This is a genomic window from Mycobacterium sp. ACS1612 (genome assembly GCF_001667505.1).
In the GTDB taxonomy this organism is placed as follows: Bacteria; Actinomycetota; Actinomycetes; order Mycobacteriales; family Mycobacteriaceae; genus Mycobacterium.
The window spans coordinates 1-43,027 of sequence record NZ_LZHZ01000075.1; the positions used below are offsets into that span (position 1 = coordinate 1).

40 protein-coding genes and 3 pseudogenes are annotated in these 43,027 nt (G+C 65.2%); 21 read left to right on the forward strand and 22 right to left on the reverse strand.

Annotated features, from left to right (window positions below; genetic code table 11):
- Positions 1-94: 94 nt before the first annotated feature.
- From A5724_RS31990 to A5724_RS32015, 6 genes are read right to left on the reverse strand one after another with little or no spacing between them, the layout of a single operon-like run.
- The gene (locus A5724_RS31990) at positions 95-1,585 is read right to left on the reverse strand and encodes a class I adenylate-forming enzyme family protein (RefSeq protein WP_067812062.1); all 1,491 of its coding nucleotides are present in this window, start codon (positions 1,583-1,585) and stop codon (positions 95-97) included.
- On the reverse strand, positions 1,578-3,062 hold the full coding sequence (locus A5724_RS31995) for a class I adenylate-forming enzyme family protein (RefSeq protein WP_067812063.1): 1,485 nt from the start codon (positions 3,060-3,062) through the stop codon (positions 1,578-1,580). The genes A5724_RS31990 and A5724_RS31995 overlap by 8 nt, the downstream gene beginning before the upstream one ends.
- On the reverse strand, positions 3,052-4,470 hold the full coding sequence (locus tag A5724_RS32000) for a class I adenylate-forming enzyme family protein (protein ID WP_067812065.1): 1,419 nt from the start codon (positions 4,468-4,470) through the stop codon (positions 3,052-3,054). Before A5724_RS32000 ends, A5724_RS31995 begins: the two co-directional genes overlap by 11 nt.
- Positions 4,470-5,261 carry an enoyl-CoA hydratase/isomerase family protein gene (locus A5724_RS32005; protein WP_369830692.1) on the reverse strand — a complete coding sequence of 264 codons (792 nt, stop codon included), beginning with the start codon at positions 5,259-5,261 and terminating at the stop codon, positions 4,470-4,472. The genes A5724_RS32000 and A5724_RS32005 overlap by 1 nt, the downstream gene beginning before the upstream one ends.
- A complete protein-coding gene (locus A5724_RS32010; protein WP_067812067.1) occupies positions 5,252-6,049 on the reverse strand; it encodes an enoyl-CoA hydratase/isomerase family protein in 798 nt (265 codons plus the stop codon). The genes A5724_RS32005 and A5724_RS32010 overlap by 10 nt, the downstream gene beginning before the upstream one ends.
- A 2-nt stretch (positions 6,050-6,051) precedes the next feature.
- Positions 6,052-6,843, reverse strand: a complete 792-nt coding sequence (locus A5724_RS32015) for an enoyl-CoA hydratase/isomerase family protein (protein WP_082965391.1) — start codon at positions 6,841-6,843, stop codon at positions 6,052-6,054.
- Between the two features lie 80 nt (positions 6,844-6,923).
- Here A5724_RS32015 and A5724_RS32020 point away from each other — a divergent pair, with 80 nt between their 5' ends.
- From A5724_RS32020 to A5724_RS32040, 5 genes are all read left to right on the forward strand, one after another.
- Positions 6,924-7,574: a hypothetical protein gene (locus A5724_RS32020; protein WP_067812071.1), complete on the forward strand. Its 651-nt coding sequence runs from the start codon at positions 6,924-6,926 to the stop codon at positions 7,572-7,574.
- The gene (locus A5724_RS32025; protein ID WP_067812073.1) at positions 7,574-8,356 is read left to right on the forward strand and encodes a FadR/GntR family transcriptional regulator; all 783 of its coding nucleotides are present in this window, start codon (positions 7,574-7,576) and stop codon (positions 8,354-8,356) included. Before A5724_RS32020 ends, A5724_RS32025 begins: the two co-directional genes overlap by 1 nt.
- Positions 8,353-9,216 carry an enoyl-CoA hydratase/isomerase family protein gene (locus A5724_RS32030; RefSeq protein ID WP_067812077.1) on the forward strand — a complete coding sequence of 288 codons (864 nt, stop codon included), beginning with the start codon at positions 8,353-8,355 and terminating at the stop codon, positions 9,214-9,216. Before A5724_RS32025 ends, A5724_RS32030 begins: the two co-directional genes overlap by 4 nt.
- Before the next feature lie 83 nt (positions 9,217-9,299).
- Complete coding sequence (locus tag A5724_RS32035; protein WP_067812079.1) at positions 9,300-10,475, forward strand: thiolase family protein; 1,176 nt, start codon at positions 9,300-9,302, stop codon at positions 10,473-10,475.
- An 86-nt stretch (positions 10,476-10,561) separates the two neighbouring features.
- On the forward strand, positions 10,562-11,767 hold the full coding sequence (locus tag A5724_RS32040; RefSeq protein WP_067812080.1) for a branched-chain amino acid ABC transporter substrate-binding protein: 1,206 nt from the start codon (positions 10,562-10,564) through the stop codon (positions 11,765-11,767).
- A 5-nt stretch (positions 11,768-11,772) separates the two neighbouring features.
- On the opposite strand, the gene A5724_RS32045 is transcribed toward A5724_RS32040, so the two are convergent.
- Positions 11,773-12,531: a TetR/AcrR family transcriptional regulator gene (locus A5724_RS32045; protein WP_067812081.1), complete on the reverse strand. Its 759-nt coding sequence runs from the start codon at positions 12,529-12,531 to the stop codon at positions 11,773-11,775.
- Between the two features lie 189 nt (positions 12,532-12,720).
- Between A5724_RS32045 and A5724_RS32050 the strand changes: the two genes are divergently transcribed.
- From A5724_RS32050 to A5724_RS32085, 8 genes are all read left to right on the forward strand, one after another.
- A complete protein-coding gene (locus A5724_RS32050) occupies positions 12,721-13,518 on the forward strand; it encodes an SDR family NAD(P)-dependent oxidoreductase (protein WP_067812082.1) in 798 nt (265 codons plus the stop codon).
- A gap of 10 nt (positions 13,519-13,528) precedes the next feature.
- Positions 13,529-14,533, forward strand: a complete 1,005-nt coding sequence (locus A5724_RS32055; RefSeq protein WP_067812084.1) for a dihydrodipicolinate synthase family protein — start codon at positions 13,529-13,531, stop codon at positions 14,531-14,533.
- A 79-nt stretch (positions 14,534-14,612) separates the two neighbouring features.
- Positions 14,613-15,428 carry an enoyl-CoA hydratase gene (locus tag A5724_RS32060; RefSeq protein ID WP_067812086.1) on the forward strand — a complete coding sequence of 272 codons (816 nt, stop codon included), beginning with the start codon at positions 14,613-14,615 and terminating at the stop codon, positions 15,426-15,428.
- Positions 15,425-16,627 (forward strand): amidohydrolase family protein, encoded by a 1,203-nt coding sequence (locus tag A5724_RS32065; RefSeq protein WP_067812090.1) that lies wholly within the window; start codon positions 15,425-15,427, stop codon positions 16,625-16,627. Before A5724_RS32060 ends, A5724_RS32065 begins: the two co-directional genes overlap by 4 nt.
- Before the next feature lie 7 nt (positions 16,628-16,634).
- Entirely contained in the window at positions 16,635-18,242 is a 1,608-nt protein-coding gene (locus tag A5724_RS32070; RefSeq protein ID WP_067812092.1) for an acyl-CoA synthetase, read from the forward strand.
- Entirely contained in the window at positions 18,239-19,075 is an 837-nt protein-coding gene (locus tag A5724_RS32075; protein ID WP_067812094.1) for an amidohydrolase family protein, read from the forward strand. The genes A5724_RS32070 and A5724_RS32075 overlap by 4 nt, the downstream gene beginning before the upstream one ends.
- On the forward strand, positions 19,075-20,112 hold the full coding sequence (locus A5724_RS32080; protein ID WP_067812096.1) for an acyl-CoA dehydrogenase family protein: 1,038 nt from the start codon (positions 19,075-19,077) through the stop codon (positions 20,110-20,112). Before A5724_RS32075 ends, A5724_RS32080 begins: the two co-directional genes overlap by 1 nt.
- Positions 20,113-20,120: 8 nt before the next feature.
- A complete protein-coding gene (locus A5724_RS32085) occupies positions 20,121-21,320 on the forward strand; it encodes an acyl-CoA dehydrogenase family protein (RefSeq protein ID WP_067812098.1) in 1,200 nt (399 codons plus the stop codon).
- Between the two features lie 66 nt (positions 21,321-21,386).
- Here the strand turns inward: A5724_RS32085 and A5724_RS32090 are convergent, their stop codons facing one another.
- The 3 genes from A5724_RS32090 to A5724_RS32100 all read right to left on the reverse strand — a co-directional run bounded on the left by A5724_RS32090 (position 21,387) and on the right by A5724_RS32100 (position 24,274).
- Entirely contained in the window at positions 21,387-22,532 is a 1,146-nt protein-coding gene (locus A5724_RS32090) for a thiolase family protein (RefSeq protein ID WP_067812100.1), read from the reverse strand.
- A gap of 51 nt (positions 22,533-22,583) precedes the next feature.
- Positions 22,584-22,961, reverse strand: a complete 378-nt coding sequence (locus A5724_RS32095; protein WP_067812102.1) for an NYN domain-containing protein — start codon at positions 22,959-22,961, stop codon at positions 22,584-22,586.
- Positions 22,962-23,059: 98 nt separating this feature from the next.
- Complete coding sequence (locus A5724_RS32100; RefSeq protein WP_067812137.1) at positions 23,060-24,274, reverse strand: CaiB/BaiF CoA-transferase family protein; 1,215 nt, start codon at positions 24,272-24,274, stop codon at positions 23,060-23,062.
- 169 nt (positions 24,275-24,443) lie between these two features.
- On the opposite strand from A5724_RS32100, the pseudogene A5724_RS32105 reads away from it, so the two are divergent.
- Positions 24,444-24,665: pseudogene (locus A5724_RS32105) on the forward strand (aldehyde dehydrogenase family protein); the annotation flags it as partial.
- On the opposite strand, the gene A5724_RS32110 reads toward A5724_RS32105, so the two are convergent.
- The 5 genes from A5724_RS32110 to A5724_RS32130 all read right to left on the reverse strand — a co-directional run bounded on the left by A5724_RS32110 (position 24,662) and on the right by A5724_RS32130 (position 29,846).
- Complete coding sequence (locus tag A5724_RS32110) at positions 24,662-25,870, reverse strand: cytochrome P450 (RefSeq protein WP_067812106.1); 1,209 nt, start codon at positions 25,868-25,870, stop codon at positions 24,662-24,664. The pseudogene A5724_RS32105 and the gene A5724_RS32110 overlap by 4 nt on opposite strands.
- Positions 25,871-25,961: 91 nt before the next feature.
- Positions 25,962-27,620, reverse strand: a complete 1,659-nt coding sequence (locus tag A5724_RS32115) for an acyl-CoA synthetase (RefSeq protein WP_067812108.1) — start codon at positions 27,618-27,620, stop codon at positions 25,962-25,964.
- 8 nt (positions 27,621-27,628) lie between these two features.
- On the reverse strand, positions 27,629-28,243 hold the full coding sequence (locus tag A5724_RS32120; RefSeq protein WP_067812139.1) for a PaaI family thioesterase: 615 nt from the start codon (positions 28,241-28,243) through the stop codon (positions 27,629-27,631).
- Complete coding sequence (locus tag A5724_RS32125) at positions 28,240-28,851, reverse strand: cysteine hydrolase (RefSeq protein WP_067812110.1); 612 nt, start codon at positions 28,849-28,851, stop codon at positions 28,240-28,242. The genes A5724_RS32120 and A5724_RS32125 overlap by 4 nt, the downstream gene beginning before the upstream one ends.
- On the reverse strand, positions 28,848-29,846 hold the full coding sequence (locus A5724_RS32130; RefSeq protein WP_067812112.1) for an aromatic ring-hydroxylating dioxygenase subunit alpha: 999 nt from the start codon (positions 29,844-29,846) through the stop codon (positions 28,848-28,850). Before A5724_RS32130 ends, A5724_RS32125 begins: the two co-directional genes overlap by 4 nt.
- Before the next feature lie 216 nt (positions 29,847-30,062).
- On the opposite strand from A5724_RS32130, the gene A5724_RS32135 reads away from it, so the two are divergent.
- The 3 genes and pseudogenes from A5724_RS32135 to A5724_RS32145 all read left to right on the forward strand — a co-directional run bounded on the left by A5724_RS32135 (position 30,063) and on the right by A5724_RS32145 (position 31,705).
- Complete coding sequence (locus A5724_RS32135) at positions 30,063-30,983, forward strand: acyl-ACP desaturase (RefSeq protein ID WP_067812114.1); 921 nt, start codon at positions 30,063-30,065, stop codon at positions 30,981-30,983.
- A gap of 22 nt (positions 30,984-31,005) precedes the next feature.
- Positions 31,006-31,209, forward strand: a pseudogene (locus tag A5724_RS32140) (cyclohexanone monooxygenase); the annotation flags it as partial.
- Positions 31,210-31,213: 4 nt separating this feature from the next.
- Positions 31,214-31,705: a hypothetical protein gene (locus A5724_RS32145; protein ID WP_067812118.1), complete on the forward strand. Its 492-nt coding sequence runs from the start codon at positions 31,214-31,216 to the stop codon at positions 31,703-31,705.
- A gap of 27 nt (positions 31,706-31,732) precedes the next feature.
- On the opposite strand, the gene A5724_RS32150 is transcribed toward A5724_RS32145, so the two are convergent.
- The 4 genes from A5724_RS32150 to A5724_RS32165 are packed head-to-tail and all read right to left on the reverse strand — an operon-like array spanning position 31,733 to position 36,094.
- Positions 31,733-32,515: an IclR family transcriptional regulator gene (locus A5724_RS32150; protein WP_067812120.1), complete on the reverse strand. Its 783-nt coding sequence runs from the start codon at positions 32,513-32,515 to the stop codon at positions 31,733-31,735.
- A 9-nt stretch (positions 32,516-32,524) separates the two neighbouring features.
- Positions 32,525-33,463, reverse strand: a complete 939-nt coding sequence (locus A5724_RS32155; RefSeq protein ID WP_067812122.1) for a hydroxymethylglutaryl-CoA lyase — start codon at positions 33,461-33,463, stop codon at positions 32,525-32,527.
- Entirely contained in the window at positions 33,460-34,668 is a 1,209-nt protein-coding gene (locus tag A5724_RS32160) for a CaiB/BaiF CoA-transferase family protein (RefSeq protein WP_067812124.1), read from the reverse strand. The genes A5724_RS32155 and A5724_RS32160 overlap by 4 nt, the downstream gene beginning before the upstream one ends.
- 16 nt (positions 34,669-34,684) lie before the next feature.
- Entirely contained in the window at positions 34,685-36,094 is a 1,410-nt protein-coding gene (locus A5724_RS32165; protein WP_067812141.1) for a GntP family permease, read from the reverse strand.
- A gap of 276 nt (positions 36,095-36,370) precedes the next feature.
- On the opposite strand from A5724_RS32165, the gene A5724_RS32170 reads away from it, so the two are divergent.
- Positions 36,371-37,408: a TIGR03857 family LLM class F420-dependent oxidoreductase gene (locus tag A5724_RS32170; protein ID WP_067812126.1), complete on the forward strand. Its 1,038-nt coding sequence runs from the start codon at positions 36,371-36,373 to the stop codon at positions 37,406-37,408.
- Positions 37,409-37,452: 44 nt separating this feature from the next.
- On the opposite strand, the gene A5724_RS32175 is transcribed toward A5724_RS32170, so the two are convergent.
- Positions 37,453-38,949, reverse strand: coding sequence for an acyl-CoA carboxylase subunit beta (locus A5724_RS32175; RefSeq protein WP_067812128.1), 1,497 nt, complete (start codon positions 38,947-38,949; stop codon positions 37,453-37,455).
- A 135-nt stretch (positions 38,950-39,084) separates the two neighbouring features.
- On the opposite strand from A5724_RS32175, the gene A5724_RS32180 reads away from it, so the two are divergent.
- The 3 genes and pseudogenes from A5724_RS32180 to A5724_RS34865 all read left to right on the forward strand — a co-directional run bounded on the left by A5724_RS32180 (position 39,085) and on the right by A5724_RS34865 (position 41,653).
- Positions 39,085-40,131: an LLM class F420-dependent oxidoreductase gene (locus tag A5724_RS32180; RefSeq protein WP_067812130.1), complete on the forward strand. Its 1,047-nt coding sequence runs from the start codon at positions 39,085-39,087 to the stop codon at positions 40,129-40,131.
- A gap of 11 nt (positions 40,132-40,142) precedes the next feature.
- Positions 40,143-40,671, forward strand: a pseudogene (locus tag A5724_RS32185) (cytochrome P450); the annotation flags it as partial.
- A gap of 424 nt (positions 40,672-41,095) precedes the next feature.
- Complete coding sequence (locus A5724_RS34865; protein WP_156752549.1) at positions 41,096-41,653, forward strand: hypothetical protein; 558 nt, start codon at positions 41,096-41,098, stop codon at positions 41,651-41,653.
- A 205-nt stretch (positions 41,654-41,858) separates the two neighbouring features.
- Here A5724_RS34865 and A5724_RS34060 read toward each other — a convergent pair whose 3' ends face one another.
- Entirely contained in the window at positions 41,859-42,566 is a 708-nt protein-coding gene (locus tag A5724_RS34060) for a chitin-binding protein (RefSeq protein ID WP_156752550.1), read from the reverse strand.
- A 104-nt stretch (positions 42,567-42,670) separates the two neighbouring features.
- The coding region (locus A5724_RS32195) for an amidohydrolase family protein (RefSeq protein ID WP_156752551.1) at positions 42,671-43,027 on the reverse strand (357 nt) is incomplete at its 5' end.

Consider the following 43,027-nt stretch of genomic DNA (forward strand, 5'->3'; position numbering starts at 1 on the left):
GACAACCCACGGATGCGCCTTCACATACACAACAACCTCCAACTAAATGGCTGTTGCAATCACCCCCGGAAACCGCCGCCAAATTTGTGCAGTTTTAGGTCTGCTCGCGCAACAGAGCCCTCAACTTGGGCACGTCGGCCTTGCCCGTCGTGCCACGTGGCACGTCGTCGTCAGACGACAGCAGCAGCCACACGGTGGGAACCTTGAAGGCGCTGAGCCGTTTACGCGCCTCGATGCGCAGCTGTTCGACGCCGCGTTCGGTTACCACGACCGCGCCGACGGCCCCGGACACCTCGGTGACGTAGGCGTTCTGCACGCCATCGAGGCCGCGCAGCGCCTGTTCGACCTCGCTGGGGTAGACGCTGGCGCCATTGACCTTGAACATGTCGTCGGAGCGGCCGTGGTAGAACAGGAACCCGTCTTCGTCGAGATGGCCGAGATCACCAGTGGGGTAGTAGCCGTCCGCGGTGAACACCTCCTCGCGACCGCGACGGCAGATCCCCCGCAGCATGTGCGGCCCCCGAAGCTGGATCATGCCGATCGTCCCCGCGGCGACCGGTTCGCCCGTACCGGAGTCGACAATCCGCACCTGCATGCCGTCGAACGGTTTGCCACAGCTTCCCCACGCCGACCGCGGCATGTCGGTGTCAGCGGGGTATCCGCAGTACGGTCCGAACGATTCGGTCATCCCGAACAGCTTCGCACGCGCACCGGGTGCCGCGCGGTGCTCCGTCGGCAACAGCGCCTCGAGGCTGCCCGGCCGAAGCGCCGATAGATCCGCACCGACGGAAGCGGACGTGCGCGCCAGCGCCTCGGCCTGATCGGGCCAGCCGCGAAACAGCGTGACGTGTTCGCGTGCCAGCAGTTTCAACGTGGTCTCCGGCTGCGGGGTCTGCTCGGTGACCAGCGTCGCGCCGGCCAGCAGCGCCGACAGCACGCCGCTGCCGAAACCACCCACCCAGAAGAACGGCATCGGCAGGTACAGCCGGGTATCCGCGTCGATACAGCGCGCGGCCAGACCGGATTGCACCGCGGCCAGCGCGTTGCCATGCGAGTGGATGACGCCCTTCGGCGGCCCGCTGCTGCCGGAGGTGAAGATGACGACCAATGTGTCGCTGGGGGTGACGGCGGCAGTCATCGCATCGATGCTTCCTTCGGAGTTCGTCAACTGCTCCGGAGTCCAAACTGCTTGCAGTGCAGGAAGTTCTGGCGTGTCCACGACGCCGGCGATGTCGTCGAGATAGCGGTGGCCGCGGAACTCTTCGACCGTGATCAGCAGCTGCACCGACGCGGTCCGCAGTTGCGCCGCCAGTTCCGGCGGCCGCAGCAGCGTGCTCAGCGGCACCAGTACGGCGCCGACGCGTGTCAGCGCCACCGCGATCTGCACCCATCGCACGCCGTTGGGCATGACCAGCCCGACGCGGGTGCCCTTGCCGACGCCCGCGTCGAGGAATCCGGCGGCCATCGCACGCGTGGACTGGTCCAGTTCGGCATAGCTGAGCCGCGACTCGGTATCGATGACCATCGCCTTGTCACCCAATTGCTCGGCCCGAAGCCTCAGCAGCCGGTCGATGGTGTCAGGCATCGAAGAGCTTCTGCAGTGCGGCGAGGTCGACCTTGCCGCTGGACAGCACGGGGATCGTCGAGCGCGGCACCGCGACAAAGAGTTTCGGGATTTTGTAGGCCGACAGCTCGGTCTTCAGCCGGTCGCGCACCGCTGCTTCGTCGAACTCGCCGTCGTCGTCCAGCGCGACCACGGCTGCAACGACCTGGCCGCGCTCTGGATCCGGCAGGCTCACCACGTGGGTGACGGTTCCGCCCGTCACCTTGGCGATCGCACGTTCGACTTCGGCCGGCGCGACATTGGCTCCTGCTGTCTTGATCATCGACCCGCGCCTGCCGAGGAAGTAGACGAAGCCGTCGGCGTCGGTGCGCACCAGGTCCCCGGTGTGGAACCAGCCGTCTTCGTCGAAACACTCTTCACGGCTGCGTTTGTAGTACCGCTGCATCACATACGGTCCGCGGATGCACAATTCGCCGTCGGCGATCTTGATGTCGAAGCCCGGTGCGGGCTTGCCGAACGACCCGCGCCGGTGCTCGGGCTGGTCGGATTCGTCGGCGCTTATCGTGATGACGCTGCCGGCTTCGGTCATACCCAGCATGGTGTGGCGCAATGCGGAATCGGCGGGGCGCACCTCGGGCGCCATGATCGGATACAAGTTGCCGCGCCGGATCGACGACAGGTCACGGCCGGGCAGGCTGGGGTGATGGGCCAGGTGGGCGATTCCTGCGACGAAACCGTTCGTCATCGTCGGTTTTTCGGTTTCGAGCAGGTTCAGCGTGCGCACCGGGTCGACGGCATTGGAGCACAGCAGTGTGGAGCCTGCCAGTAGGGTGGCCAGCACCGCGAACGCGATGCCGCCGATCCAGAAGAACGGGGAGTTGCAGAACAGCTTGTCGTTCGCGGTCAAACCGCGGATCTCGTTGAGCACCCGCTGATGGTCGAGAAGGGAGAAGTGCGTGTGCACCACGCCTTTGGGCATGCTCGTCGAACCCGACGTGTACACGATCGCCAGCAGATCCGACTCCTCGACATCGCGCTCCAGCGCTTCCAACCGCCAGGCATCCGGCGAGTCGTCCGGTTCAGTGTCGATCAGCACATGCCGCAACAGCGGGGCGGCGTCCTTGGCCGCAGCGAGGCGGCCACGGTAGTCATGTCCGCGAAACGATGCTGCGGCAAGCAGGATTTCGGTGTCGCTGTGCGCCAATTGCACCGCGAGTTCGGGCGCGGTGGCAAACGTCGAGAACGGGATGACGACGGCGCCGATACGGGCGGCCGCCAGCATCGCGATGATCCAGTCGGCGCCGTTGGGGTACAGGACGCCGATGTGGGTGCCCTTGCCAGCGCCAAGGCCGATCAAGCCGCGGGCCAGCTGCGCTGAGCGGCGTTCGGCGTCGGCGTAGCTGAGGCGTTCGTCGTCGCACACCAGCAGCTCGTGCTCGCCGCGGGCGCGGGCCTGATGCTCCAGGACGGCACCGACGGTCATTGAGTCAGGTGGCATGTTCGACGCGCTGGGTGAAGAAGGCACGGACCGCACTGAGGTCTGCCTTGCCGGACGGTGTTCGGGGGATCTGCTCGACGAGCGCGATATCGCTGGGAACCTCGTAGCGTGTCAGCCGTTTCCGCAGGAACTCGATCAGCGCGGCGACCTCGACCGGTGTGTGCAGCTCCACCAATGCCACAGGCGTCTCACCGAGACGGTCGTCCGGCCTGCCGACGACGGCTGCGCCTCGTACCGCGGGATGGCTCTCCAGCGCGGTGCGCACATCGTCGGGCATCACCTTGAAACCGCCGCGGATGATCGCTTGATCGGCGCGGCCGAAGATCCACAGGAAGCCGTCGTCATCGATGCGGGCCATGTCTGTGGTCCTCATCCATTGCGCTGACGGCCCCAGCTGCCCCGGTTTGACCTCCAGCAGGCCGAGCCTTCCAGGTGGTAGCGGGACGCCGTCGTCGTCGACCACCCGCAGCTGTGCGCCAAGGCTGGCCCTGCCCACGCTGCCGCGCTTGTCCTGCCAATGCCTCTGGTAGTCGGCCAGTGTCCAGCCCGCCACCCCGCCGCCGAATTCCGTTGCGGCGTAGGAAGTGAGCACGGGAATGCCGAACTTGGCTGTGAATGCATCGGCGTCGTCGGCCGAGAGCGGCGCGGTGCCCGAGGTGACCGCCCGAATGCTCGCCAGGTCGTCGCGAGTCAAAGCGGAGTGCAGCACGGCGCGCAGCGCGGCGGGCACCAGCGACACCGCACGCGGCCGATGCCGCCGCACCGCATCGGCCCACTCGTCCAGCTCGAACCGGTCGAGCAGCGCGAACGCCCTTGCCTCGCAAACACACTGCAGCACCCGAAATACGCCGCCGATGTGCACCAGCGGGGCGCTGACGATCGCCACGCCGCGCCGCACCTCGGTGGGCGTCGGCGCCGTGATCACGCTGTGGGCCAACATGTCGTATGTCAGGTCGATGCGCTTGGGCGGACCGGTCGTGCCACTGGTCAGCATCCGCACCGCGACGCCGGTGCCCTCGGCCGCGACGGTGGGCACATGCGGTGCCTCATCGAGACCCGACAGCGGAAGACGAGCAGGCCCGTCGGGAACCAGCGACGTGACGTCTTCGGGTGCTCCGATCACGACCGGCAGGTTCAGCGCGGCGATCTCGGCGCGGGTCCGGTCGTCGCCCCTGGACGGATTGATGGTGACGACCGTGCCGCCGCCGAGCAGAACGCCGAGGAATGCGGCCACTTGCGCGGGATCGTTGCGCAGTAGCATCCCGACTTCGGCTGCGCCGACGGCCGATATCCGATTCGCAAGCTCGCCGATCTGGCGCCAGGTGGACCACCTACTGTGGTACTCGACGGCCGCCGCATCGGGTTGCAGCGCCAACACGTCGGCGATCCGCCTGCGCAGTGCATGCATCAGCGGACCCTCGGGGTGCCGGTTGGGCTCTCGCCTCGGGCAGCCAATTCGGCTTGCCCGAGCGGGTTTCCGAGCCGGGTGTAGATCAGGTTCTGCTCGAGTGCCACCCGGTACGGCTTGTCCAGGGACTCCCAGATCGCCTTCACCGTGCCCTGCGTCGCCGACGGAGGTTTGGCGGCGATCGCGACGGCGATCTCGTGTGCGCGTGCCCATAGCCGCTCACGGGGGACGACTTCGGACACCAGCCCCATCCGCAGCGCGGTGTCGGCGAGGACGCGTTCGTCGTTGCCCATCAACGCAATGCGCAGTGATTCGCCAAGGCCGACCCGGCGCATCAACCCGATCGGTTCCAGGGCGCACACCAGTCCGGCGCTCACGTGCGAGTCGAAGAACGTCGCGTCGTCGGCGCAGATCACGACGTCGGACTCGTTGACGAAATAGAACGCCCCCGCTGTGCACATACCGTGCACGGCGCACACGACCGGCTTCCACATCTTCTGCCACTTCGGGCTCAGCGCTTCCCCCGGATCCTCGTGGTTCCAGACGTTGTCGGGCTGACCGTAGGACGCCTTGATGTCCAGGCCTGCGCTGAAGGCCCGGTCGCCGGCGGCGCGGAGCACGACGGCGTGCACCCGGTCGTCGAGCTTGACCACCCGCCAGGCCTCGGCCATTTCCTCGCACATGGTCCTGTTGAACGCATTCAGCGAGGTCGGTCTGTTCAGCGTGATCGTCGCGACGTGAGCGGTGGCATCCACGTCGAGCAGGATCGTCTCGAAGGCTGTCATCGGCACTGCCAGTTCGGCGGTCGCTTCTCCATGAACGCCTTCGGTCCTTCGAGGGCGTCCTCGGTGCGGACCACCCGCTCGCGGAAAGTTTCGGCGAGTATTTCCGCCTCGTGCAGTGGAAGGTCGAGTGTCTTGTGGATGGCCAGTCGCGTCCCGCGCACCGCCAGCGGTGCGTTGGAGTTCACGATGTCGGCGATCTCGTGCGCGCGTTCCAGCAGCCTGTCGTGTTGCACGACCTCACTGATCATGCCCAGTTCGTAGGCGCGTTGGCCGGTCATCCGTTCGTGCTTGCCCATCAGCGCCATGCGGAGGGCGATGTTGCGGGGCAGCACACGGGCCAGCCGCACCATCTCGCGGCCGGCCACCAACCCGATGCTGACGTGCGGATCGAAGAAGGTCGCCTTATCGGACGCGATGGCGATGTCACCGGTGGTGATCCAGTCCAGCCCCGCGCCGCAACACAATCCGTTCACCGCGGTCAGCACCGGCTTGGCCATCCGCCGGAACGGCGGCGTGCCTTCCTGCGGCGCCTCCCACTGGTCGTAGGACGACAGATAGGGGCGCTCGTAGATCACCCGGCCGTCCTCTGGAATCTCGCCGACGTCGGCGCCGGTGCAGAATGCGCGCCCGGTGCCGGTGACGATCAGAGTCCAGATGTTGTCGTCGTGTTCGGCTTCGTCGTAGGCCGCGCGTAGTTCGGTGATCATCGCCGGACTCAGCGCGTTGAGCGCGTCCGGCCGGTTGAGCGTGACGGTCGCCTTGTGTCCGTCGACGTCGTATTTGATGTATTTCATGGTCACCTTCCACCGAACTCCGGTGCGCGCTTGTCACGAAACGCCGCCAGGCCCTCCCTGAAATCCGCGGTGCGACAGGATAACTCCAGATTGAAGAGTTCTTGCGTCATGGCTTGGGGCAGGGTCGCATGCTGCGCATAGTTGACGGCCTGTTTGGCGAGTCCGATCGCGACGGTCGGGCCTGCCGCCAATCGGGCGAGCAGTTCTTCGGCGACCTCATCGACGTCGGACGCACACCGGTGAATCAGACCCCAGGCCGCGGCGTCACGCCCGCTGACCTGCTCGCCGAGCAGCAGCATCTCCTTGGCTCGCGCAATCCCGATCAATCGGGGCAACAGCCAGGTCGCACCCGAATCGGGGGAGAACCCGCGCCCGATGAACGGTTCCCAAAACACGGCGTCGTCGGCGGCCACGGTGAAGTCCGCGGCCAGCGCCAGGTTGCAGCCGAGGCCGACGGCCCAGCCCCGCACACTGCACACCACCGGCAGCTGGATCGTGTGCACCAGTTCGATGACACGGTTGGCGGTGTGTGGGATCCGCCGCACCAGATCGCCTGTGCGAGGCCGCTGCCCGGTGCTGTTGGTGGCGACCCAGTCCGAACCCGCGCAGAAGTCGTCGCCCGCGCCGCGGATGTGGATGGCCCGCAGTGAATCGTCGGTGGCGGCGTCGCGCAGAGTGCCGGCCAGCGAGTCGGTCATCGCACGGTCGAGCGCATTGCGTCGAGACGGGCGGTCGAGCGTCAGCCGCAGGACATCGCCGTCCCGGGTCGCTGTCACTGTGCCGTCGTCGGTCACCGTGAAATCCCACCAATCCGGAGCTATACGGTTAGGTCTACAGTATTGCTATCCTGTACAAGTTAGCAAGGAAAGGGCGAATGGCGGAAGACGTCCCCGAGTACGGCGAGCGCCCGCTGCCGCAGACGGTGGCTGCGGCGGGTGCCATGCGGCGTCTGGCCGGGCTGCTGCTGTCACTCGAACACGGGCATCCCGCCGTGGACGCCATGATCGCCCAGTTCGCCGACTGGGAGCAGCAGTTGAGCCCCGCGGCGGCGCCCGATCCGATGCCGCGGATAGGGGACGGCGGGTACGACAAGCGCGTCTACCTGGACCACGCTTTCGACATCGGGGCATACAACCCCTGCTTCCCCGAGTACACGTTCGACCATCTCGACGACGAATCCGCCTCTGGCAGCGTCACTTTCCCACTCGTCTACGAGGGGCCGCCCGGTTTGGTCAACGGTGGTTTCCTCGCGGTGTTCTTCGACTGCATCACCCAGCATCAAAGTTGCGCGGCGCAGCGCACCGGCAAGACGCGGTCACTGTCCGTGGACTACCGCCGACCGACGCCCATCCTGACCGAACTGCGTTTCGACATCGAGCGGTTGGAAGAGCAGAACGAAGTGACCTCGATGGCGCGACTGCTGTTGGGCGACGAGGTGTTGTGCATCGGCGAAACCAGGACGGTGGCCAATTCACCGCAGAAGCTGACAGGCTTCCGGTTCGGTAGACGGCGGGTCAAGGGCTAGTGGTCGTGCAGCGCATCCGCCAACCGCGCGTCGCCGAGATCGTGGCCGCACGGCTGCGGGAAGACATCTTGTCAGGCCGCCTCAAAGAAGGCGACGTGCTGCCGTCGCAGGAAAGCCTGTTCTCGGAGTTCGGCGTCAGCCCGCCCGCGCTGCGGGAGGCCATCCACATCCTCGAGAGCGACGGGCTGATCTCAGTGCGCCGAGGTAACGTCGGAGGGGCGGTGGTGCATCAGCCCTCCGCCGAACGAACCGCGCACATGATCAGCATGGTGTTGCAATCGCGGTCGTCGACGCCTGCGGACGTCAGCGGCGCGTTGTTGCAACTCGAGCCGATCTGCGCAGGCATGTGCGCGGCGCGCGGGGACCGTGCGACGGAGGTGTTGCCCTACCTGGAAGCTGAAATCCGCCTGCAGGAAGAGCAATTCGACGACCTGACAAAGTACGTGCCCAATGCCAGGCGATTCCATGAGGCGATCGTTTCGCGGTGCGGCAACGAGCCCATGATTCTGCTGATCGGATCGTTGGAGTTGATCTGGTCCGCGCATGAGTCCTCGGTGTGGAGCGACGAAACCGACCCACTGAACCGCAAGACCATGCGCGCAGCACTGCGCGACCATCAGCGATTGGTCGATGCCATCGCCGACGGCGACGAGGCCCGCGCGGTCCGCTTCGCCCAGGGGCATCTGGCCGCCGCCCGGCGCAACACGTTGGCCGTTGGAAGCGACAAGACCATTGAGGCGAGATTGATTTCGAACGGCAACCATCAGGAGCTTGGCAGATGACCGACGAACGTGTGCTTTTCGACGTGGATACCGACCAGCGGATCGCCACGGTCACACTCAACAATCCGAAGCAGCGCAACTCGTATGACGCGGCGATGCGTGACGCGCTCGCGCGCTGCCTCGATCGGGTCGCCGAGGACGACGACATCACGGTGGTCTTGCTGCGCGGTGCGGAGGGCGTGTTCAGCACTGGCGCAGATATGAACAACGCGTACGCCTGGTACGGCGACAAGGACGCGCCGGAGGCCAAGCGGCGGCCGAGCCAACGGAGGAGGCTCGCTGTCGATCGCAAGTCGTTCAGCTTCTACCACAACCTCATGGGGTTTCCGAAGGTCACGGTCGGGGAGGTCAGCGGCTACGCGCTCGGCGGCGGCTTCGAGATGGCGCTGATGACCGACATCTCGGTGATCGGGCGCGACACCAAGATCGGTATGCCTGCGACGCGCTTCCTCGGCCCTGCGCTCGGTAGCCTGCACCTGTTCTTCCATCGACTCGGCCCGGTGCTGGCGCGGCGCCTGCTGCTGACCGGGGACATCATCGAGGCCGGTTCCGTCGAGCACCTCGGGGTGTTCACCGAGACGTGCGAACCCGCGTTGGTTCCCGCCAGGGCGAGGTACTGGGCGGAGAAGGCGGCGAAGATGCCCGCCGACGGCGTGGTCATCGCGAAGGAAGCCTTTCGGCTCGTCGAGCAGAACCAGGCCTATCAGGGCGAGGAAGTCGCCAGCTACCTGTTCCACGCATTGGGGACGAATCTGCAGTTCGCGCCGGGGGAGTTCAACTTCGTCAAGGCGCGGGCCGAACACGGAATACGCGAGGCGTTTCGGCTGCGCGACGAGCACTTCAACGTGCCCGAGCCCTGAGTGGCGCCGGTCACCTACCGGCGGCTATACAATATCTGCTACTTTTGTAACGTCGATAACGCCCGAACCCCGAGGTTGAGAACATGTCCAAGCCTGTCATCGTCGGTGCCGTCAGGACGGCGATCGGCCGTTCGTTCAAGGGGACGCTGGTCAACACCCCGCCGGAGGCACTGATCACCACTGTGCTTCCCGAGGTGGTTCGCCGGTCGGGCGTCGACCCGAAAGACTTCGACGACATCATCTTCGCCGAATCTCATTACGGCGGCGGCGATCTCGCCCGCTACGCGGCCGACGCCACCGGCATGCAGGACGTCCCGGGCCAGTCGGTGAACCGGCACTGCGCGGGCAGCCTGACCGCGATCGGCAATGCCGCGGCGCAGATCGGGTCCGGGATGGAGCGCGCCCTGATCGCAGGCGGGGTGCAGTCGCTGTCGATGACGCCGCTGGTGAACTGGCGGATCCCCGGCCCCGAACTTAAGTTCGAGGAGCGCTGGATGCCGCCCACTCACGTCGAGACGCCCGATGCGCCATGCAAGGACATGTCGATCACTGTCGGGTGGAACACCGCACAAGCCGTCGGCATCACCCGCGAAGAGATGGACGCCTGGGCGGCCCGCTCCCATCAACGCGCCATCGCGGCGATCGATGCCGGCAAGTTCGTCGACGAGATCATTCCGCTGAAGGTGCAGCAGTTCGACGGATCGGTGGTGGAGTTCAGTGTCGACGAGCATCCGCGCCGCGACACTACCGTGGAGAAGTTGGCGGGCCTCAAGCCGCTGCACCCGGAGATCGGAGGGTTCTCGATCACCGCGGGCAACAGCAGCGGAACCAACGACGCGGCGGCCGCCGTCGCCCTGGTGGACAACGACTACGCCGACGCCAACAAGCTGACCAAGATGGCGACCGTAAAGGCATGGGCCGCAGCGGGTGTGCCGCCTCGCGACTGCGGACTGGGCGCGGTGAAGGTGATCGGCAAGGTGCTGGACCGTGCCGGACTGAAGCCGTCCGACGTGGCGCTGTGGGAGATCAACGAGGCGTTCGCATCCGTGCCGATCGCCGCCTGCCGCGAGTACGGCATCGACGAGGAACTGGTCAACTTCTCCGGAAGTGGTTGCAGCCTCGGCCATCCCATCGCCGCTTCGGGCGCGCGGATGGTCACCACGCTGGTCTACGAGTTGCAGCGACGCGGTGGCGGCGTCGGGGTCGCGGCGATGTGCGCAGGCGGCGGCCAGGGCGGCGCGGTCGTCGTCGAAGTCTAGTTAGGAACTCGCTGGCAAGAAACTGTATCGAAGCGCGACGGCGCGACGTTGTCTCCGTGGGGCCATTCGAAACACGGAGGTAATAAATGCGTAGTCGCACCGCACGCGATGCGATTGCTCTTGGCAGTGCTGCGCTTGTTGCGCTGATGACGTCTGCTTGCAGTCAGGGTGCAGCGCAACAGGCACCGCCCAATTTAAAAATCGTCGGCGTGACTCAGATCGATGCGAACGGTGCGTCGGTCACGGCGAGTAGCGGCGATGCGCCCGCGGATCCCGCCGGGGACGGCAAGGCAGTGTGCCAGCCGGTCACGATCGCGACGGCAGGCGCCTTCACCGGGGCCGACGCCGCGTTGGGCGCCAACATGAAGGACGGGGTGCAACTGGCCGTCGACCGTCACAACGCGGCCAATCCGGGCTGCCAGGTGCAGCTGAAGGTGTTCGACACCGAGGACGATCCGCAGAAGGCAACCGAAGTCGCGCCGCAGATCATCGACGACCCATCGATCGTCGGGCTGGTCGGTCCGCAGTTCTCGGGCGAGACGAAAGCGACCGGGAGCATCTTCGCTCAGGCGGGTCTGGTGGCCGTCACGCCGGCGGCCACCAATGTCACGCTGTCACAGAACGGTTGGAAGACCTTCTTCAGGGGCCTGGCAAACGACGGCGTGCAGGGGCCGTCGATCGCGAACTATCTCAAGAACACGGTCGGTGCGAAGAAGGTGTGTGTGATCGACGACAGCACCGATTACGGACTCGGGATCGCGCAGGCGGTCACTCAGACGCTCGGGCCGATCGCAGCCTCGGACTGCAAAATCGAGGTGAAGAAGGGCGACAAGGACTTCTCGGCGGCGGTCACCCAGCTCAAGTCGGCTGCGCCCGACGCGGTCTTCTACGGCGGGTACTACACCGAAATGGCTCAACTGGTCCAGCAGGCGCGCGATGGAGGCGTGAAGGCGACGTTCGCCGGGGGCGACGGCAGCAAGGATCAGCAGTTGGTGAAGCTGGCCGGAGAATCGTCCAAAGACGTCATACTGTCGTGCCCTTGCGCGCCTGCGAGTGGTCCGTTTGCCGATGACTACACGCGCGAGTTCAGTCAGGAGCCCGGTACCTACAGCACCGAGGCCTACGACCTCGGCACGATTCTCGTGAAAGGCATTGATTCAGGCGCGATTACCCGCCAGGCCCTGCTGAACTATGTGCGCGACTACAACGGCCAGGGCGTCGCGCGCAGGTACCAGTGGACGCCGACTGGTGAGCTGACGACGAGCCTCGTTTGGATCTACAAGGTGCAGTAGTGGCGCTAGGAGCGGGAAGAAGCCTTGGCTCGCGTGCGCGCGGCCTTGGCGGGCTTCTTCCCGCCCTCGTCGATGAGCCGGCTGGCGTGGTCGAGGATGCATTCGAGACCGAACTCGAAGTTCTTGTCGTCGGCCGCGCCGATGTGGTGGCCCTTCGCGGTCACCCGAGCCAGCAGTGGCGCGCTGTCGGGGTCGATGGTCATCGTGTCCTCGAGATCGCGCGGCCCTTCCGCGTCGGCCGCGCGGTTCTTGTCCCGGAGTCGCTGCAGCACCACTGATCCGCGTACGTGCACGGACACCGCCGAATACGTGTCGAACGCATCCTCGGCCGACAGGCCTGCCTCCACCAGGCTGGCGATCGCCTTCTCGACCTCTTGCACACCGAGTTTCGCGGCGCGCGGCGAAAGCGCCGACCGGATGAGGATCAGGTCACACAGAATCGGGTTGCCCTGGAACGTCTTTCGCATGGTGCGCGCATGATTGCGCAGCGTCTCGCGCCAGTCTTTGGCCTCGACGTAGGGGGTGGCGAAAACGTACTGCCGTAGCGCGCGGTCGGTCATCGCGTTGAGCAGATCGTCCTTCTTGCGGAAGTACCAGTAGATGCTCGTGACGCCGACGCCCAGGTGCTTGCCGAGAAGCGGCATGCTCAAGTTGTCGATGCCGACCTTTTCGGCGAGGTCGAAGGCGCCCTTGATGATGTCGTCGGGATTGATGGACCCGCGCTCGCGTCGCTGACGCTTCTCAGCGGTTGCTTGCTTGGCCACGAGGGCACCTCCATCAAGTGCTTGGTCACTGAAATCTACCGGCAGCCACGTTCTGAACTGCGTCTTTGCCTGCGTGTCGCCGCTCGGCCGTTATCGACAACCTTACCGGTCGATGGCACCTTCACATTCTCACTCTTCTACTGTAAGACCTATAGTAAGCATTTCTAGCGAATCGGTTCAGAGGTAGGAATGGACCTGGGGCTCAAGGACGCCGCCGCGGTCGTCGTCGGAGGTGGCCGCGGAATGGGGTTTGCCGCCGCGCGCTGCCTTGCCGAAGACGGCGCGCGGGTTGCCATCGTCGGCCGGACCAAAGAGGTGCTGGACCGGGCCGCAACGGAATTGACCGCCTGTGGAAGTCCCGATGCCCTTGCTTTGGTGGCTGACACCGGCGACGCCGGCCAGGTCCAGCGGGTGTTCGACGAGGTGACTGCGCGCTGGGGCGGAGAACTCAATGCGCTGATCAACGCGGTCGGGCCAGGCGCCGTCGGCACCTTTGACGACCTCACTGACGAACAGTGGCGGCAGGCGTTCGACGACGGCGTGATGGGCATGGTGCGCTGCGTGCGTTCGGCTTTGCCGCTGCTGCGCAAGGCGAAATGGGCTCGTATCGTCAACTTCTCCGCGCATTCGACGCAACGGCAGACTGTCATCCTGCCCGCCTATACGGCCGCAAAGGCTGCTGTCACAAGCATTTCCAAGAATCTCTCGCTTTCGCTGGCCAAAGACGAGATCATGGTCAACGTCGTATTGCCGGGCAGCATCGCGTCCGAGGCGTTGCGCGGATGGGCGGCGTCGGTCGGCGTCGACGGTGATGATCCGTACGCGTTGATGGCCGCGATCGACAAGCACTTCGGACATCCCGCGCACCTGCCCCGGGCCGGACAGCCTGAGGAGATCGGGCCCGTCGTCGCGTTCCTCGCATCCAAACGCAACTCGTACATGACCGGCGCCAACATCAATGTCGACGGCGGTAGCGACTTCACCTGAGGAGTGAGATATGGCGACTGCCAAGGAAGCTCGCGACTGGGCGCATGCGACACTGCGCGGAATCGGCAACAGCCTCTACACGCCGTTCTGCGGTGTGGACGGCGACGACATCGACTGGAACGCGTACCGAACCCTCGTGCGCTACTGCGTCGGCGAGCTTCACCACCCGATGCTGTGGTGCACCAGCGGCATTGCCGAGTTCTGGTCGCTCACATTGGACGAACGAAAGCGTCTGCTGGAGGTCGCAATCGAGGAGGGCCGGGCCGCCGATCCCGACGTCGTCGTGCAGGCCTGCACCGCCGCGATGTCGGCCAAGGACTGTTTGGAGTTGACCCTACATGCGCAGGATGCGGGTGCCGACATCGTCTACATCCAGACGCCGATGATGGAGGCCCACGGCGGCGAGGGCGTGCTGAAATTCTTCCGCTACGTTGCCGACCGCACCGATATCGCTCTGGGCACGTTCAACTCTCCGTCATCGGGATATGTGCTGACCCCGGCCGAAGGCGCGCGAATCTACGACGAAATTCCCGCCGTCTGCGCCACCAAGGAGGGCGCGTTCCGGCCCGCCGGTAGCCGGCTGCTGCACGAACTCGCGCCCAACCTGGTGATCTGGGAGTGCGATACGACGGTGTATCGCGCCGGCTGGCTGCGCGCCGGAATCGTCGGCCCGGCGCAGCTGGGCACGGCAGGCTATCTGTACGAAACGCCCCGTCAGCCAATTCTTTCCGAGTACTGGCAGTTGGTATGGAACGACAAATTGGTAGAGGCGATGGACTACGGCCAGAAGTCCGGGCTCGATCAGTTCGGTGTCGACATGCGGTCCTGGTTCACCTGCTATCCGGGCCGACCCGACTACTTCACGCACTGGGGCGGCGCATTCAAATACGCCGCGTCGCTGCTGGGGCTGCCGATTGGTGACTACGCGCATTCCAGACCGCCGCAAGCGGAAGTGCCCGACGATGGAAAGGCGCAGATCCGAACCGCGTATCAGCGCTACGGTCTGATCGCCTGACCGGTCGCTGAAAGGGTTACCGATAGATGTACAGTATGGGGATACGGCCAGCTCAGCCGTTTCGGAGGAGGTTCGCCGGGTGAGCCTGCCCGACCCGGTCTTGTACGAGCTTCGCGACGCAGGTGTCGCGGTGCTCACGCTCAATCGGCCCGAGCGGATGAACGGCTGGGGCGGTGGCCTCGCTGCGACGTTCTACGAGCGTCTCGACGATGCCGATGCCGACCCGGCGGTGCGCGCCATCGTGGTAACGGGCAGCGGTCGCGCCTTCTGTGCGGGCGCGGACATGGGCAGTCTCAACTCGATCGGCAATGCGACGGTTTCCGCCGGCGAGACCGATGTCAGCAAGTTGGTCGGCTCGCGGCACCCGCACCACCTGATGACCATGCGGAAGCCCGTCGTCGCCGCGATCAACGGTGCCTGTGCGGGGATGGGCATGACGATCGCCTTGGCCTGCGATGTCCGGTTCGCTGCCGAGGGGGCCAAGTTCACGACGTCGTTCGCGCGGCGCGGGTTGATCGCCGAGTACGGCATCTCGTGGATTCTGCCGCAGATCATCGGCCGGGGCGCCGCGCTGGACCTGCTGCTGAGCGGACGGGTCTTCCTCGCCGACGAAGCGGCCCAACTCGGCGTCGTCAACGCAGTGGTGCCGCCGGATGAGCTGCTGGCGAGCGCGATCGCGTACGCCAAGGACATCGCCGCGAACTGTGCGCCCAGTTCGCTAGCGGTGATCAAGCAACAGGTGTACGCAGACACCATGCGCGATGTCTTCGAGGCCAGCGACCGCGCCGAGAAGCTGATGCACGAGTCGATGCGTCGGCCTGACTTCATCGAGGGCATCACCAGCTTCTTCGAGAAGCGTCAGCCCAACTTCCCGCCGTTGAAGGAGATGACATGACGCTCGACTACAAGGCGATCGACGTCGACAACCACTACTACGAGACGTTGGATTCCTGTACCCGGCATCTGCCCAAGGAGTTCAAACGCCGAGGCGTGCAGATGGTTCGGGACGGCAAGCGCACCTGGGCGTTGATGGGCGAGCGGGTCAACCACTTCATCCCGAATCCGACCTTCGACCCGATCATCGAACCGGGCTGTCTCGACTTGTTGTTCCGCGGCGAGATCCCCGAAGGCGTCGACCCCGCGTCGTTGATGAAGGTCGACCGGTTGGCGGATCACCCCGAGTACCAGAACCGCGATGCGCGCGTGAAGATCCTCGACAAGCAGAATCTCGAAACCGTGTTCATGCTGCCGACGTTCGCGTGCGGTGTCGAGGAAGCGCTCAAGAATGACATCGAGGCAACGATGGCCACGGTGCACGCGTTCAACCTCTGGCTCGACGAGGACTGGGGTTTCGACCGTCCGGACCACCGGATCATCTCCGCGCCGATCATCTCGCTCGCCGACCCCGACAAGGCCGTCGAAGAGGTCGAGTTCGTGCTCGCGCGGGGCGCGAGGATGGTGCTGGTGCGTCCAGCCCCGGTACCCGGCGTGGTCACGCCGCGTTCGTTGGGCGACCCGCTGCACGATCCGGTGTGGGCACGGCTTGCCGAGGCGGGCGTTCCGGTCGGATTCCATCTGTCCGACAGTGGCTATCTGGCGATCGCGGCGCTGTGGGGCGGCAAGTCGACCTTCGAAGGGTTCGGTAAGAAGGATCCGCTCGACCAGGTCCTGCTCGACGACCGCGCCATCCACGACACCATGGCCTCGATGGTCGTGCATCAGGTGTTCAGCAGGCACCCGAAACTGAAGGTCGCCAGCATCGAGAACGGGTCCTACTTCGTCTACCGGTTGATCAAGCGGCTGAAGAAGGCCGCCAACACCGCGCCGTACCACTTCAAGGAGGACCCGGTCGAGCAGTTGCGTAACAACGTCTGGATCGCCCCGTATTACGAGGACGACGTGAAGTTGTTGGCTGACACCATCGGCGTCGACAAGATTCTGTTCGGTTCGGACTGGCCGCACGGTGAAGGGTTAGCCGATCCGATGTCCTTCACCGCGGACATCCCGCAGTTCCCGGAATTCAGCGCGGACGACACTCGGAAGGTGATGCGCGACAACGCCCTAGAGCTTCTCGGCGTCAAGGTCTCGGTATAGAGCGCAGATGAGCGAGTGGACCATTGGCGCGGTACTGGACGCCATCGCGGAGACGGTTCCCGACCGGTTGATGACGGTCTGCGGCCAGCGTCGCAGCACGTTCGGCGAGTCGGCGGACCGCACCCGCCGGTGGGCCAACTTCCTTGCCGCGCAAGGATTTGGCGCCCACCGCGAGCGCTCGGAACTCGAGAACTGGGAATGCGGGCAGGACCGGGTAGCGCTCATCATGCACAACGATCTCTATCCCGACGTGGTGATCGGTTGCCTGAAGGCCCGCACCGTCCCTGCCAACGTCAACTACAACTACACGCCGCGCGAGGTCGCCGAACTACTGGACTATCTGCGTCCGCGCGCCGTCATCTATCACCGCGGACTGGGTCCCAGGTTCGCGGACGTTTTTCCGTCAGCCCCCGCGGACCTCTTGATATCTGTGGACGACGGCAGCGACTTGGCGGAATTGCCAGGGTCGATCACACTGGAAGATGCGCTGGCGCAAGGCGATGCGGATCAGGACATCACACCCTCGCCCGACGACGTGCTGATGGTGTGCACGGGTGGCACCACCGGACGACCCAAAGGCGTCATGTGGCGGCAGTGCGACAGCTACGTGGTATCCATGAACGGCGCCGACCACGAATCCGCCGGCGAGATACACGACAAGGTGCGCCACGGCGGGCAGCCGTGGTTCGCGGTTTCGCCGCTGATGCACGCGGCGGGTATGTGGACGGCGTTCGCGGCATTGCTGAACGGGCTACCGGTGGTGGTGTACGACCAGACGAAGTTCGACCCGCCCGCCGTGCTCGCGACCGCGCAGCGCGAGAAGGTCGGGATGATGACGATGGTCGGCGACGCGTACGCAGGGCCGCTCGTGGAGGAGCTGAGGCGGGGTTCTTACGACCTGGCGTCGATGTTCGCCATCGGCACCGGGGGAGCGGCGACCAGTCCGAAATACCAACGGGCGCTGCTGGAATTGCTGCCGCAGATCACCCTGATCAACGGCTACGGATCGTCAGAGACGGGAAACGTGGGCTTCGGCCGCAGTCAGCGCGGTGCGGAGAAGGACACCTTCGAGCTGCGGGACGGCGCGCTGGTGGTGTCCGAGGACTACAGCCGATTCCTGCAGCCCGGGGACGCGGAAATTGGCTATGTCGCGCGTGCCGGTCGCATCCCGCTCGGCTATTTCGACGACCGGGCCGCGACCGAGAAGACGTTCCCGGTCGTGGAAGGACAGCGCGTCGTGATCTCAGGGGACCGCGGAGCGCTGACGGCCGACGGCACGATGCGCTTGTTCGGCCGCGACTCGTTGATCGTCAACACCGGCGGGGAGAAGGTGTTCGTCGAGGAGGTCGAAGAGGTGCTGCGCGCACATCCCGTTGTGGCGGACGCGCTGGTCGTTGGCAGGCCCAGCGAGCGGTGGGGCCAAGAAGTGGTCGCGTTGGTGGCGCTGCGCGACGAGGCCGACCACGCGCTGCTGCATGAACATTGCGCCGCGCACCTCGCCCGGTTCAAAACCCCCAAAGAGTTCATCATCGTCGACCAGGTCCGTCGGCTCGGCAACGGCAAAGCCGACTACCGGTGGGCGAAAAGCACTGCGGCACAGAAAGTGCTGGCATGACGCAGCGAGCCATCGACTGCCTTGTCAACGTGCATTTCGGTGAGACCGAGAAGCAGCCGACCTGGATGCTGAAGGTGCGCGACGACTACTTCAAGGGCCCGGAGTCGATGTTCGCGCCCGTCGACATGGCCGAACTCCTCGACGAGATGGATGAACAGGGTGTCGAGAAGGCTGTCCTGATGGACAACCTCGCCAAACCGTCGGTGACCGCGCGCAAGTTCGTCGAGGCGAAGCCGGACCGGTTCGCGTTGGCGATGGGCGGTGTCAACCTGCTGCGGCCGATACCGGCGCTTCGGGAACTCGCCGCGGTCGCCACCGATCTACCGGTCGTCTACGCCGTTGTCGGGCCGAGCTTCTGGGCCGACGGGCAATATCCGCCCAGCGACGCGGTGTACTACCCGCTCTACACCAAGTGCGCCGAGATCGAACTGCCGTTGTGCGTCAACACCGGTATCCCGGGACCGCCGATCCCCGGCGAGGTGCAGAACCCGATCCACCTGGACCGGGTGTGCGTGCGGTTCCCCGAACTCAAGTTGTGCATGATTCACGGGGCAGATCCGTGGTGGGACATCGCGATCCGCCTGCTGATCAAGTACCAGAATCTGCGGTTGATGACGTCGGCGTGGTCGCCGAAGCGGCTACCGGAAAGCCTGTTGCACCACATGCGGACCCGCGGTGCCGACAAGGTGATCTACGCATCGGACTGGCCGGTGCTCAAGATGCGTCGCGTCGTGCCCGAGGCGGTTGCGTTGGATCTGCCAGCCGAGGTGCTCGACAACTATCTGTACCGCAACGCGGACGAATTCTTCTTCGGTCGGACAAGGGAGCAGTGATGGATCGCTACGAACTGCGCAGAATCGACTACAGCCTCACGCGCGACCATGAGGCGCTGCAGGCGGCGTACAAGGATTTCTTCAAGACGCACTGCTCGATCGAAACCGTCCGCGCCGCAGAGGAGTCAGGATTCGACAAGAACCTGTGGGAACGCCTGTGCGCCATGGGCGCGACCACGATGGCGCTGCCGGAGGCCGTCGGCGGGGACGGGGCGACAATGGTCGACCTGACACTGGTGGCCGAGGAGATCGGCCGCTCGCTGGCACCGGTGCCGTGGATCGACCACGTGTGCGCGGCCCGGCTGCTGGCACGCCTGGGCGCACCGGAAGCCGACGTCGTCCACGGCAAGCAACTGGCGGCGTTCGACCCGCAGCACGACAACCTGTCCGGGGTGCGGTTGCTTCCCACCGGTTCGATCGCCGACCACATCGTTGTGCGCGACGGCGAAGAGATCGTCCGACTGACCTTCGTGACCCGGCCGGCCAAGGTCGACAACATCGGCTGCTTGCCGATGGCGTGGATCGACCCCGCCGCCGCCGACACCCGGACCGTGCTGGCCGGCGGCACCGATGCGTTGGCGCAATATCAACGCGCGCTGGACGAATGGCGGGTGCTCACCGCCGCAGCGCTGGTGGGTCTGGTCGAGGAGACGCTGAGCATCGCGGCCGAGTTCGCCAAGACGCGCTACACGCTGGGCGTTCCGATCTCGACGCTGCAGGGCATCTCGCACCCGCTGGCCAACATCGCGATCACCGTGCAGGGCGGGCGGAACCTCGCTCGCCGGGCGGCGTGGTTTTTGGACAACGAACCTGACGAGCGGCCCGAACTCGCACCGTCGGCGTTCGTGTTCATGGCAGAGGAAGCATCGAAGGCCGCGACGATGTGTGTGCACGTCCAGGGTGGTCTCGGCGTGTCGGCGGAGGCGGCGGCGACGGCGTATCTGGTGCGTGCACGCGGATGGTCGTTGGCGGGTGGCGATCCGGGCGCCAGCGCGAAGTACATCGCGCAGATCGTCTCCGCTCGGGAAAGCAGGTAAGGGGCGCAATGGATTTCTCACGGGTTCAGCTGGCCGATGACGACCAGGCCTTCCTCGAAGAGGCACGCGATTTCCTGCGTACGCACGTCACCGAAGACGTGATTCGGCGTGACCGCGAGACGGGCGACAACTTCGACGAGGCCGTGCACCTCGCGCTCGGCGCCGCGGGATACCTGGCCAAAGAGTGGAAGCCGGAGTCCGAGGGCGGTTTCAACCGCGTCCGACGCCGCATCTGGGAACTGGAGAAACGCCGCGCGCACGTGCCATGGGTGACGTCAGGCACCACCGCGATGATCGCGCGATCGGTGGAAAAGTTCGGCTCACCGGAACTGAAGGCGGAAGTGATGCCCGGCGTATTCAGCGGACACATCCGGCTGTGCCTCGGCTACACCGAACCCGAAGGCGGCTCGGACGTCGCGACATGCAAGACCCGCGCGGTGCGGGAAGCGGATGGGTCAAGCTGGATTATCAATGGTTCCAAGATGTTCACCACCGGCGCGCACAACTGCCAGTACGTCTTCCTGATCACCAACACCGACCCCGACGCGCCAAAGCACAAGAGCCTGACTATGTTTCTGGTCCCGCTCGACTCGCCGGGCATCGAGATCCAAGGCATCCGCACGGTGGACGGCGACCGCACCAACATCGTCTACTACAGCGACGTCCGCATCGACGACAAGTACCGATTGGGTGAGGTCAACGACGGTTGGACGGTGGTGCGGGAACCCCTCAATGTAGAACACGGCGCGGTCGACGCCGCTCCCGACGGGTTGCAGGACGTGTCGATCATGATGCATCAGGCCGGCTTCATGGCGGCGGCGGTCGACAAGACCGCGGCCAAGGTCGCCGAACCCGATCCCAACGGCCGCCGCCTGATCGATGACGCATCGGTGGCATATCGACTGGGCCGCAGCGTGGCCCGGATGGAAGCGTCGCTGTCAGCGTCGTCCATCTTCGGCCGGGTGGCGCTGGCACAGACGATGCGCGACATCTCGCCGGACCTGATGGACATACTGGGCACCGCGGCGTCGCTGCCCGTCGGCACCGATGGTGCCGCGGACGACGGAGCGTCGGAATACGTCTACCGCTTCGCACCGCTGGTCGGCATCTACGGCGGCACCCTCGAGGTGTTCCGGAACATGATCGCTCAGTATGTGCTGGGGCTGGGCAAGCCGGCTTACGCACCGCCCGCGCAGCAGGCTTCCTGACGGGAGCAGTCGCAAGGTGATCGAAATCGCCGGCGCTTCCGGGCTTTTCGCGTCTACTCGCGGGGGTCAGGTGGTCAAGATTGTTGCCGCGGCGGTGCCGGGTGCGCCGTACAACTGGGAGAATGCGACCTTTGGGTCGCCGGGCACCTGGCGATCGCCCGCCTCGCCGCGCAGTTGCCGGACGATCTCGTGGATCTGCCGCAGCCCTGACGCGCCGATCGGTTCACCGTTGGCGATCAGCCCGCCGTCGGTGTTGACGGGCATCGCGCCGTGGATCTCGGTGGCGCCGTCGGCCAGCAGCTTCTCCTGTTCGCCATCGGCGCAGAAGCCGCACTCGGCCATGTGGATGATCTCGGCGCCAGCGTCGGTATCCTGCAGTTGGATCACGTCGACGTCTTCGGGTGCGACGCCGGCCTTTTCAAAGGCGGCCTTGGCCGCGTACACCGTCGGCGATACGTCCTCGTCGACGGGCGCGAACGTCGTGTTCACCTCGTAGGCACCGTATCTGCGGGTGCGGACCTCGACGGCTCGCAGGTATACCGGCTTCGAGGTGTAGCGGTGCGCGATGTCCGCACGGCACATGACCACCGCTGCGGCGCCTTCGTCGGGCGCACAGAACATGTACTGCGTCAGCGGATAGTTCAGCATCGTCGAGTTGAGGATGTCGTCCTCGGCGATCGGTTTGCGCCGGAACGCGTTCCGATTGAGCGCACCGTTGCGGAAGTTCTTCGCAGCCACCTTGGCGAGAGATTGCTGTGAGATGCCGTGGTCGTTGAGGTACCGGTTGGCCTTCATGCCGAAGAATTGTGTGGTGAGGTACTGGCCGTTCTCGGCGTACCAGCGCGGCATGCCCACCAGGGCCGGATCCTCGGTGAACGCGCCGCGGGGGTGCTTGTCGAGGCCGACGGCGATGCCGATGTCGTAGTCGCCCAACCGAATTCCGTCGGCGCACGCCTTGGCAGCGCTGGCCGCGGTCGCGCATGCGTTGAACACATTGGTGAAGGGGATACCGGTCAGTCCGACCATGCCGACGATCGCATCAGGGTTGGCAACCGTCCAACTACCGCCGGTGGCGAACTGGATATCGCCCCACTGCACGCCGGCATCCGCGACGGCGGCGAAGATCGCGTCGACCCCCATCTGCATCGCCGACTTGCCCTCGAAGCGGCCGAACGGGTGCAGGCCCACGCCGATGATGGCCACGTCGTACATCCGAGTCCCTCCTCAGAGCCGCTGAAGAAGCCAACTGTAAACGTTACAGTATCAAGCCTGCGGTTCGATGATGGCGCGGAGCCGCTCTGCCGGGAACACAGACGCGCCCGCGTGTTGGACGCGGGCAGACAGTGTGCGATCGGAAGTGGCGACGCAGACCTGTTCGGGCTGGGCGTCGGCGCATACCAGTCGGACGATCTCGTCATCGGCCGAGTTCGGGGCCGGCCGTGGCGCATGCCGAACTGCGATCACCGCCGACTCGATCGGTGGCGACGGCGGCTGCTCGAAGACCACGGTCACGTCGGCATGTTCGGTGGCTGCCCACTGCTCGAGCCGTTCCACCAGAGTCGCCATCGCGCGGCGGCGGTCTCGCCACCAGCCGTCGGGCCGTGACCCGATCACGTTCATGCCGTCGACGATCCACCGCACCCACCCAGGCTAGGCGGTCGGCGGCGTTTGGCGACGAAACGGCATTCCAGTACGGAAAGTTCGAGTAGAGGCGTGCTGGAATGCCGTTTCGGCGAAGGCTAGGCGATGGCGCCGGAGTTCTTGAGCTCCTCGATCCGGTCCCAGTCCATGCCCATATCCATCAACACCAACTCGGTGTGCTCGGATGCCTGGGGAGCGCGCGTCGTCTCCAGCGGTTCGTGGTTGAACTGCACCGGGCCGCGAACGACTTTGAACGGCTTACCGCCATCGCTCGCCTCGACTTCGACGATCATGTCGTTGGCGATCGCCTGCTCATCGGTGCTGAGGTCGGTGAAGCTCTGAAACGGTGCCCACTGCCCCTTCATCGTCTTCAGGTGCTGACGCCAGTATTCGAATGGCTTGCTGCGGACCTGCTCTGCAATGAGTTCGACTGCGGCGGAAGCATTCTCGATCAGCGGAAGCACGTCGGAGAATCGCGGATCGTCGGCCAGTTCGGGCAAGCCGAGATGGTCGAACGCGTCGCGGATGTAGCCGGTCGGGCTGACGATGCACAGGTTGATGGTGCCGCCATCCGACGTCAGATAGTTGCCCATGAACGGATTCACCGTCGGGCCTGCCGCCCCTGGCATTATGGAACGCATCGTCTCGCCGGTCTCCATTCCTTGCGTCATGCTGGCGCCGCCCGCCCACCAGGCAGTGCTCAACAGCGAAACATCCAGTTCGACCGCCTCGCCGGTGCGGTCCCGGTGAAACAGCGCCGCTGAGATCCCGCCGGCGATGAACATGCCGCCGATCGAGTCGCCGAACGCTGGAATGCCTTGTGACAGCGCGCCTCCCAGACCTTCGGGCGTCAAAGCGTGCCCGACGCCGCTACGTGTCCAGAACGCGGTGCCGTCGAACCCTCCGGTGTCGCGTTCGGGTCCCTTGTCGCCGTAAGCGCTGCCGCGGGCGTAGATGATGTTCGGGTTCACCGCGCGGATGTGCTCGACGTCGAACTTGTTCTTCTGCCGCTGGGCGGGCATGTAGTTGGTAAGGAACACGTCGGCGGTCTTGGCGATCTCGTAGAGCACCTCCTGTCCGCCTGGCGTCGAGACGTCGATCCCGACGCTGCGCTTACCGCGATTGGGGTGCTCGATCAGCGGATGCCGATTCGGGTCCAGTTGGAAGCCACCCATGTTGATGAACCCGCGCTGGGTATCGCCACGGACCGGATGCTCCACCTTGATGACGTCTGCGCCCCAGTCGGCCAGGATCGCTCCAGCCGCGGGGACGAACGTGAACTGCGCGACTTCGAGGACCCGCACGCCCTCCATCACCTTGATCAAGTGAAGCCTCTTCCCACTCGTTGAAGTAACCTACTGTAATAGTTACAGTTGATCGTCCCGCGAGGTCCGATTGTACGAGGTGACAGGGTGAGCACCACCGAGAATCGGGTAGAACGGACCGAGACCAGCGTCGAGGTGGGCGACCGCGCCGCGACGCCTTGCAGGCGCTGTCATGTCGCGGTCGACGGAACGTGGAATGAGCATCGCGCGACGTGTCCGCACTGGGTCGTTCGGCGTCAACGGCGGCATGTTCTACGGCGCCGACGCGCCGTTCGGCGGCTACCAGAACAGCGGTGTCGGTCGGCAGTGCGGAATCGAGGGCTTCCAGCAGTATCTCGAGACCAAGACCATCGGGTGTCGAACGCCCCGAAAGAGCTAGGCCGCAACGTCGAACGTCACCGGGATCGCCGTCGGCGACCGGAATGGATGCCCCCATATCTGCGGGCAGGTATCGGTGGCCAAGCGGATGTCCGACAAGCGGGTCAGCAAGCCCTCCAGCGCCACCCTGGTCTCCATCCGAGCCAGGTGTAGGCCCATGCAGGTGTGCTCACCGGCTGCAAAGGAGATGTGCGGCAGTCGCTTTCGGAAGATGTCGAATTCCTCCGACCGCTCCCATCGGCGTTCGTCCCGGTTCGCCGATCCGATCGCGACGTCGATCACCGCGCCCTTGGGAATTCGCACTCCCTCGACTTCGGTTTCCTCCGCGGCGTACCGCTGTACCACCGTCAGCGGGGTCTCGTAGCGCAGCCCCTCCTCGATTGCGGGCGCGATCAACCCGGGGTCGGTCTGCACGGCGCGGAACTGATCGGGATGGGTGAGCAACAAGAACAGCAGGTTGCCCGACGAGCGATAGGTGGTCTCGAGGCCCGCGGGCAGCAGGAGTCGCAAGAACGAGTAGATGGCCTCGTCGCTGAGCTTCTCGCCGTCGATCTCGGCGGTCACCAGATCGCCGATGATGTCGTCCGTCGGCTTGGAGCGGCGCAACTCGATCTGTTGCAGGAAGTAATCTTTCAGCGCTGCGGACGCCTCGAAGGCACGCTTGTACTTGACGGTGTAGCTGATCAGTTCGACCGCCCGTTTACGGAACCAGGGCAGGTCTTCTTCCGGCAGGCCGAGCAACTTCGAGATCACCCTGGTGGGGAACTCCATGGTGAAGTCGCGGACCAGGTCCGCCTCACCAGCCTCGATGAACTCGTCGATCAGTTGGTGCACCACGGGCCGGACGATCTCGGGCTCCCATCGCAGCAGTGATTTCGACTTGAAGGCCGCAGACACTAAATTGCGGTGTTGCCAATGCTTTTTGCCTTCCATCGCGAGGATGGTGGGCCCGATGAAAAGGCCGATGGTGCTGTCGTAGATGTGCGAGTTGAACACCTTGCCGTCGCGGAAGACACGGTTGACCGCTTCGAAGGACACCGCCGCGTACAGTTGCTCGGGCATCATCGATTCCGGCGTCCTGGACCAGTCCATCACGCTGCCCTTGAACACGCCGGGCCCCCGCCGCCGTTCGGCGAACAGCGGGTACGGGTCACGAAGCAGGTCGAACGTCTCGTCGGCCGTGGCGTCGTGCGCCGAGCTTTCCACCGCTGATCTCCCGCGTCATTGAACGGACAGGCACCCAGCTGATAATACTGTAAAGGTTACAGTAGTACGATCAAAGGTAGGAGTGCCTGCCTCAGGCGTCGCCGCTGACGGCTTGCTCGCGCGCCCAACGGTAGTCGGCCTTGCCCGCGGGACTGCGCTCGATGACAGGCCGGAACACCACGGCTTTCGGCAGTTTGTACCGAGCGATCGAGGCCGACGCATGCTCGATCAGCTCCTCGGCCGTTGCGCTGGCGCCGTCCACCAGCGCGACGATCGCGACCACCTCCTGGCCCCACCGCTCGCTGGGCCTGCCTGAGACGACGACGTCGGCGACTGCGGGGTGCGACAGCAGCACGGACTCGACCTCCTCGACGAAGATCTTTTCGCCGCCCGAATTGATGGTCTGCGACTCCCTGCCGAGAAGTTCGATGCCGCCCTCGATCAGGTGACGGGCGCGGTCGCCAGGTATCGAGTACCGCACCCCGTCGATGACGGGGAAGGTCTTGGCTGTCTTGGCCGCATCGCCCTTGTAGCCGAGCGGGACGAACCCGCGCTGAGCCAGCCAGCCGATGCCGTCATGGCCCGGTTCGAGGATGGCGTCGAGGTTCTCCGCCGCCACCTTGGTGTCGGGCCCCGCGTTGAACCTGCCCGTGGACACCGCGCCCGGGGTCGACATGTGGCTCATTTGGATGCCGGTCTCCGAGGAGCCGACACCGTCCATCACGATCAGGCCCGGTTTGACGTCGATCAGTCGCTGTTTGGCGGTGGGTGTCAACAACGCACCGCCGTTGGCGACCACGGCCAGCGACGACACGTCGGCCGAACCGCGTTCGATCGCGTCAGCGAGTGGCCGGGCCATCGCGTCGCCGACCACCTGCACCGTCATGACCTGCTCCCGCTCGACAGTTCGGACCACCTCGTCGGCTTCGAAACGCTCTGGGGCAGAGGAAAAGACGACCGTCTGGCCCGTGGTGAGCGCGGTCATGACGGCCCACTGCGCGGCACCGTGCATGAGTGGCGGAAGGGTGAAGATCTTGGTGCCGGGATTCCCCGCGACGCGGTCGGCGATGTCGTCATAGGACGCCGCCACGTCACCCGTGTACATGTTGCGACCCCCGAACGACGTCATGAAGATGTCGTGCTGGCGCCACAGCACACCTTTCGGCATCCCCGTCGTGCCGCCGGTATACAGCACGTACAGGTCGTCGGGGGAGGGCTCGACCGGCGGAAGCTTGACCGGTCCGGACGCCACGATCGACTCGTAATCCACTGCGCCGTGCACCAAGTCGTTGCCGGAGTTGTCGGCGATCTGGATGAGCACTCGCAGGCGGGGCAGGTTGGGAAGGACTTCGGCGACCCGCGGTGCGAACGCCGCGTGATACAGCAGCGCGGTGGCACCCGAATCGGCGAGCAGATAATGCAGTTCGTTCTTGACGTAGCGGTAGTTGACGTTGAACGGGGCGACCCTGGCCCGCCACGAGCCGAGCATCCCTTCGACGTACTGCGGCCCGTTGTAGGCGTAGATGCCCAGCAGATCCTGGCCGACCTCGTGGCCGGCGAGTTCGGAGCGTTCGGTGTGACAGCCCAGCCCGCGGGAGTGTAGGTAGGCCGCGAGGCGGTTGGAGCGTTCGACAGTCTGCGCGAAGGTGTACCGGCGATCGCCTTGAATGATGAACTCCCGATCGCCGATCGCCGCGGCGACCGCGTCGGCAGCGGCGGGGACGGTGAATTGTGTCGTGGAGTCAGACATCGTGCCTCTCAGGGCTGGTGCGGGAGCAGTTTGATCATCAGGCCGTTGGCCTCGGATAGTACGTTGCCCGCCGAGTCGGTCATCGCCGCCCTGACGACCAGCTTGCGGTCCTCCACGCGGTCGATCCACGCCCTTGACGACAACACCTCGTCAGTGGGGGTTACTCGCCGGTAGTCGACGTGCAGGAACGCCGTTCGGCTGTCGGGCCGTCCGGCGGCGGAGACCACCATGCCGAAATGCCAGTCGTAGAAGAGCGGTATGACACCGCCGTGCACGGCGCCGTTGCCGCCGACGTGGAAGCGGGTGAAGTGCCCGCGCATGGTGACCTCGTCGGGGCTCGACTCGACCACCTGCCACGGCGGCATGAGCGGATGGCCGTTGCCGGGAAGGTCGGTGGCCCGTCCCGCGGGTGCGACGCCCTCGGGTGCGCTGTGCTTCTCGAGTCGGGCGCAGACGTCTTCGATATGCGAGGCCGCGTCACTCCACACCGACCTGTCGGGGTCCGCGGCTACCGCGATGTCTTGCAGTCGGCGCATCGCTGCCATGAACCGGGCCATCTCCGGTGTCGCCTCGAGCGGTGTGACCCTTGCGAATTCGCGGATGCCGTCCTCGGTATCGGTCATGTCCACGCCTCGATGAGGTCGTCGGTGGTGGTGAGGGTGGCGAGCAGCGACAGCGTGTTGTCGACGACCGATGTCGCGTACTCGGTGGGGATTCCAGCGACCGCATCGCGTGGTACGACGACGCGGTAAGCAAGATTCACCGCGTCCATGACGAGGTTCGTGATCGCGACGTTGACCGAGACGCCGACGGCGACGATCGTCGAGACGCCCAGGTTGCGAAGCGTCGCGTCCAGGTCCGTGCCGCCCATCGGTCCGATGCCGTGGGACCGCCGCAACACCACATCGGTTGGCGCAGGGCCGAGTTCGGGTAATAGCGACGCACCGGCGCTGCCTGGGGCGATGTCGACACCGCTTCCGATGGTGAAGATCTTTGCGTTGTGATTGGCGCCCAGTCCGTCGGGCCGCCGCTGCACCAGGCAGTGCACGATCTTCACGCCTGCGTCGCGGGCGGCGGGCAGCAGGCGTGCGATGTTGGGCACGGCTACCCGACGCGCTTCCTGTGCAAGAACCGCCAGGCCGGCGTCGGGGCCCACGACCGCGCCTTGACATTCCTGCGTGACGATCGCGGTGTGCGCCGGCGCCGCGATCTCGGCGAGCGTCTTGGTCATGCGGTCGCGGGAACTTCGTAGAACTGTGTCGCCCACTTGCGAATGGCCATATAGGGTTTCGCGTCGACCTTGGACAGTGCGGGTTGCTCGACGTACTCCTGATGTCGCCAGATGTTGAGGTCATCCCATACGGTGCCCATGAACTGGCGCTCGACCTGTGCGCGCACCGAATCGGGCGGAACGTCCGAGGTATCGCCGGGAAGCCGTGGCCACCAGATCGAATAGAACATATCCGAGAACCCGTCTTCGACGGGCGTGCAAGCGAAGATCAGACGATGGTTCGACGAGCCCTCGAAAGCACTGATCGCGAAGCCGAGACCGGAGAAGTGACTGTGGATGTAGAGCGCCATCTTGTCCCGATCGTCGCTGCGAACGTCGGGCCAGCCGGTCAAAAATCGCCACTCCTCGTTGACCGCTTCCCACTCGAGACATACCGGCGTCACCGTCGCACCGTGCACATAGTGGAAATGCGCGCTGTCGGGCCCGTTTTCGGCGACGATCTGTGGGTGCACCGGCTCGCGTTCGGCGCGGCTGGAGAACTCCGGGTACGGGCGGTAGTACGCATCGGGGTCCGTCGGGAACTGCGGAAACTTCGCGAACAGATCAGGCATGTCCCACCGCGGTTCCGCCCCGTCGGGGTGATGCCAGATGAACACACAGCCGTATTGTTCGACGACGGGATACACACGAAGCCGCAGCGCCTTGTTCGCCCGGTCCGGTTGATAGGGGATGTACCGGTTGGTGCCGTCGGGTCCCCACCGCCAACCGTGGAAGGGACACTCGACGCAGTCACCGACCACCTTGCCGCCATGGCCGATGTGCGCGCCGAGGTGCCGGCAATGACCGGAGAGCACGTGCAGTTCGCCGGACTCATCGCGATAAGCGACCAGGTCCTCACCGAAGTACCGAAGAGGCCGTACGTCCCCGACACCGAACTCCGCCGACCAGCCGCCCATGAACCAGCCGGTTACCTTCCAGGTGAAAGGGACTTTCACGGGCGGCCGCCTCTGGGTTCCGTCGGATACTAAATTGATTACAGTATAGATTTCCGCACGGGGCAAGCAGGGCGGGCGGTGGGTCGGGGAACGTTGGTCGTGATGCGTCCGTCCCCAAACAGGCTGCCGGTCAGCAAAATTGGTCGCCCACTTGATTTTCGCCCGACCTACGGTAGCGTAGGTTACGCAGTCGTAGGTAAGTGACGGAGAGTCTCGATGACGACAACGCAAGCGGCATTGCTCACTGAGCTGGAACCAGCGGTAGAGGCCAATCTGAATCGCCACCTCGAGATGGCGAAGCCCTGGAATCCGCACGACTACGTCCCGTGGAGTCGCGGGCGCGATTTCGCGTTACTGGGTGGGCAGGACTGGACGCCTGCCGATTCCCAACTCGACGAGGTTGCCAAGGCGGCGATGTTCGTGAACCTGCTGACCGAAGACAATCTGCCGTCCTACCACCGCGAGATCGCGGTGCGCTTTGGGCGCGACGGCGCTTGGGGCCAGTGGGTCGGTCAGTGGACGGCCGAAGAGGGCCGCCACAGCATCGCGATCCGCGACTATCTCGTCGTCACCCGCGGTGTCGATCCGGTGGCTCTCGAGCACGGTCGTATGGTGCACACGGCCGCCGGCTACGATTCGGGTGACAAGTCACCGATCGAGGCGCTGGCTTATGTGTCCTTCCAGGAACTGGCGACGCGAATCAGCCACCGCAACACCGGTCGGGCGTCTGGATGTCCGATCGCCGAACAACTACTCACGCGCATCGCGACCGATGAGAACCTGCACATGGTGTTCTACCGAAATCTGGTGAACGCCGCGCTCGACATCGCGCCGAACGTGACGATGAAGGCGATCGCTCGCGAAGTGATCAACTTCCAGATGCCGGGCAGCACCATGCCAGGCTTCGCCGAGAACGCGCTGGTGATCGCGAAAGCGGGGATCTACGACCTGCGATCACATCTGGACGACGTCGTGCGGCCCGTGTTGCGCTTCTGGCGGGTGTTCGATCGCGAGGATCTCGACGGCGAAGGCGCTCGCGCCCGAGACGAACTGGCGGCGTTCCTGGATCTTGTCGAGGAGAAGGCCGCCTACTACGACCGGCGTCGCGAGGAACGACTGGTCGCCTCGGCGGGGTAGGCCGGGCAGTTCCGTGCCCGACGCCCAGCGTGAGTGGATCGAACACACCACATCGCTGGTGGCGCCGACTGTGCTCGTGCACCCGACGTGCAACTCCTGGTACAACGGCGGCAACGTACCGGGTGAGAAGCGGATGTACATGGGCTATACGGCAGGGATCCCCGAGTACCGACGCCAGTGTGACGAGATCGCGGCCGCCGGATACACGGGCTTCGAGCTTGGGTAGCGCGATGGGGGTGTTCGAGCGGGTATGGGCAGCGGGCCACGAGTTCACCGGCCTGCCACCGGAGACGAATTCGGCGCTACGGTTCGAGGACTGGAACCCGCTGTCGCGTAATGGTGCTCGCGTACTCGGCGAGGTGTTGCTGGACGAGATGGCGCTGACCGGAATGAAATTGGCGGCGCCACCGCCGAAGCCGGAATGCTCGGAGCAGGCGTGTGCTGCGACGGCGGACGAACCGGCCGCGTTGAGCACCGGCGCACATGGGGATCCGGAACCGTTGTGCGTCAAGTCGATTCGCGAGCTCCGGTTCGGAGCGCTGCGTTACGAACGGCTGGCGTTCGAACACACGCCTGCCCTCCCGCGGTCGCTGGCCGTGGAGGGCCTCGCAGAGGCGGCCACCGCGTGGTGCATCTGTGTCGAAAGGGCGACGAGCAGCGGCCGTGGCTGGTGTGGGTGCACGGCGCAGGTCAGGGGCAGTCCGCTCGACCTGGTGGTCTAACGGCGTCCGAGCGTTTTCTGCGGGGGCTCAGCGCGGAAGCCGGCCGCCGATCGTGCGGGTGACTTGCTCGGCGTAGCCGACCAGCAGGTCGATCCATGCCTCGCATTGTGATTGCGGCATGCGCACCGTCGGCCCGCTGATCGTGATGGCGCCGAGAATGTCGGCCGCCGCGTCGAACACTGGGGCGGAAAGACCTGACGCCGAATCTTCGCGCTCGCCTGTCGTAATCGCATAGCCGTCGGCCTTGGCCTGTGCGATCAACTTACGCAATTCGTCGGGACTGGTGACCGTCCCGTCGGTCATCGGTTCGAGCGGAGCGGCTAGGACCTTGTCGGCCAGATCGGGATTCCAGGCCAGCAGGATCCGCGACGCCGATCCGACGTGCAGCGGAATGACCTTGCCCACGTACATGTCCCGGCGTAGCGCATGATGCGTTTCGGCCACCGCGACGCACACCCTGAAGTTCTGTTCGACCTTGAAGAAGCAGGCGGTCTCACCGGTCTTGTCCCGGATCTCCTTGAGCACAGGGTTGACCACCGCCAGGACGTCGAGGTCCTTCAGCGCGGTGGCGGCCCAGTACGACATCCGCACACCGATCCGGATCCGATCACCTGTCCTGTCGAGCAGACCCTGCGCGACCATGTTGCTGACCAGGCGCTGGACGGTCGAGGTGGGCAACCCAGTCGCCTGCTGGATCTCGCCCAGCGACATATCGGGATGGGACAGCGAGAACGCATCGAGGATCTCGGTGATCTTGCCGAGCACCAGCAATGGTTGCTGCTTGGTCGATGCGGCGTCTTCGGTTGCCATGCCGAGAATCTACCCGCGGTCGATGACCCATTCGAACGCCTTGGCCTTCGAACGCGCGCCCTGCGCGGTCCGCGACCGGTTCGGCTCGCCGAGTTCGGAGAGCAGTTTCTCGGAGATGTCCACGATGGACGCCAGCGTGGCAGGCGTGAACCAGTCCGGGCGGGTCGCGAACAGTAGGTCTTCGGTGCTGGTGTTGCCGCTGGCGCCGGGTGCGAACGGACAACCGCCGAGACCGCCGAGCGAACCGTCGACCATGGTGGCGCCCGCATCGATCGCGGCGAGCGTGTTCGCCACGCCGAGACCCCAGGTGTCGTGTCCGTGAAAGACGATGCGGCGCTGCGGAGTCCAGGCCTTGAGCGTCGCGATCAGATCAGTGACCTGCGTGGGGATGGCCTGTCCGAGAGTGTCGCACACGACGGTGTCGTCGGCCCCCGCGGTGCGCGGGTCAGCGGCGATCCCGATCACCCGTTCAGGACTGATCTGGCCCTCGAACGGGCACGTGAACGCCGTCGCGATGCACAACTGGATGGTCCCGCCGACCTCCCTGGCGATCCGCACAGCATCGGGCATGGCCGCGACGCTGTCCTCGGTGCTGCGCCCGATGTTGGCCTTGTTGTGAGAGTCCGATGCGGAAAAGCAGTACTGAAATCTCCGCGCGCCGGCGGCCGCCGCCTTCTCGACGTGCCGCGGTGTCGCCACCCAGATCCAACAACGCTCGAGTTCGTCGGCGGTCAATGCCGCGACGACGTCGAGCGTATCGGCAAGCGGCGGAACGAGGTCCGGTCGCGCCATCGACCCGATCTCGAGCGCAGGAACTCCGAGCGCCAGCAACTCTCGGACGATCTCCACCTTTCGCTCGGTGGGCAGCGTTTTCGCGGTCAGTTGCAATCCGTCGCGCAATGTCACGTCGCGCAGTTCGGCGCGCGGGGTGTACGGGCGTGGCGTCATGTCAGCGCTCCTATCTCGTCGTCGCTGAGCCCGAGCACCAAGGAGAGCACCTCACGGGTGTGCTCGCCGAGGTCGGGTCCGACGTTGCGGATCGGCAGCGACGCACCACCGATCACGGGGACGATGCCGGGAAAGCCGACCGATTTCGGCTGCGCCTCCCCGGTGTCAACGTCGAAGTGCTGGATCATGTTTCGCGCCTCGTACTGCTCGTCGGCGCAGATGTCGGCGGCGGTGTAGATGGGTCCGGACGGCACCCCCGCCTCGTCGAGCAGCTTGAGGGCTTCGTCGCGGTCGTGTCGGCTGGTCCACTGCCCGATCGCGGCGTCGAGTTCATCGCGTCGGCGCCAGCGGCCCGCATTGGTCTGCAGGTCGGGATCGTCGGCGAGGTCGGGCCTTCCGATGGTGTGCATGTAGCGCTGGAAGATCGCGTCGCCGTTGCCTGCCACGATGATGTTGGTGCCGTCGGCGCAGGGGTACGCGTTACTGGGCGCAATGCCTTCCATCCGCCCGCCGACGCGTTCGCGTGTGACGCCGTAGGCGAGGTAGTCGGGCACCAGCGATTCCATCACCGACAGCACGGACTCGTTCAACGCGACGTCGATGATGCGTTGCGGAAGTGGAACTTTGACGCGCTCACGCTGAAACAGCGCCATCACGGTGCCGAAGGCGGCATAGATGCCTGCGATCGAGTCACCGATGGACACCCCGGTACGCACCGGCGGCCGGTCCGGGTCACCGACCAGTTCCCGCAGCCCGCCGAAGGCTTCAGCCACCGCGGCGAACCCGGGCCGCTGCGCCAGGGGACCGGTCTGGCCGAACGCCGAGATGCGGGTGATCACCAGATCAGGGTTGACGCGATCGAGTTCTTCGGGGCCGAGCCCCCACTTTTCCAGCGTGCCAGGGCGGAAGTTCTCGAGCAGCACGTCGCAGTGTCGGATGAGGTCGAGCACCAGTTGCCTGCCGCGCTCGGTCTTCAGGTCCAGCACGACCGACTTCTTGTTGCGATTGATGGTGCGGTAGAGCATCGAAGTGTCCCCGGAGTACAACCTCCAGTTGCGCAGCTCGTCGCCGGTCAGTGGGCGCTCCACCTTGATGACCTCGGCACCGAAGTCGGCCAGCATCCGGCCCGCCGTCGGGGCGGCGATGTAGTTGCCGAGCTCCAGCACCCGAACGCCGGCGAGTGGACGAATATCGTTGGTGTTCAATATTTTCCCTTGAGTCTTAGTGGAGCAGCGCGTTCATCGACAGGATGAGCAGAATCGCCACGACCGATGCGACCGATGCTCCGACGGTATTCGTCTTCAATGCACCGCGTGTCGACTGACCCAACAGTGACTGCAGCAGCCAAAACGTATTGCTGGTGACGTGCACGGCGAAGAGCGAGCCGGCGCCTGCGGCCAGCGCGATCAGCACCGGGTCCAGCCCGATGACCGGTGCCACCGGCGCGAGGATGCCTGCCGATGTGATCGCAGAGATCGTTATGGAGCCGACCGCTACGTGCAAACCCGCGGCGATGAGCCACACCATTAGCAGTGGCGCTGCAGTGGTGGCGGTGAAGTAGTGGCCGAGGATGTCGCCGAGCCCAATTGCCTTGATCGTGGCGGCCAGTGAGCCGCCCACCCCGGTCAGGATCAGAATCTGTCCGCTCTCCTTGAACCCGGAGGCGATCGCGTGCTGAATCTGCTCGCCACCAAGCGCTCGGCGGCCGACGAAGCTGGTGCCGATCAGGCCGATCAGCAGGGCGATGACGGGGGAGGAAAGAAACTTCACGATCGGGTTGTGAATATCGGCCGCATCGAGAATTGCGCCCAAAGCGATGAGTACCAAAGACGTCAGCATCGGTGCGAACAGCACGACCAGCGCTGGCTGGGTACGGGTCACAGTGGCTTTCCTGGTGGCAAGGCCGCCGCCAGAAGGCTCTTGACCCTCAGTCGAATTGGCGCTGTCCGAAGTATCCGCGCCGGCTTCGGTATCTTCGCCGAGGAACTCCTGCTCATCGCGGTCCGGGTTCCACCAGCCGCGATTGAACAGGAACGACATGATCGTCACGGCGATCGTAACGGTGGGTATTACCAGCAGCACACCGAACAACAGCATCTTGCCCAGTGGTACGCCGAGCAGACCTGCCAGGCCAAGCGCGCCGACGCTTGGAACCGTCAGAGCGACGCCGCAGTCCAGGCCGATGGCCATGGCCGTGGCCATGTGCGCGGTTCCGTTTTTCCCGATCGTCCTGGCAAGGCTGCGAGCAAGCGGTGCCGAGATGACGACCAGCACATCGACATAGATGGACTGAAGCAGTGTCGCAATCGTCAACGACATGGCATGGGGCATGCGCTTCGGTCCGACGAGCCTTATCAGCGTCTGCACGAGACGCTCGATGGCGCCGGTCTCTTGCAATATCGCGCCCATCAACACACCGAACGCGATCAGCAGGCCCACCTCGGCCATGATGTCGCCGAAGCCTTTCATGATCGCGTCGATGGTCTTCTCGACGCCAATGCCGGCCGTCAAGCCGAGGTAGGCGGAGCCAACCACCAACGACACGACCGGGTTGAACTTGAAACGCACGATCATCACGACCACCGCGATGATCGCGACCGCGGTGTTGACGACGACTGCGGTATGTGACATGAAGTGGCCCCTTTGCACGTTCTGCTTGGTATGAGTCACCACGGGCCACTCGGTGTGTGACCTACGACGCATCCACATTATGAGCACACGCTCACGATATAAGCAACACTGCAGGTCGGCGACCCCGTGACCTGGCGTTATGTGCGGAAAACAAAGCCGTCGGTCCGTGTGACTGGTGGCGCCACGTAGCCGATCAGCAAGCGGACGTTTTGCGCGGGATACACGGCAGAATCCGAAGTCTGCAACCGCGGCTACGAGTAAAGGGGTTCGGCAGTGATGCGAGTGCTCGACGAGTTGGGCTACTACTTGCTGGCCGGTGGGGGCGGCGAGGGGCCTGCCACGCTGATGGACGAGGCTCGCCGCGGTGAGGAGATGGGCTTCGGCACCGCGTTCATCTCGGAGCGATGGAACGTGAAGGAGGCGTCATCGCTCGTCGGCGCCGCCTGTGCGGTCACCAACCGTATGCGAATCGCCACCGCGGCAACGAATCACAACACCCGACACCCGCTGATCACCGGCTCGTGGGCGACCACGATGCATCGTCTCTCCGGCGGACGGTTCACCCTCGGCCTTGGCCGCGGAGTCGCGGCGATGTACGCCGCGTTCGGTATCCCGGCGGTGACCACGGCGCAGATGGAGGACTTCGCCAACGTCATGCGGCGACTGTGGCGCGGCGAGATGATCTTCAACCACGACGGACCGATCGGCAAATACCAGGTGCTGTTCCTCGATCCCGATTTCCGCGAGGACATCCGGTTGGCCCTCGTGGCGTTCGGTCCTCAGACGCTGGCGCTGGGCGGGCGAGTCTTCGACGACGTCATCCTGCACACCTACTTCGCGCCGGACACGGTGCAACGCTGTGTGAAGACGGTGAAGGACGCCGCGGAGAAGGCGGGCCGCGATCCCGACAGCGTGCGGGTGTGGTCCTGCTTCGCGACCGTCGGTGACCATCTGCCCGAAGAACTGCGGTTGAAGAAGACCGTGGCCCGATTGGCGACTTATCTGCAGGGCTACGGTGATCTGCTGGTGAAGACCAACGGCTGGGATCCCGCTGTGCTACAACGCTTCCGAGACGACGCCGTCGTCACCTCGATCCCCGGCGGCATCGACCATAAGGCCAGCGCAGAGCAGATCGAGCACATCGCCGGGTTGATCCCCGACGAATGGCTGGAGCCGTCGGCCACCGGGTCACCGCGGCAGTGTGTCGAGCGGATCCGCAAGGAGTTCGACTATGGCGCAGACGCGGTTATCATGCACGGCGCCACTCCCGACGAACTCGAACCGATCGTCGACGCCTACCGCGCGACCCGGTGATTCGTGTGCGAATAGAGCGGTGAGCGCGCGGAAACGCAGACAAATCACGGAAAAATGAGGGCGCGGGACACTGGTTCCGCGGCCGCCTGCCTGGCGTAGATACCGCGTTGCAACGCTGACAGCAGCGCATCGCGTGTCTCTTCGGGATGAATGAGGTCGTCGAAACCGAGATGGCCGGCCGACCGGAACGACGCTTCGACCTCGGCTTTGCGCAGTCTCGCTTCGACGTCTTCGGCGGCATGCGAGGCCCTGCTCAACGCGGCAGCGCTCATGGCTCCCATGGTGGCGCCGGGGTAGGCGAACGTCGCGCTCTGATTGTCGAAACCCAACAGCGACATCACCATTGAACCGAAACCGTAGGCCTTGCGCAGTGTCACATGCAACTTCAGTGTGGTCGCCGCCGTCTGCGCGGCGAACATCCTCGCGCCGCTGCGCAGTACCCCGCTCTGCTCGGACCGACTGCCAGGCAACATGCCCGGGTTGTCGGCGAGGAACACGATCGGCAGATGAAAAGAGTCGGCCACCATGATGAAATGCGCTGCCTTGTCGGCGGCGTCGGCGTCGATGGAGCCGGCGATCACCTTGGGCTGGTTGGCGACCACCGCGACGGGATGTCCGCCGAGATGGGCGAGCGCGCAGATGATCGCCGGCCCGAACTTGGGTTGCACCTCGAACCAGCCGCGGGTGTCGAACACCACGTCAAGGACGGCGCGCATATCGTAGACGCGGCGGTTGCCGCGGGGGACTATGTCGAGCAGTTCGGGTGTCGATCGCGGTTCGGCCGCTTCGTCTTCGGGTAGCGACGGCGGATACGACCATGCGCTCGGCGGGAAGTACGACAGGTATCGGCGGATGTCGTCGAGCACCGCTTCGTCGTCCTCGGCGAGGTTGTGGATCACGCCGCTGGTCAGCGCGACGCCGGGGCCGCCCAGATCTTCCTTCGAAATGTCTTCGCCTGTCGACTCTTTCACCACTGGCGGACCGGCCGTGAAGATCGCACCTTGGCGACTCATGATGGTGAAGTCGCACACCGGTGCCACCAGTGCCCCGTGGCCTGCCGACGGGCCGAGTAGTCCGCCGACCATCGGAACCTTGCCGGAGCACCGCGCCTGCGCAAGCAGGTCGGTGGGCGTGCGGCCGTAATGCTCGCCGCTGGGCCGGAAGCCGGCGCCTTCGAGCAGCATGATCAGCGGGATCCTGTCGCGTAACGCCAACTCCGCCAACCGGTAGCGCTTGGCGTTTCCGCCGGGCCCGATACTGCCAGCCAACGTGGTGAAGTCCTCAGCGCCGACCATCACCGGCGAACCGTTGATCAGCCCTGAGCCTGCCACGATTCCGTCTGCCGCGATGTCGCCGCCGACGAGTGTGCCGAACTCACGAAACGAGCCCTTGTCGAGAAGACGCTCGAGGCGGGCACGGGCGTCGAGTTTGCCCTTGCCGTGATGTTTGGTGAGTCGATCGGTGCCGCCCATCGCACGGGCATGTTGACGGCGGCGGGTCAGTTCATCGAGCGTGCTGTCCCAATCGTCAGCCTTAGTCATGCCTCGACTCCTCCTCGCTCATTCCTCACTCGTTGTCGTCTGCAGAAGTCATGCGCCACTGTCGTCAGAAGGCGATCGTCCCACCGGCATGTTCGCGTTGACCATACTGAATTGCTTACTGTAGCGTCGGCGGCTATGGGTAGCGACGGCGGCCTCAGGGTCGACGCGGCCGTTGCCGGCGGACTCACCCGCGTCGCGCAGGCGGCAGGCACACTCGAGCAACGAGGCTACGACTGCTGTTGGACCGCCGAGATCAACCACGACCCCTTCTTACCGTTGGTGCTCGCCGCGGAGCACACCACCCGAATCGAGTTGGGCACCAGCATCGCTGTGGCCTTCGCGCGCAATCCCATGACAGTGGCCAACATCGGGTGGGATCTGCAGGAGTTCTCGAGCGGCCGGTTCATCCTCGGACTCGGCTCACAGGTGCAGGCCCACATCGAGAAGCGGTTCAGCATGCCGTGGGGCCAGCCCGTGAACCGGATGCGTGAGTTCGTACTTGCGTTGCAGGCGATCTGGTCGTGCTGGCGCGACGGCACGAAGTTGAGCTTCGAGGGGGACTTCTACACCCACAAGATCATGACGCCGATGTTCACCCCCGATCCGCAATCGCACCCGTTTCCAAAGGTGTTTGTCGCGGCCGTCGGTGAGGCAATGACCGAGATGTGCGGTGAGGTCGCCGACGGCGTGCTCGCCCACGCGTTCACCACCAAGCGGTACTTCGAGCAGGTCACCATTCCCGCGTTGATGCGTGGTATCAAGCGCTCCGGACGGCAGCGTGGTGAGTTTCAACTGTCCGCGCCGATCTTTGTGGTGACGGGGGATACCGAAGAGCAGTTGACCACGGCGTCGGCGGCCACGCGCAAGCAGATCGCGTTCTACGGGTCGACGCCGGCCTACCGCACGGTGCTCGAACTGCACGGCTGGGGAGATCTGCACACCGAATTGCACCGGCTGAGTCTGCAGGGTGAGTGGGACGCGATGGGTGCGCTCATCGACGACGAGATGCTCGAAGCGTTCGCGGTGGTCGCGCCGCTCGATACGGTGGCGAGCAAGATCCGCGAACGGTGCGACGGGGTGATTGACCGTGTGCTGGTGGGATTTCCGTCGTCGGTGACGGAGGACACTGTGATCGCCCTGCTTGGCGAGATACGCGGCCAGCCCGTGAGGAGTCGCCCGTGAGCGTGCCGGCGATGCACGAAGCCGCCAAGGTGTTCGCCGACCCGCCGGCGTACACCGACGAAGCGAAACTGCATGCGGCCCTCGCGCATTTGCGCGCCCACGCCCCGGTGGCACGGGTCGAGGTGCCGTCCTACCGGCCGTTCTGGGCGATCACCAAGCACGCCGACATCATGTCCATCGAGCGCGATAACGCCTTGTTCACCAATGCGCCACGGCCGGTGCTGATGACGGAGGAGGCCGACGAACAGCAGGCAGCGATCGGCATCAACACGCTCATTTACATGGACGACTCGCAACACCGGGTGGTGCGGGCCAACGGCGCGGACTGGTTCCGGCCGAAGGCGATGCGCGCGTTGAAGGTTCGCGTCGACGAGCTCGCCAAGCGGTTTGTGGACAGGATGGCGCAGGCGGGTAACGAGTGCGACTTCGTCCAGGAGGTCGCGGTGAACTACCCGCTGTACGTGATCATGTCGGTGCTCGGCCTGCCTGAAGAAGACTTCCCGCGGATGCTCAAGTACACCCAGGAGATGTTCGGCGACAATCTTCGTCGGCGGACTCAAGCACTTGCCGATTCGCTACGCGCTGAGCTGATTCACCTCACGTTGGCAGCGGGATCCAGATCCCGAAGAACCAGAAACCCCATTGTTTGCGCACCGGGTCCCAGACTGGTTGCACATTGAAACCGCAGTAGTCGAAGTCTGGCAGAGGCGGTGCGTCGTACGCCGGCAACGGCCCGAGGTACGGCGGCCTTGGTGGCGGGCCGTGACCCCATGGCGGCAGACCGTCACCCCACGGAGCGCCATGAAAATGACCGTGCCAGTTGCTGTCGTTCGGATCCCACGGTGGTTGCCAGTTATGACCGTCGTCTGTACCTGATCCGTGATGGTCAGGGCCTCCCGGTGTTCCGGGATCGTGCGGCGCGCCGGCAGGTGCGGGCCCGGTTGGCGCGTCCGGTCTGCCGGCTGTGGCTGGGACGTCGGGCCCGCCGGGCGCAGTGGGATTGATGGGGCCGCTTGGTGTTTCGGGGCCGCCCGGTCCGGCTGGTGCCGCCGGCGCGGCCGGCGTGACGGGCCCGCTCGGCGCGGCTGGTGCTGCCGGTGCTGCGGGCGCGGCTGGGGTGTCGGGTCCGCTCGGCGCGGCTGGTGCTGCCGGTGCTGCGGGGGCACTTCCGCCGCCGCCGGAGTCGCTGGGAAAGAGCGGACTGGCGCCACCGCCGAAGCCGCCGCCACCACCGAAAGACCCTCCGCTGGAGCCGCCGCTGAATCCACCGCCGCTGCTGGAGCCGCCGCTGAATCCTCCGCCGCTGGAGCCGCCACCGCCGCTGGAGCCGCCACCTCCGCTGGAGGCGCCTCCGCCGCCGGCAAGGGCCGGACCGCCAGGAATACGGAATCCGCCGGGATCAGGCATGGCATTCGCGATGCTTGACCCGAAGCCGATTCCAGTTGCGGTCAGAACGCAGGTGATCGCTGCCCCGGTCACCATGTGGATGAGCTTCAAAGTTGGCCTTTCTCCGAGTCCTTAGTCGCTTTCGCGCCACACGCGAAGGTAGGAACGCGGATTATGAGCCAGCTATGCGCTCAATCTCAGTGTGCTGCCAGGTCGATCCTCGCGAACATGAACTTGACAGGAAACCCCAAGGCCGCCGTGAGGGTCAGTTCAGTTGCTGCGAAGCAGAAGTCCGAAGGAGCGGCCGCCCCGGGCACAGGGGCGGCCGTCCTCCCTTCGGGTCAGATCGGGAGTGGAATCCAGATCCCGAAGAAATAGAAACCCCATTGGTTGTAGCCGGGGTCCCAGATCGGCTGTTCCTGGAAGCCCCAGTAGTTGATCGGCGGAGGCGGTGGCCCAAACGGATCCGGTAACGGTCCGTCCCACGGAGGAGGTGGCGGGGCGCCCCATCCCCACGGTGGCAAATCGTTGCCCCACGGCGCGTTGTGGAATCGGCCGCGCCAGTCGTTGTCTCCCGGATTCCACGGTGGTCGCCAATCGTGGTGGTCCGGTCCGCGGAAGTCGGGCCCGCCCGGATTGTGGAAGTCCCCTGGGGGGCCACCGGGTCCGCGGAAATCGCCTGGGCCACCTGGTCCTCCCGGTCCGCGGAAATCGCCCGGGCCACCGGGGCCGCCGGGTCCACGGTCCTGTGGCGGACCACCGGGTCCACGGTCCTGTGGCGGGCCACCGGGGCCGCCGGGTCCGCGGTCCTGTGGGGGACCGCCGGGTCCGCGGTCCTGTGGCGGACCGCCGGGTCCGCGGTCTTGCGGCGGACCACCGGGTCCACGCTCCTGCGGCCCGCCTGGACCGCCACCCGGACCACCGCCACATTGCGCTCCTGGCACCGGACTGCAGGGTGCGGCGTTCGCAACGCCTGCGCCTAGACCGATTCCGGTGATGCCGAGAGCGCAGCTGATCACTGCGCCAGCGATCGCTTGTTTGAAGTTCATTCCTGGCCTTTCGCGCGTCGAGAGACGCCCCAACCCGAACGCGAGGTTATGTAGGCATCCTAAGAGCGAGCTATGTGGCCAGTAGCAATCTGCTGGGCGCCACCTCAGCGTGGCGCATTGGTCCTGTCCAACTGCGCCTGCAGCGTGTTGGCGCCGAGACTGGAGTCCTTCTTGCCGTGGGAGAGGGCGCGGATGGAGACGTCGTGGCCTTCGGCGGCTTTGCGGAGTGCGCCGACGGTGGCCTGCTCCTTCGAGATGTGCGTGAAGGGATCCCAGTGATACCAGCGCATGGCGTTTTCGAAGGTCATCTTGTTGACCTCGTCGTCAGGCACGTTGTTGTCAGTCAGCACCTCGTGGAGCTGTTCCGGCGCGCCCGGCCACATGGAGTCGCTGTGTGGGTAGTCGGCTTCCCAGCAGATGTTGTCGATGCCGATCTCGTTGCGCAGCTTGACGCCCACCGG

Coding starts and splice junctions, on each gene's coding strand:
- A5724_RS32000 (WP_067812065.1), bottom strand. CDS start 4,470: ATGCATGCACTGCGCAGGCGGATCGCCGACGTGTTGGCGCTGCAACCC.
- A5724_RS31995 (WP_067812063.1), bottom strand. CDS start 3,062: ATGCCACCTGACTCAATGACCGTCGGTGCCGTCCTGGAGCATCAGGCC.
- A5724_RS32065 (WP_067812090.1), top strand. CDS start 15,425: ATGACGCTCGACTACAAGGCGATCGACGTCGACAACCACTACTACGAG.
- A5724_RS32100 (WP_067812137.1), bottom strand. CDS start 24,274: ATGGAGGGCGTGCGGGTCCTCGAAGTCGCGCAGTTCACGTTCGTCCCC.
- A5724_RS32050 (WP_067812082.1), top strand. CDS start 12,721: ATGGACCTGGGGCTCAAGGACGCCGCCGCGGTCGTCGTCGGAGGTGGC.
- A5724_RS32155 (WP_067812122.1), bottom strand. CDS start 33,463: ATGACGCCACGCCCGTACACCCCGCGCGCCGAACTGCGCGACGTGACA.
- A5724_RS31990 (WP_067812062.1), bottom strand. CDS start 1,585: ATGCCTGACACCATCGACCGGCTGCTGAGGCTTCGGGCCGAGCAATTG.
- A5724_RS32170 (WP_067812126.1), top strand. CDS start 36,371: ATGCGAGTGCTCGACGAGTTGGGCTACTACTTGCTGGCCGGTGGGGGC.
- A5724_RS32120 (WP_067812139.1), bottom strand. CDS start 28,243: ATGACCGATACCGAGGACGGCATCCGCGAATTCGCAAGGGTCACACCG.
- A5724_RS32150 (WP_067812120.1), bottom strand. CDS start 32,515: ATGGCAACCGAAGACGCCGCATCGACCAAGCAGCAACCATTGCTGGTG.
- A5724_RS32145 (WP_067812118.1), top strand. CDS start 31,214: ATGGGGGTGTTCGAGCGGGTATGGGCAGCGGGCCACGAGTTCACCGGC.
- A5724_RS32020 (WP_067812071.1), top strand. CDS start 6,924: ATGGCGGAAGACGTCCCCGAGTACGGCGAGCGCCCGCTGCCGCAGACG.
- A5724_RS32040 (WP_067812080.1), top strand. CDS start 10,562: ATGCGTAGTCGCACCGCACGCGATGCGATTGCTCTTGGCAGTGCTGCG.
- A5724_RS32115 (WP_067812108.1), bottom strand. CDS start 27,620: ATGTCTGACTCCACGACACAATTCACCGTCCCCGCCGCTGCCGACGCG.
- A5724_RS32010 (WP_067812067.1), bottom strand. CDS start 6,049: ATGAAATACATCAAATACGACGTCGACGGACACAAGGCGACCGTCACG.
- A5724_RS32135 (WP_067812114.1), top strand. CDS start 30,063: ATGACGACAACGCAAGCGGCATTGCTCACTGAGCTGGAACCAGCGGTA.
- A5724_RS34060 (WP_156752550.1), bottom strand. CDS start 42,566: ATGAACTTCAAACAAGCGATCGCTGGCGCAGTGATCAGCTGCGCTCTC.
- A5724_RS32165 (WP_067812141.1), bottom strand. CDS start 36,094: ATGTCACATACCGCAGTCGTCGTCAACACCGCGGTCGCGATCATCGCG.
- A5724_RS32035 (WP_067812079.1), top strand. CDS start 9,300: ATGTCCAAGCCTGTCATCGTCGGTGCCGTCAGGACGGCGATCGGCCGT.
- A5724_RS32125 (WP_067812110.1), bottom strand. CDS start 28,851: ATGACCAAGACGCTCGCCGAGATCGCGGCGCCGGCGCACACCGCGATC.
- A5724_RS32180 (WP_067812130.1), top strand. CDS start 39,085: ATGGGTAGCGACGGCGGCCTCAGGGTCGACGCGGCCGTTGCCGGCGGA.
- A5724_RS32070 (WP_067812092.1), top strand. CDS start 16,635: ATGAGCGAGTGGACCATTGGCGCGGTACTGGACGCCATCGCGGAGACG.
- A5724_RS32055 (WP_067812084.1), top strand. CDS start 13,529: ATGGCGACTGCCAAGGAAGCTCGCGACTGGGCGCATGCGACACTGCGC.
- A5724_RS32080 (WP_067812096.1), top strand. CDS start 19,075: ATGGATCGCTACGAACTGCGCAGAATCGACTACAGCCTCACGCGCGAC.
- A5724_RS32175 (WP_067812128.1), bottom strand. CDS start 38,949: ATGACTAAGGCTGACGATTGGGACAGCACGCTCGATGAACTGACCCGC.
- A5724_RS32090 (WP_067812100.1), bottom strand. CDS start 22,532: ATGTACGACGTGGCCATCATCGGCGTGGGCCTGCACCCGTTCGGCCGC.
- A5724_RS32085 (WP_067812098.1), top strand. CDS start 20,121: ATGGATTTCTCACGGGTTCAGCTGGCCGATGACGACCAGGCCTTCCTC.
- A5724_RS32075 (WP_067812094.1), top strand. CDS start 18,239: ATGACGCAGCGAGCCATCGACTGCCTTGTCAACGTGCATTTCGGTGAG.
- A5724_RS32030 (WP_067812077.1), top strand. CDS start 8,353: ATGACCGACGAACGTGTGCTTTTCGACGTGGATACCGACCAGCGGATC.